Source organism: Undibacterium sp. RuRC25W, from assembly GCF_049339825.1.
Classification (GTDB): Bacteria; Pseudomonadota; Gammaproteobacteria; order Burkholderiales; family Burkholderiaceae_D; genus Undibacterium.
Window position 1 is genome coordinate 1 of the sequence record NZ_JBMPPD010000025.1, and the last position, 57671, is coordinate 57671.

Here is a 57671-nt window from a genome sequence, read left to right on the forward strand (position 1 = left end):
TGGGTGAGATGTGTGTAGTTCATTATGCAATTTCGACTGGCCGGTCAAAAAGGCACAAATGCTATCGCATCTTGCCCTCATTAACCGGTACCGTTCATAAATTGCACTTCATCCTAGAATTCGCCAAATTATTTCGAATGATATTCAGCAATATTCGGCGGTAATCGCAAGTACCTACCTTAAGCGAGCAGAAAACATAGGTCGATTTGATATCGTGGACCTCGCCGGTAAGATCGCTACTGAAAAAATTGTGTCGCTTCCAAAAGGTATGCAATATCCAGCGAAATCGTCGCTTGAGGTATTCAATGAAATCGAAGTTCGAAATCGAGATCTAATATATAAAGAATTTGACACAACGCATCACCTGTTCAGCCGAATTTACGCTGGTACTTGGTGGAGTGCCGAGCAGTGCATTTGGATCGACGCAATACGCGAAGTTCTTGATTACTTGTTAAACACAGGGAAGATCGTTGACGCAGATTTCAACTTTGGCCTTACGTGCCTTATGCATGCTATGGCATACACAAGCCAAGGCACAGGACACTATGCACAATATCGAGACGCAAAAGATGCCGCGTCAATGCAGGATATTAATAAATATAGGCAAACGTCGGTCCCTGCGATATTCAAGAAAAAGTTCACTCCGCTGCTCGACTGGCAGTTATCAAATGTCGTTGACCTAGGGCATGAACTAATTTCGATGGACTACCTAGATTGCCTCGCATCATTACCTCGCTCCGTCATTTATGCTGACCCTCCGTACGCGTTCGTTCACTACAGTCGCTTCTATCATGCGATGGAAACGATTGTTAAGTATGACTACCCTGTGCTTCAAGCCAAAGGCGAGAATTTAGTTAAAGGACGTTATCGAAATGATCGACATCAGTCGCCGTTCTGTATAAAAACGCAGGTTCATGGTGCCTTCTCTAGTATGTTTGATGGCGTAAAGAATTCTGAAAGTGACTTACTTTTAAGCTACTCGAATACTGGAATGATCGACATAGACGATCTGATTAATCTTGCGGCATTGACGTTTGGTAATGGCTATAAGGTTTGGTTCGAGAATATTGATCACAACCACAAAACGATGGGACGACGTGGCGATCATTCGAGACAGGTTCAAGAGTCCCTCATAATAGCCAAGAAACTATAAATAAGGATATAACGATGTCTGGTTTGAATGAGCTGAAAGTATCTTTAACAAAAAACGGTTTCCAAAAAATTGCCGATGTAATTATCCGTCATCCACGGCACGAAATCTTGAAAAACCTCAATGGCGTATATCCAGATATTAATCTTGATAGAGGCCAAATAATTAATATGCTTTCTGGAAATCCCGACACAGAGGAATTTCCAGATGTTTGGGATGACATTCGCACGTTCGGTGATGATCAAGTTCGAGCACTCACGTTTGTAGCTATTCTCTACAGCCATAATCTCTTAATAACTACGTTTGCCAAATCCAAGACTGGTGAGATGAGGGGGACGCTCCATCGAAATGCTCTTGGCAATGAAAAAGCATACACAAATATTGCCTATACGATGCAATCGTTTGGAATCTGCGCATACAGGCCTGGAGCACAGTACATTGACTATTCAATGGCGACCATATTTTCAAATATGCGCATTGGTCCACTAGCAAAAAAAATTATCAACAAAAAATTGGAGCAAACCGGTTGGCGTGAACCACCTCCAAACGACGAATTCCGTCGTTCATTTTACGAACAGTGTTTTTACTATCGTTTTCATGATGCTTTGGCGTTAACACCGGGGCAGTTTGAGTCATGGCTTGAGGGACGTGTAGTGGAGGTCTCGGTTCCGCCACCAATGACGCTTCCTGATGCGTATGCCACCGTAAGTGCGAAGCTCGTAGCAGCACTTTCTTCAAAACCTTTTGTAATTCTGTGCGGCGCGTCTGGCACAGGTAAAACTACAGGTATACGGCAATTGGTATCCGCACTTTCCCCGGCCAATGTGGATCGGCGCGCTAATCACGCATTTATACCTGTTGAGGCTGGATGGACGGATGGACGCCATCTCTTAGGTTATAAAAATCCGTTTGGAACAGATGGTGAATACTATGCATGGACCCCAGTTATAGAAGTTTTACTAAAAGCAAATTACGATGATTACAGTTCCATTCCTTTCTTCATAATTCTTGATGAAATGAACCTGTCTTATGTTGAAATGTATTTTTCTCGATTCCTTTCAATTATGGAGACTGCGTCATCGGACACTCCAGAGCCAGTAATTGATCGTGAAACTCTTCAATTGATGTTGCGAAGCGGCATGCTCGATGCAGAACAAGCGAATATGGCAGAGGCTGCGGTTCGAAAGGGTGGCCTTTATCTTTCACGTAATGTGTTCATAGTAGGAACAGTAAATATCGATGAAACTACGCACAGTTTCTCGCCAAAAGTTCTTGATCGAGCTTTTGTTATTGAAGTGACTTGCGGAGCGCCTTCACTCCATAACGCTGACTACGTCATTCCTGACGAAGACAAACTCGTTATGCCAGCTCGGGATGTCGCTGCCATCCTTATTGGAAATGGTGTAGGAGTTGCACCCGAAGATGCCGATTTTAATATATTCCTCGATGCCGTCTTTGAACGTTTGGGCGCATTTCGGTTTGGCCCTCGCGTCACTAAGGAAATTAAGCGACACATAGCTGTAACCATGAAAATTGCCGCAGCGGCGGGCTCGCCTGTCGGCTTTGCTTCGCCGTCGGAAATGAGAGACAGGTTGTTGATGCAAAAAATTCTTCCGAAGTTCAGTGGAAACCGTACCCAGTTAGGCAAAGTTCTTGAGCAACTTTTATTGATGGATGGTATGCGTGAGCTGATTTTGACGACTCGCAAATTAGAGACGATGAAAAATGGCTTAGGCCCACTTGGCACCGTGAGTTTTTTTAGCTAGTTAGGATTTTAACGTGAAGCGTCTCGCAAAGATTTCTATTAGAGCAGCAGGCGTGGAACTTGTCGTGTCACCCAACGCACTACGTTTTCTGGATGATAGTGCGGAAATTGAACTTGAAAGCGGAGTGTTCGGCATTCCACCAGAAACCGATGAATTTGCCCAGGCCAAAATAATTTACGCCGATGAAGATGATGTCAGTCTCGAACTACTTCATTCAGTGCGACTGGTGGAAAATACGGACTACGACTTTTCGCTCATCCTAAACAAAAGATTGACTGAATTCAAGCAAGAACTGAAATTGTATCAAGGCGCATATCCATTTCGGAACAATAGGCTAACTGATTACGTTTCCGTCAACGCTCCCTCAGCATGGTCCAGCCTTCCAAACGGCACCATTCGAGTCACGGGGAGAATTAATTTCAAGAACTATGCTGGCGCAGCAGATTTTTCGCTCCATGACGAGGCGGGACGGTTCAAACTATTCGTGTCGGTTCTTACGGAAAAGCTTACGGACGACGCGAACCTTTTCGGTATATTGTCGGAATTGTCGGTGTTGTGCGCGCGAGTAATATTTCAGCTTGATGCTCCAACCGAAATTGGCCTTTCACCGGATGGCGCTGCCGATGACGCAGCAATCATGTTTGTTTTTCATCTTCGTAGACTTTTGAGGGATGGCCGCTTTAGTTACGCTGTGGACCAAATTATCAAAAGGCCCGCATACAGAAATAGGCAATCCAAACGTGTCGAAAATATGGCATTTGCGAACGAAATCGACTTGGTTGAGTTGGCTTCTAATCCGCTTTCGTTAGAGTGGTCGCGTGGCGGGCCGTTGGCAAATCGGTTTCTTGGTTATACGCCCGTTCGAGTACCTATTATCGAGCCGAAAATAAACTACGACATTCCAGAGAATCAATACGTCAAAGCATTTTTAATTGGCCTCGCCGGTAGGATTGATGAGATCTCAAATAAATTGGGTGAAGGATCGAGCGCACTGCAGAAGGACCTTGGCGCGGCACGAGACTATATTTTCAGCGCACTGTCTGTGAGTTTATGGAAGAGTGTTACTGATAGTAAAGTTATTCCTTATTCGATGATCATGCAGCAGAGGGCTGGCTATCGGGATTTTTCGGAAGCAACGTCCAAATTTGGTTTAGAGGCTACGCTGGCGCGAAGCTTGATGACTTCCGAAGAATTGGGTGGAGAGTTAAAACCAGTTTGGCATCTCTATCAGATATGGTGTTGCATCCAGCTGATAAAGAGTATCAATGTTGCTTGCCGCAGAACCGAGGATGAATCTATCGAACAGATTTTTTCTGTTAGTGATTGGCGCTCCGATATAAGATCTGGAAAAAAGCCATTAGTGTCTTGGACTTCGAATACCCCCTCCGGGGACACTCTTGTCGAGCTTTTTTATAACAAGGAGTTCAATAGATCGAGAGCCCAAGAAACAAATTGGGATGAATCGTATTCATTGATATATATTCCCGACATTAGTGTGGCAATAACATCGCCTCATGCAAAGAGTTGGCTTCATTTTGATGCAAAGTACAGAGTAGATCGGAAAATATTTGCTGACTCGATCAAAGTGGATAAAGCAAAAAACCGTGATATTGAAAAAATGCATGCCTATCGTGACGCCCTACTTGGTACAAGAGGGAGTTACGTCCTATATCCATCGACAGATGCCGAAATCAAAATCTTCGTTCGCCATGCCGATCCGAAGTATCTGGAAACGAATAACTTACCAAGCATCGGTGCTTTTCCTCTGCATCCTGGCAGCGGAGAATCAACTGCCAAGCAACGGCTCAACATATCAGAATTTATTGCTGACGCGATAGGCGCGCTAAGTGAGTTTCATTATCAAGAAGAAACGGGGCTAAAAGAAAGTTAAGAAATACTTGTCGTCTATTCAAGGAGATATGAATGGCAAAACGTAGGTATGGTTTCGACGAAGACAAAATTGTCCGCTTTTTAAAAGAAGGGCGAGGGCAAGGTAGCGGAGCGAGTTACCATCCTTGGTTGACGTTGCAGGAAGTATCGTCACTAGGGCGTTCTTCGCGAATTCATAGCCGCAAGACTGGGCGCGAACATCATTTGCTTTCGGACATTGAAACGGCAGTATTTTTGTTACTCGATTGGTCAGACTCCGTGACTGACATCCGCGAGCAATTCCCACTTGATCGAAACGAAACCAGACGCATCGCTGCTGAAATGGGCGTTCGACATCCAATCGATACGCACAGCCAAACGGACATCGTTATGACAACCGATTTCTTGATAGATATGCGCACACTTAGCGGGATCATTCTTATTCCCCGGTCGGTAAAGCCCGCCAGCGAACTGGACAATGATCGTACGCTGGAAAAGCAAGAAATTGAGCGTCGATATTGGCAAGCGAAAGGTAGTGAGGGTTGTGTCGCAATAAGCGTATCTGGTAAAGTTTGATATGGGCGATTTTCGTAAAAGCATCATCAAAAGTACCCTCCGCTAGGTTCTTAAACGACTGCATTATCCGTTGGAAGTCATGATGCTTTGTGTCCGCTGGTACGTGGCATACCCATTGAGTTTTCGTCATATCGAAGAAATGATGGGAGAACGCGGCGTTGTCGTTGATCACGCCACAGTACATCGCTGGGCCGTGAAGATATTGCCTGTGCTGGCTAAGATATTTCGTTCACGTAAGCGTTCCGTAGGTCGGAGTTGGTGCAAGGATGAGACGTATATCAAGGTGAAGGGGCAATGGAAATAGTTGTATCGCGCCGTTAACCGTGAGGGACAAACCATCGATTTTCTGCTCACGGCCAAACGCGATCTGGCTGCAGCACGACGCTTCTTTGAGCGGGCCATTGGGCTACACGATTGACAAAAGTGGTGCCAATATCGCGGCCGTCCTCAGTATCATCGCTAACACCGGCGCTGACATTCAGATGCGCCAGAGCAAATATCTGAATAACATTGTCGAGCAAGACCACCGAGCCATCAAGCGAATAACCCATCCCATGATGGGATTGAAGAATTTCCATTGTGCACAGGCTATCATTGCGGGTATTGAAACCATGCATATGATTCACAAAGGACAAATGATGCCTGCCTCAAAAGGGCAGACTTTGTCCAAAGCTGAACAATTTTACAGCCTGGCATTTTAATTTTCCAAGGTATTGTCACTTTCCGCGCTTGTTCTAACTTATTGCGACACAACCCAAAAAGCTGTTTATCTTCGATGACCTAATTTTTTAAAAACTTTCCCTGTTTTTTTATTGAAAAACCAAACTTCTTCTACAGATAAATACAAAATCGATGCCTTTGTTATGAACGTATTCGGACGATCAATTGTTGGCTCCTCATAGTCCGTACCCGCCAAAGAAAACGGTAATGTCAGGTGACCAATCACTAGAGTTTCCGTGTTATTGAACGCCTCTCTAGCTTCACTACCAGTCATCGTGATTGTGTCGGCCGGATCAAAGATGCCGAAAATATCTGTTGATGATTCGGTCCCTAAACGTCTATGGAACGCATCGACATTGAGTCCAATTAATACTTGGTTCACTTCGATTTCTTGGCCTCGGACTTTGGCATTGAATGCATTACTGGCCACGTAATTTCCAGTGACCTTATTTTTTGAACTCCATACGAAACCTTTGATCGCTGAGTCATCCAGCAGCATCCTGTTTTCCATATCAGCGGCGGTTACCTTTGTAGTATTTCTTGCTGAGGTCACGTAAAATATTTGTTTTTCCGCATCAAAACTATCCTCAGCCCCGTCAGTGCGATCAATTACAAAGGCAAGCCGAGAGTCCAATGAAAGCTTGCTGGTAATTTTTAATGTTTGTGCCGACTTAATTCTCTGTGAATAGTCATCATTTGATTCAAATTTTGATTTTTTGAATTCACTCTTTGCGGACAAAACTTTGTAGATTTCAGCTGCATTATGCCCCTTGAATCCAGCCGACAGACTATCAGCATCAAGTTCATTAAATTCATCGTCGAAGTACCGCATTGGAGCAGCGTGACTTAAAATTGGAATGGTAAATATTAACGAAAGTATAATTTTTTTTGTTTTGATTGAATGCAACATTTAATATTTCCGATACTTTTATAAACGGGGGTTTGACCGTATCATTGATCACATTTAGTGGCACCAAAAACCACTTCTTCTATTTCTACTGCTTCCATCAACTAGTCCAATTTTATTAATAGCAGCGATTAAATTAATTTTTTCTAAAAACAGTCTGGAAGAATTTAATTATAAATAACACCGTTGCGTATCCCGCAAATCCTACCGCTACAAAAAAAGCAATTACCCATATGCTGTGTTTGTTCGCTGGCAAATCTGAAGCATATAAAAGGAAAAATACAATACTAATACCATAAAAAATAGCCACTTTGTCTAGGGGAATTTGTGTTTCCGGTACGTTCCTCGATATCGTGTCGGCGGAGTTTTTTGCAACATCAACCACTTCTTCCATTACTTTTTCTACACCAGCAGAGACCGCTTGCTTTTTTTGATATCGTTTTTGCGCTTCTTGTAGTTCAAGTTTTTCTTTCTCAAGCTTTACTTTTGCCAATTCGATTTCCAATTGTCTTAATTCATCACTCATTTTTTGCCTTTCTAGTTGGTGATAGTTACTCATTTAAACCAGGTTGTTTACTTCCTTTTTTCAACAAAATGAGCCAAGGTGTTGTCGCCGACGTTAGATTGCCCTATCCACCGAAATTCCGTTGATCCATCCAACACCATCGAAAACTATTGCCCTTAACTGGATTCATCGAGTTGAAACGGGGCAGTCAAATATTGGCATCTGGGTCAATTTAACACCGGCGAGAACAATAGCCCGCATCGTGGCTACCGACTCTAGTATTTGAAGGGATGTTTTCAAAGTCAAGAACTTAGCTTTGACGAGTTTGAGAAACTTGATTTGTCTCAATATCGCAGTAGTATTTCTGAGGTGACGCTAGCCTAAAATAGAGGGCGATGTCTTCCACCTTATGTCAGGTGTAAAGCATACCGAAAGATATGTGGTGCAGGGGGCGGGGTGTTGAGTAGCCAGAAAAAATCGCCGATAGATCTCCATGCTGTTGCAGGGTCTATCAGCGATTTTCAGCGATAACGAAATGTCGTCTTACTTATTTACCTGTTGAAACGCCGACTTTGTTGGACTGAATGTCTGCTTTGCGTTGTGCATTAACGGCATTTTCCTGACGGTTTAACTGACGTTGTTGAGCCTTCGTAATGTGTCCGTTATCCGCGGCTGCATCAGCGCGTTCTTCTTTTCTGATCGCTGTATCTTCTTTGTTTAATTGCTTTCCTTGCGCCTTAGTCAGGGCGCCATTTTTTACTTCTTTCGCTGTCGTGGCTTTTTCATGTTTTTCACGTGCGACGACTTCTGCACGACGCGGGTGTTCTTTGGCGAACGTAGCGTCTTGGGCAAACGCTGACTGAATTGACAGAACTGCTAAGCCAGCGAGGATTGTTGCGGAAGCGATGTGGCGTGTTGTTTTGAACATGATGATCTCCTGATAAATTAAACATAGTGGTTAAATTAGGAGACATTCATTTGATGCATCCTATGTGCCTAATAACGCGCTGTTGGTTGAACGCGATGACGTCGATGTGTAACGATATTTAGGTGTTCAGATAACACAATGTATCATCGACTAAGATGATTTTCGTCGCGCTAGTTTATCGTTGCGCAGACAAAAATGGCGTGAATCTACCTGCAAGAGTGAGGAGTGCTTCTTGCATTAAACTGAGTTTATTTTCCCCTTTTGACACGGCGTATAGTGGTCGCCAGCATCCGCAGTCGTATTCCGCTAGAATCGTCTGCTTAATGTGGCCTATCGCGGGAGAATCTCTTGAAACGACAATTATTCGTCTTGATCGCTGGTGTGGCGGTTACACTGCCCTGTGTGTGTTTTGCTGCAAATGAAGAAATTCAGGTCTATTTGGATGATCTGAGTCAACCCGGTCAGTTTGGGGTGGATGTGCATAATAACTTTGTGATTTCTGGTGACTCAACATTACCTTACCCAGGTGGTTTGGCGCCTCTTCATCAGTATCGGCTCACGCCTGAGTTTTATTATGGTCTGACGAAGACTGTCGAATTAGGTGCCTACTTACTCACGACCAAAACCAGCGATGGCCAGACTCATTTCGAAGGTGAAAAAGTACGGATCAAGTACATCGCTCCGCATGATTCTGACAATGGCTTGTTCTGGGGGGCCAATCTTGAGGTGGGGAGAACCAATTTGTATGCCTCGCCCCAAGCATGGAATGCTGAACTGAAAGGAATTGCAGGATACCGTTCTGGTCGCTGGACCTTTGCAATTAACCCAAACGTTGACTGGAGTTTGTCTAAAGGCGGCGGCCCGGTGACCTTGGATGTGGATGGAAAAGTGGCCTACAAAGTCACTGAAAAGACGCAAATTGGACTGGAGACTTACAACGAGCTCGGTCCCTTGCGGCATCTGCAAGGGCTGAACCAAAATAGCAAAACCCTGTATCTGGCGCTGGATCATGATTTTGGTCAATATGATCTCAATGCGGGTATCGGCCGGGGCTTGACCAGCGATGCAGATAACTGGGTTCTCAAATTTATTATTGGTACGCATTTTTAGTCATCGCTGACGGCGGCGGTAGGCGACTGCAATGTCATTGACATGTAATGCCAGCATCCTACGCGTTATGAAAGACTCTGATAGCATGCAACTCTTACGGAAGACGTGTAAGTTTTTTTGTTTCCAGACGACTACGTAACGCATAGCCATGATCGGTGAAGTCCATGTTGGTGCTGTGCATTACTGGTAGTTTCTTCAATCGGAGTTTTTATGACACGCTACAGCAAATCGGCAGAGGCGATCAGCGCCCTGACCCCTGAACAGTTCAATGTGACGCAACGCAATGGTACTGAAAGACCAGGTACGGGTGAGTATCTCAACAATAAACAGCTGGGTATCTATGTTGATATCGTTTCTGGCGAACCTTTGTTTGCGTCGTCGGATAAATACGAGTCTGGTTGTGGCTGGCCAAGTTTTACCAAGCCTATCACGCATGGCTTTGTTAAAGAGTTGCATGACGACAGCCATGGTATGCGCCGGACAGAGGTACGCTCTACCAATGGCGATAGTCACCTCGGGCACGTATTTCCGGACGGTCCCCGAGATCGCGGTGGCCTGCGCTATTGCATTAATTCCGCTTCGCTGCGTTTTGTACCACTGGCAAACATGGTGGACGAGGGATACGGCGATTATATAGATCAGATCGAAGGAGCTTGAGATGACAACAGCGCGCGCAGTATTGGCTGGTGGATGCTTTTGGGGCATGCAGGACCTGATTCGTCAGCTACCAGGCGTCCAAAGCACCCGTGTTGGCTACACTGGTGGTGATGTAAAAAACGCCACCTATCGTAATCATGGTACCCATGCTGAGGGCATTGAAATTAGCTTTGATCCGACCGTGATCAGCTACCGGCGTTTGCTGGAATTCTTTTTCCAGATTCACGATCCGACGACGCCCCTGCGTCAGGGCAATGATCGCGGCATGTCATACCGTTCAGCGATCTATTTTACGGATGAAGCACAACGTCTCGAGGCTGTGAATACGATCGCCGATGTGAATGCGTCCGGTTTGTGGCCCGGAAAAGTCGTCACCGAAGTAGAGCCAGTGGGTGAATTTTGGGATGCTGAACCTGAGCATCAAGACTATCTGGAAAAACATCCCCATGGCTATACGTGTCATTTTCTGAGAACGAACTGGGTCTTGCCAAAAAGAGCAGCAAGCTAAACAGGAAACTAAACATGAAGGTGACCGGGCATGGCATGACACCATGATCCCGGTGTTTTATTTTAGTGATGGACTGATTGAGTGCGTCCTCAACTAACACTCAGAACAATTGTCGCTGACGGCTGATCAGTGTATCAAAATCATCGTTCAATAGCGGCAGAATGGCGTCAGCAATTGGTTTGAGCTGATGAGAAATGTAGTGCTCGTAATCAATCGCTGCTTGTCTGATCTCGAGCGGTTCAGAGCCGTTGCGGGTGATGACGTAACTAATCCAGCCACCGTGTTGATATTGCAGCGGACGCCCGCGTTGCAGATTGAAGTCATCGGCAATCCGCGCCGCGCGGACATGCGGCGGCACGTTACGCTGGTAGTCAGCTAGTGTGCGACGCAGGCGCTTGCGGTAGACCAGTGCCTGATCGAATTCGCCGCTCAAGGTACGCTTTACATAGTCACGGACAAACTCTTTATACGGTTGTCGCCGGAAAATTTGTCCATACAGCGTTTGCTGAAATTCCTGCGCCAGCGGCGTCCAATCAGAACGCACCGTTTCTAAACCTTTGTAGACAATATCATCGCTGCCATCGGTGCGAATGGATAAACCTGCGTACCGTTTTTTACTGCCTTCTTCTGTGCCGCGGATGGTAGGCATGAAGAAGCGGCTATAGTGTCTTTCAAATTGAATTTCTAAGGCACTGTCGAGTTGATACTGCGATTGCAGGTGTTCCTTCCACCAACTGTTAATGTGCGTGACTAAGGTCTTGCCAATGTGGGTTGCATCGTCTTCACTGCGTGCTTCCTTGAGCCAGACAAAGGTGGAGTCGGTATCGCCGTAAATCACCACGTAGCCTTGCTGCTCAATCAGTTTGCGTGTCTGGTGCATGATCTGATGTCCGCGCATGGTGATCGAGGAGGCGAGTCGCGGATCAAAGAAGCGACAACCTGTCGAGCCTAGGACGCCATAAAACGAATTCATGATGATCTTGAGTGCCTGTGATAAAGGCGCGTTGTGTTCACGTTTGGCGACATCGCGAGCGTCCCAGATCTGACTGACGATCGCAGGCAGGCAATGCTTGCTTCTGGAAAAGTGGGCGCCGATAAAACCAGGCACCGCGGCATCGTCATCAGGATTGCTGACACCTTCAATCAATCCCACCGGATCAATCAGAAAACTGCGGATGATCGACGGATAAAGACTCTTGTAATCGAGTACCAGCACTGAATCGTACAAGCCCGGCTGCGAGTTCATCACAAACCCCCCCGGGCTAGGCTCGCCATGGATATCGCCGAGGTTAGGCGCTACGTAACCTTGCCGGTGCATTAACGGCAGGTAGCGGTGCGTAAATGCCGCGACAGAACCGCCACTGCGATCCGCGGCTAAGCCAGTCACCGTCGCACGTTCCAGTAAAAACGACATCAGTTCTGTTTTGGCGAAGATCCGCGTGACCAGCTCACAGTCTTTGAGGTTGTACTTCGCTAATGCGGGTTTGTCTTCGTCAAAGCGGCGTTGGATTTCATCCATGCGTTGATACGGATTGTCGCTGGCTTTCCCTTCGCCCAATAAGGTTTGCGACACAAATTCCAGACTGAACGATGCAAAATTCCAGGTTGCTGATTTTAAGGCCTCAATCCCATCGATGATCAGGCGACCAGCAACGCCGGCAAAAAAATGTTCCTGACGTTGATGTTTGCGCCATTCCATGACGCTGCCATCCCGTCCAAGCGTGAGAGGGATGCGGTATTGCTCGGCATGCTGCTGCAAGATCCGTAAATCGAATTGCACCAGATTCCAGCCGATGATGGCATCCGGATCATGGGTCGTAATCCAGGTGATGAGTTTTTGCAGTAAGGCGGGGCGGCTGTCGCAGTATTCCATTGCAAAATCGAGCTTACTGGCATCACCGTTCGCAGGAGCCAACATATATACCTGACGCTGTCCGCAGCCCTCTAGCGCAATGGAATACAGCTCGCCATTGATGCTCGTTTCAATGTCCAACGATACTAATCGTAACTGCGGCCGGTAGTCAGTCGCAGGTTTGAGGTCGTTGCTGGAGAGTAAGGTTTGATCATCAGAGGCAGGACGACACAAGACCGGTGCCGTGATAAAACGCTCCATCAGATAACGATCGGGCGGCAGGATGTCGGCTTCATAGACATCGACACCTGCCTGTCGCAAGCGGCGCTCCAGCTGACTCAGATGACGATAGTGTGTGCAATACAATCCCAGTACGGGACGTTGCTGAAAGTCTTTTAAGGTCAGCTCACGCAACTCTGCTTGGTGCTGCTTGCTTTGGGGTTGGTGACGCAGGACAACTTCTGCCTGCTCACGTTGTTCAGTAGGAATAAACGCCACACAAGGCTGCTGTTGTAAACGCAGCTGGCGCGGTCCTTGGTCCGTCGCTAGCCAGAACGTAATTTCTGTACCTTCCGGCGTATCGCGCCAGTGGCGGGTGAGAATAAAACCTGCTTGTAACTCAGTCATGCTGATGGCAGTAAGTGGGTGTTAGCGACAGCAATCACACTGCGGGTCAGACCATCGAGTAGGGAAGAGGCAGAGCGCGCCTGTTGCCAGAATAAGGGCACATCCAGCGGCGTCTGTGGCACCAGTTCGACCAGCGTGCCATGATCGAGATGCGCTTGGATCAGTATCTGTGGGTGCAGTCCCCAGCCCATTCCAGCTGCTGCCGCCGCGACAAATGCATGCGCTGACGGCAATGCATGTCGCGGTAATTCAATGTGCCGATGACACAGTCGCCGTACCCAGCGGGCTTGTAATTCATCCTTGCTGTTAAACACCAGACTCGGTGCCTGCGCGAGGCTGGCACTACCGACGCCATGCGAAAAAAAACGTTCAACAAATGCTGGGCTGGCTGCTGCCAGGTAGCGCATGGATCCCAGCGCACGGCTATTGCAGCCCGAAGGTGCCTGTGCCGTGCTGGTGACCGCAGCGAGCACGGTGCCGGACCGTAGCCAGTCTGCCGTATGGTCCTGATCATCGACGGCAATTTCCATCAACACCGGTGCGGCCGCAGCAAAGCTGGTCATGGCCGGTGTGAACCACGTTGCCAGACTATCTGCGTTGACAGCGATAGGTAGCGGCACGCGGGTTGGCGTATCTTGTCCTAAGGAGGGCACGGTCGATTGCAATTCGTGCTCGAGTAGACGCACCTGATCGACATGCTGGCACAATCGACGGCCTGTCTCGGTCGCAACACAGGGCTGGCCACGGACAATCAATGCTCCACCCACGCTTTCTTCTAACAAGCGGATACGTTGTGAAACGGCCGACGGTGTGACATGCAACGTACGTGCGGCGCGCTCGAAACTACCTTCACGGACGACGGCAGCTAAGACAGAGAGGGATGCGTAGTCCAGCATGAGATTAGTTTTACTTCACTGACGTAAGAAATTGTAGTTTGACTTCATTTGTCGTTAGTTGCAAGCTGGCGCTATGACAAAGTTGACTCTCTCACTCGTTGGCATCGCGCCAGCCTTTACTCAGGGACTCGCATTGAGCCTTGGACTCATTGTGGCTATCGGTGCGCAAAACGCGTTTGTGTTGCGGCAGGGACTGCGGCGCGAATACGTTGGTCGTATCGTCTTGTTCTGTGCGATCTGCGATGCTGTGCTGATTGCCACAGGCGTGTTTGGGATGTCGGAAGCCTTGGGTGAGCGACCACTCTTCACTAAAGCATTGTCACTGGCGGGTGCGGCGTTTTTGGCGATTTATGGGTTTCAGGCCCTGTGTCGCGCGCGTCAATCGAATCAATTGCGTCCGGCAGAGACGGTTGGTGGGATGCGATTGATCAGTGTGCTCTTACAGGCAGCCGCATTTACCTTGCTTAATCCGCATGTGTATCTCGATACGGTATTGCTACTGGGCAGCATTGGTGCTCAACAGCCACCTGCACTGCGCTTATGGTTTGTGGTAGGGGCGTGCTGCGCAAGTATTCTGTGGTTTAGCGTGTTGGGCTTTGGTGCGCGCTGGCTGGCGCCATTTTTTGCACGGCCTCGTGCATGGCAGATGGTTGATGTGCTGATCGGCGTGACGATGTGGGTGTTGGCATTGTCATTGGTTGAGCGTGTGATGAGTCACTAGCCGTTGCTTTTCGTTTAGGGATAATGGGTGGAGTTGATCTGAGGCTACCAGGCTGGGGATAGCCCGGTGGCTACTTACTTGTCTTTGGCTCTGTCTCTAAATCACGCCTGATTGCTTTAGATGTGCAATATCCTCCGCAGGCATTCCTAGCAACGATTGCAACACATCATCTGTTGCCTCACCCAGCACTGGCGGTGCATGACGGACAGGAAGGCGTTGGCCATCGAATAAGTACGGTGGTGCCAGTACCTTGACGCTGCCTGCAACTGGATGGGGTTGTGTCGTAACTAACCCTGCATCGCTGACCCGTTGTGAGGTGAGACTTTCGTATAAGCCTGCAACCATGCCGCAAGGGATGCCCGCCTTGGCCATGTTGTCGAGCAGTGTCTGGCGTGGACGGCTGGCAAGTTCTTGTCGTATCAAAAGGAGTAACTCTTCGCGATTGGCGGCGCGTTGTAAGTTCGTCTGAAAACGTGGGTCGGCTGGGATATCTGGCCGTTCAATCACTTCATGACAAAAGCGGGTAAATTGCGCGTTATTACCGACAGCAATCACCACCGGGCCATCGGCTGCCTCAAACACGCCATACGGCACAATCGACGGATGGGCGTTGCCAAAGCGCGGCGGATCTTTTTCTTGTAATAAGGCTTCAAGTCCATAGTAGGCGGTGATCATTAAGCCGCAATCGAACAACGCCATGCCGATGTCACGCCCTTTGCCTGTTGTTTTACGTTCGTACAAGGCTGCCAGAATCGCCTGCGCTGCATACATGCCCGTCATCATATCCACGACAGCAGTGCCGAACTTGAGAGGTGGTTGGTTCGCTTCACCGTTTAATGCCATCAGTCCGCTCTCGCCCTGAATCACTAGATCATAACCAGGGCGACTGGCTTCGGGCCCTGTCCTGTCATAGCCGGTGATCGAGCAGTAAATCAGCCCGGGATGTTCCGCACTTAGTTGCGCGTAACCGAGACCCATTTTTTCGATACCACCAAACTTAAAATTCTGAATCACGACGTCAGATTTTAATGCCAGCTCGCGGGCAATTTGTTGGCCCTCGGTGGTTTGTAAATCCAAACACACCGATCGCTTGTTACGATTCACACTATTGAAGTAAGGCGTTTCTGTATCACCGATCCGTAAGCCCCAGTCGCGCGTATCGTCGCCCCGTTTCGGGTGTTCGACTTTAATGACTTCGGCGCCCAAGTCGCCTAGTACCATGCCACACCATGGACCTGCTAATACACGCGACAGATCAAGAATGCGGATCCCTGCGAGTGGCAAGGCAAGATTTTTTTCAGACATAACAACTCCATTGATTCAGCGTAGCTGATTGTATGCACGATGAGGCACACAATGACGCCTATTATTTACCACGTAAGGCAGAAAAATTGGCCTGACGTTTTTCTAGAAAGGCAGCAATTCCTTCCGCGGATTCGTTATCACCTTGTGATTCAACCATGTAGACCGCTTCTTGCATCATTTGCGTTTCGAAATCATTTTCATACGCTTTCTGGCATAATTTTTTGATGCGTGCAGTTGCCCGTTGTGGTCCTTGCGCCAGACGTTCTGCTAAGGCGATCGCTTCATTGAGTGCGCCGCCCCTTTCTGTCATGCGATTGAGTGCACCCAGTGCATGCAAACGTTCACTACCGATCCGGTCGCCTGTGAGACTGAATTCTATCAAGACATGGCGCGATAAAATTTCGGATAAAAATTGTGTGATACCGCCATCCGGTGTTAAGCCGACCTTGATGTAGGCGACAGAAAATATCGCATCGCGTGCGGCCACTACCATATCGCAAGCAAATGCCAATGACATCCCCGCACCGGCCGCGCCACCTTCAATTGCGGCAATGACGGGTTTGTTGCAATGACGTATCGCGCGGATCAGGGTATGCAGACCCTCCAATGATTCACCGCGCTGTTCTGTTGGCAATTCCCGCCGGATTTTGAGTTGATTGAGATCGCCACCAGAACAAAAGAAATCGCCAGCACCTGTCAGCACAATCGCTGCTATTGACGGATCTTCCTGCGCGGCTGCTAGCGTAGAGGGCAGTGCTTGATAAAAGCCAAGACTGAGGGCATTACGTGCGCTTGGGTTGTTATTGGTTAGAATCAAGACGGAACCACGTTGCTCGCTGAGTAGCGCAGGGTTCTGTTGAGGTGCGGTGTTATTCGACATGGGATGCTTCCTTCCTGTGTTTCTTGAGCGAGATATCACGCTACAAGTGAAAATGTTCATCGCTCAGTGGGTGATCTATCGTCATCAGAGGTTTTGCATAGTGCGGGTGCAAGGCGTTCAAATGCCATCGATTGTCATCGCAAACTCTGCTGATGACAATCTCTTCACTTCTTGACATTGCGTCAAATTAAATTTGACAATAGTGTCGTCAAAATCGGAACATCAAACGCAACGAACCGGAGCAAAAATGATGGAGTTCAGATGCATCGCTTTGTTGAATGCAATTAAACAGAATGATGGAGAGCCATTACAGTCGATGGTGCGACTAATCAGTTTGTATCATCGGTTTGTTTGAGCGGTTTCTTCGCAGACAGAACGTCGCCGATCATGTCGTTGAGGTGAAAAAGAGTCGTTGTGCGGCGAGCGACTTGGACAACACAGCGTCAAATTAACGTGCCAATTACAAATACGCTCTTGGGGCTTGGTTGGTAAGGAGGGTGAATTACACCCCTGTTTTTACAGATTCGACAAAATAACTACTCCAGCATATCAGGCTGCTTTCACCACTCTATTTCTACCCTCTTTCTTGGCTTGATACATAGCGACATCAATACGTTTCAATAGATTATCAATCGTTTCATTGGCCTTATATTGAGCGACGCCACCGGAAAACGTCACCTTAATATTTTCTTTTGTAAAAAATAGTTCGTTCATCGCAGACTGAATGCGAGTCAAGCATAGCTCTGCTTGTTGTATATCTGTATCAGGTAAAACGAGCAAAAATTCTTCTCCGCCGTAACGAGCCAAAAGAGTTTCTTCTACATTGACGGAAATCACATCTTCAGCACGTAATAATTGACTGATGTTATTGCCGAATTGATAAAGTACCTCGTCGCCAATGTCATGTCCTAGCGTATCGTTGACATTTTTAAAGTGATCAATGTCTAACATTGCAACGCTAAATACGTGATTTGATGAGTCTGCCATTAATTTTAGGTGATTGATGATATTCAATGCATATCGACGGTTTCGTAGCGACGTTAATTCGTCAGTCGTTGCTTGAATTTTTATTAATTCTTGGCCCGCTTGCAGTTCAACATATTGCTTTCGCAATGTTCTTCTGAGGTTCGAAATGAACCCGCCATAACATGCTAGCCATATAAGAATGAGCAAAAAAATTGTTGCTTGGAACAGTTCGACTTTCATTGAAAAAGTGCTCCGGCCCGATGCCGCATCAATACAGATCACCAACCCATAGATGCCCATAATGATGCAAACGGCATATAAATATTGTTTTAAACTTAGCTTTAACATGCCAAAACTGAATGCTGGTAAGTAAAACATTTGACACAGAATTCGTTCATCATAAAAAAGTACATAGGGATTGCACCCCATAATGCCGAAACGATAATTTGTGCGAGGGTCAAACTGGGATCAGAAAAGCGCTGATTCATTCCACTTTTGAATAGAAAGAAAAAGACGACATTGATCAAAATGCCACAACTAATTAAGGTGTTGAAAGCCCACGATGGCATCTTTCCAAGACTGAGCTGCATGATGATGAGCGTTTCAATAGCCACGACGCCATAAGTCGCTAAAGCCATGAAAAAACTATTCATTCTAATTTTTTGTTTGTCTTTATTGTCGACGACACTAACGTGATCCATTTTCTTTCGCTTTCATTTATTAAAAGCAACCAGTTTTCAGTGTTAATCCGTATATTTTTAGTATATACAAGAAGCCGTCAAACTTTATCTTTTTAAGATAAATGAACTTGATGGATGACAAAAATCAACAACGGCATCGCTCTTGAGACGTAAGCCAGCAAGCTGGCAGAAATCGCCGGTGCCGGCCCGACTTCTGCCACAGCCTTAGTCGTACGATTGGAGACGCTGCTCAGCGTGTCGAGAATGGGTGCCAGCTAGCTGCATGACTGTGGCTTGTTCCACGACAGCATTCCAGTAGAGGAAAACGTACCTAAGCCGTTATCGCCGCTGTAGAAACGATGCCGATGATTCACTGGAACAAATGACGTCTGATCGAAGGCCAGACTTTATCTATCGTTGAACAGTGTTATGTCAGATGACGATATCGGAAAACAGCTTTTACGAAGGGCCTGTCTTCCGTATTAAGTGAAACGCAGGCTTGCTTGATGGTTCTTGTTTGTTAGTTGTTGCGGCTATTCGTGGACGTGGAATGCGTCGCGTAGTTCGCGCTTAAGCACCTTGCCAATCGGACTTCGTGGGAGTGCATCCACGATCTCTACCGCTGCCAGGCGCTGTGTTTTGCCTAGCAATGCATTCCCCCACTCCAGCAATGTCACTGCCTTTAACTGGCTGCCCGGCTTCAAGACTACGAACGCCACAGGCGTTTCTCCCCAACGCTGTGATAGTACGCCAACGACAGCTACCTCGGCGATGTCGGGATGCTGCAGCAAGATCGTTTCCAGATCGCTTGGATAGATGTTGAATCCGCCTGAAATAATCAGGTCTTTTTTACGGTCGAGCAGTATCAAAAATCCGTCTTCGTCGAAGCGTCCGATATCTCCAGTACGAATGAAGCGCCGACCACTTGTGTCGCGCCATTCTGCATTCTCGGTCGCAGTTGGCAAGTGATGGTATGAGTTCATCATCGCCATTGAATGCCCGACGATTTCGCCGGTGCCGCCGGGTGAGACTTCACGACCCCAGTCGTCAATCAGGCGGATATCGTGGCCTGGTGCTGGACAACCGACGGTATGCAGTTTATTGGGATGTTCGTGCGCCATGAGAATGCAGGTACCACCACCTTCAGTCATACCATAATATTCAATTAACGCACCGGGCCAGCGCTGAAGAATGTCGGTTTTTAGCGATGCGCTAAACGGCGCACTAGTACAAAATTTTCTTTCAAACGAAGATAAATCATATCGATCAAAATCAGCATGTGCCATCAGGCGTTGATACTGGACCGGAACTAACATCGTATGCGTGACACGATGTTTTTGTGCTAAGTCCAGATAGGTACCAGCGTCGAATTTTTGCATGAGCACTACGCTACTTCCGAGCGCCAGTGCGGGCATGCAGCTGACCAATGTCGTGTTTGAGTACAAGGGTGTGGCAAGTAGCACCACCGCCTGATAGCCATACCCGCTCGCAGCACCTCTTTGTACATGCATCCAGCGCATGCGGTGAGATTGCACAATACCTTTTGGGGTGCCAGTGGTGCCAGACGAGTAGATGATGTTAAAGGTGCTGTCAGGATCGATATCCATGTGAACTGGTTGCGTCCCGGCAGGTGCGAGCCAGTCGTTAAAGTGCATACCGAGGCCAGCGTCGTCGAGCGTAATCAAGCGTGCACCTATTGATTCGACGCGTGGCGCAAGCTCTTGCGCCATCGCCGAGTCGACGAAAATCAAGGTAGCACCTGCATCAGTCACCATCGCCACCAGACTGTCTGCGGTTGAAGACGGCGCTAGTGGCGCCACCGCAATGCCAGCACGTATCCCGCCGAGGAATACTGCCGCATATTCAATTGAGCTTGCCGCGCAAATCGCCAAGGTATCGCCCGATTGCAGACCATCACGTTGCAAGGATGCGGCGATGCGGTCGACGAGCAGATCGAGTGCCTTATAATCCAGACTGCGTTCATGTAAGGTGATCGCCGGTTGTTGCGGCCGTTGCTGAGCATGCAATCGGATCAGATCAGAGACTGTGCCAAAAGGCTGACATAACAGGTCGTCGAGATGTATCATGAGGTCCGTTAAAAGTTGAGATTAGCGTGTTGCATCCGTAGGGATCACTCTTGATGATCGTTACCCTGTCTTAACATGGCATTGTCTTCTTCACTATAACCGTTCTACAGCTTATGCACCGTCGGCCTCATTGTCTTGAAGCTTGCGCCATAGTAATTTCCCGGTAGCTGACTTGGGTAGTGCGTCGCAAAATTCAACGCTACGCGGACATTTGTACGTCGCCATATTCAGATGCGCCCAGTCGATGATATCTTGCTCGCTGACGTTATTGCGAAAGGCGGCCTTGAGCACGATGACGGCCTTAACAGTTTCGCCGCGACGCGTATCACGCTTGGCGATGACGCATACTTCCTGAATCGCAGGGTGCTGATACACCAGTGCCTCCACTTCGGCTGGCCAGATCTTGAAGCCGGCGGCATTGATCATACGCTTGAGCCTATCTTTCATGAAAAAATAGCCGTCCTCATCGACTAAGGCTAAGTCTCCAGTGCGCAGGAAACGCTTGCCATCGATATCGACAAAAACTTCCGCAGTTGCTGCTGGATTATTCCAGTAGCCGCGCATTAACTGTGGTCCGTGTACGATGATTTCACCCACTTCGCCTGGTGGTAATTCGCGCATTGTTTCCGGATCCACTACCCTGGCGTCGACGTCATAGATTGGAATACCAAGACATTGTTTTTTTGGCCGTTCGGGTGGATTAATGTGGGTCGCCGAGATGGTTTCAGACATACCGTAGCCCTCCAGATAGGGGACACCAAGCAAATCGTTGAATTTTTGTGCGATGGCTTCAGGCATTGCCGCTCCGCCACCGCTGATACGCGTCAGGCTCGATAATTCGTACTGATCGATATTGGGACTCGACAGTAGATCCACCACCATCGTTGAAATCAATTGCACGCCATTGACTTTGTAGCGCTTGATGAACTCAGCCGCAGCATCGCGATCCCAGCGTGGTAGTAGGACAACGGTGCTGCCTACATACAAGGGACCATGCATGCCGCCGAGCATCCCTGTCACATGAAAAAATGGTAAAACTGAGAGGGCGACCGAGTCCTGCTGTGATGATAACCATTGAATGCCCGAGAGTACGTTGTACATCACACTCTTGTGCGTATGCATGCAACCTTTAGGATGGCCTGTCGTCCCTGACGTGTAGGGCATCACGGCCAAATCGTCGGATCCGACGGTCAATTTTCCTGGTCGCAAATGGCGCTCCATCATGTCGTTCCAAAGAACCACGCCATCAGCAATAATCTCCTGCCGCGGTGCCGCAATGAATGCTGGCAGCGTCAAATCGGTTGCGCTATGCACATAATCGGCGTAGGCAGCGACGACGACATGCTTGATCCCCTGTCCCACCAAGGGCTCAATATGACAATACAGATCTTGGGGAACGAAAGCGGTATGCGCACCGGAATCGTCGACATAATGACGCAACTCGTTAGTCAGATTCATGGGGTTGATCGGAACAACAACCGCATTGGCGCGTAAAATTCCATAATAGGCAAGGATGAACTGCGGGCTGTTTTGCATATAGAGCAGGACGCGATCACCCTTTACGATGCCACATTCTTGCTCAAGAAAACCGGCAATGCGTTCGACGCCGTCCTTGAACTCTGAAAAAGTCAGTGGCGTATCATAGAAAATCAAGAACGGCTTGTCTGGAAAGCGTGTGGCCGATACTTCCATGTTGTACAAGAGACTGGTTTGCGGAACAGTCAGATGGTGCGGTTGGGATTTAGGCCAAAAGGCGAGGTGGAGATCCGACATATTTTATTTTCCGTAATGTGTCTACAGCTATGTTATCGATGCCAAATGTCGTTGATACGTAGAATGCCAACGGATGCATGCCGAATAATCGCTATCGACAATCGCATCCAGTTGGCCTTTTGCAGGTCGACGCAATCAACTTAACGCGACAACACCTTTATTCGACATGAGACGCTTCTTTCACTTCTTTGCTGAGCGAGATATAACGCTGCAAGTGAAAATCTTCATCCCCCAACTGGTGATCGATCATGATCAGCCGTTTCGCGTAATGTGACAGCGGTAGCTCCCAAGTCATACCGATGCCACCATGCAGTTGTATGCTTTCTTCAGCGACCAGTGTACCGATGCGGCCAATACTAAACTTGGCGGCTGAGACTGCCCGTTCGCGGGTCAGACGATCAGCGTCAATTGCCGCCGCCGCATTGATCACCGATGATCGGGCCTGTTCAATCTCCAGTAAAACATCGGCCATCCGGTGTTGCAACGCCTGAAACTGACCGATCGCCAATCCGAATTGTTGACGGGTCTGTAGATAATCGAGTGTCGCCGCTTTACAGACTTCCATCGCACCAAGCGCTTCTGCACATAAGGCGAGAATGCCACGCGCTGTGACTTTTTCAATGACAGGATAGGCGTGGTTCAGTATGCCCAGCAGCGCATCTTTACTGACCCAGACATTGTCGAGACGGAGTTCAGCAGCGCGTCCGCCATCGATTAATGGATACGTGTCAATAGACAAACCCGGTGTTCCGGCAGGAACGAGAAAGAGAGAGATCCCAGATTCTTCAGCAATATCGCCGCTCGTTCTCGCAGATACCACAAAGACGTCCGCGATCCCCCCATACGAAACGAGCGCTTTTGCACCGTGCAATCGCCAGCCATCCTGATCTGTGCTGGCGCTACTTTCTACCCATGGAAGGTCATTATTTGATGCCGCTTCTTCATGCGCTAGTGCAGCAATATTGCTGCCATCGATGATTCTTTCCAGCCATTGTTGTTGAGACGTATTGCCAACCTCCGCGATGACGCTGCCTGCCAGCACAGCACTACTTAAGACAGGCTCAAGCACCAGACCACGCCCTAATGCTTCAAAAATGACTGCCAGATCAAACCCTGTGCCACCCAGACCGCCATCTTCTTCACTGAATAAGGCCGCCATCGTGCCGAGGTCAGCGAGTTGACGCCAGATTTTGCGACTGATTCCTTGTTCGCTGGCATTGATGGTATTGCGCTCATCAAACGTATATTGCTCGCTGATAAAACGATTCAGACTATCCGCCAGCATGCGGCGTTCTTCACTATGCTCAAAGTTCATGATGCGTTCTCACAGTCCCAAAATCATCTTGCTGATGATATTTTTTTGAATTTCATTGGAGCCGCCAAAGATGGATAACTTACGGCTGTTGAAGTAGTGCGCTGCAACCCCTTTAGCGCTGGATAGTTCTGCTGGCCATGGCGTTTCTTTAGTCGAGGTATTTTTCTCTGGCATGGCGCGGGCATACGATCCCATCGCGCGACGAGTGAGAGAAAAAATTTCCTGACGTATCTCGGTACCGCGGATCTTAAGCATTGAGCTTTCTGCACCAGGTACACCACCACCGGCAACACTGGCGATGACGCGCATATTGGTGGTTTTCATGTTCTCCAGATCAATTTCCACACGGGCGATGCGCGCCGCAAACGCTGGATCATCGGCGAGCGACCGCCCATGGCGCTGACGTATCGCGGCAATGTGTTTCAGACGTTTGAGGGCAGCCACAGAAAAGCCGATACCAGCGATATTTGTCCGCTCGTAGGTCAATAAATATTTGGCGCAGGTCCAGCCTTTATCTTGTTCTCCGACCAGATTTTCAGCGGGTACTCGGACATTCGTAAAAAAGACTTCATTGACTTCATGGGCCCCATCGAGCGTGATGATCGGACGAACGTCGACGCCTGGCGTGTTCATATCGATCAGCAGAAAACTGATCCCTTCTTGTTTGCGGGCCTCGGGATTTGTCCGTACCAGACAAAAAATCATATTGGCGTGTTGACCCAATGTCGTCCAGGTTTTTTGTCCGTTTACGATAAAATAATCGCCCTCGCTATCGGTTGCACGTACTGCACTGGTTTTGACTGCTGCCAGATCAGAACCTGCACCAGGCTCGGAATAGCCCTGGCACCACCAATCCGCGCCGTTCAGAATGCGTGGCAACCAGTACTCTTTTTGCGTCTCATTGCCGTATTTGATGAGTACAGGACCTAGCATGTTGACACCAAAAGGGACGACACGTGGTGCATGCGCAAGACAGCACTCATGTTCAAAAATGAATTTTTCAAACACCGTCCAGTCCGGTCCACCATATTCTTTCGGCCAGTGATTGGCGAGCCAGCCACGCGCATGCAAGATCGCATGCCATTGTTCCGTGTCGGCTTTGGACAAGTGCTCACCGTGCTGCACTTTTTCAGACAGACTGACTGGCAAGTGTGCCCGCAAAAATTCTTTTACTTCCTGTCGGAAGCTTTCTTCTGCTGCTGTGAAATTCAGATCCATGTCGTTTGCTTTCAATAAATTTCAAACAGGCCTGCCGCACCCATGCCACCTGCGATGCACATGGTCACAACGGCGTATTTCACACCACGACGGCGTCCTTCGATCAATACATGACCTGCAAGGCGTGCACCTGTCATACCAAACGGGTGGCCGATAGAAATCGCGCCGCCATTCACATTCAGACGCTCATCCGGAATGCCTAAGCGTTGCTGGCAATAAATCGCTTGTGAGGCAAAGGCTTCATTGAGTTCCCACAAACCGATATCATCCATGCTCAACCCGTGACGGGCGAGTAGCTTGGGTACGGCGAAGACTGGGCCTATCCCCATTTCATCTGGTTCGCAGCCTGCGACGACCATACCGCGAAACGCGCCTAGTGGTGTGAGATTGGCGCGACTGGCTTCTTTGGCTTCCATCAGTACACAAGCCGAGGCACCATCGGACAACTGAGACGAATTTCCTGCAGTAATAAAATGTTCTGCACCCCGTACTGGACTGAGTTTTGCTAACCCTGTGAGGTTCGTGTCGATACGGTTGCAGGTATCGACATCGATGCTGACTTCGCGCTGTGACACCACCCCAGTCGCTTTGTCGGTCACCGCCATCACGGTTTGACATGCCACGATCTCATCACGATAGCGGCCTGCTGCCTGCGCGGCAGCCGTTTTACGCTGGCTTTGTTCAGAAAAAATATCCTGTGCTTCACGACTAATGCCATACCGTGCCGCCACAATATCGGCGGTTTCTATCATTGCTAAATACAAGTCAGGTTTATGTTCGAGTATCCATGGATCGAGGCTGCTGGCGCCGTCTTCACGGGTACGGATTTGCGAAATGCTTTCAACGCCACCAGCGATCATTGCCGGTGCACCATCAACAACAATCCGTCCCGCCGCCATCGCAATTGCTTGCAAGCCAGATGCGCAAAAGCGGTTGACGGTGGTGCCAGCAATACTGATTGGCAAACCGGCGCGGATGATCGTTTGGCGAGCGATATTGCGGCCAGTCGTGCCTTCTGGGTAGCCACATCCCAGAATCGCATCTTCTATCAATGCTGGGTCGATGCCGGCACGTTGTACTGCTGCACCCACAGCAAAGGCTGCGAGGGCAGGGCCAGAAGTGATATTGAATTCGCCACGGTGAGCTTTGGTCAGTGGGGTACGTGCCGTTGAAACAATGACTGCTTCGCGCATGATGAGGTCTCCTGAATTGTTATTGATAACGATGATATTGTTAGAGGTTTGGGTGTTTGGGTCAGTTCGTATCCTGTAGATGATTCAGGCTATCGAAATTCGCATCCCGTTCAACTAAATCGATCAGCAAAGGTGATGCTTGCCAGAACAGCGGATCTTCTTTGGCGAACTCCCGGATATCAGCCAGAATGCTGGACAAACCAACGGTGTCGGCATACTTCATCGGCCCTCCACGGTGGCGCGGAAATCCATACCCATTCATGAAGGTGACGTCGACATCCAAAGGCCGCAACGCAATACCCTGATGCACGACATTGGCGCCCTCATTGATCATAGCTGCCATGTAGCGACGCAGAATTTCATCATCAGTAAATGTGCGTGGAGTGATGCCTACCCGTGCCTGCTCTGCTTCGATAATGGCGAGGATCTCCATATCGGATTTGCCAGTCCGTGTCCCATCGGGGTACAGATAATAACCACGCCCAGTTTTTTGTCCGAACCAGCCTCGTTCGCAGATGCGGTCGGCGATCTGCACATAACGTGCTCTCGGGTCTCGTGTCGCAGCACGGCGTTTGCGGGTTGCCCAGCCAATGTCACCACCTGCTAGGTCGGATACTTGAAACGGTCCCATTGCAAAACCAAAGTCCACCAATGCTTTGTCGATCTGATACGGCGATGCACCATCTTCCATCATATGATCGGCTGCCTGACGGTAGACTGCTAGGATACGGTTACCGATAAACCCATCACATACGCCTGCTCTGACAGGGACTTTTTTTAATATTTTTGCGAGGGCAAATGCAGTTGCGACGATATCTGGCGCGGTTTTTTCAGCAACGACAATTTCCAGTAACTTCATCACATTGGCAGGTGAAAAGAAATGCAGACCAATGACATCTGCTGGCCTGGAAATACTCGCGGCAATGTCGTTGACGTCAAGGTAAGAAGTATTGGTCGCTAAGATTGCGCCAGTTTTGCAGACACGATCCAGTTCACTGAAGACCGCCTTTTTGACAGAGATATCTTCAAAGACTGCTTCAATCACCAGATCCGTGTCAGCCAGTGATTCATAAGATAAGCTGCCCTGATAGCGTTGCATGATCTGCGTTTTTTGATCAGCGCTCAGGCGTCCTTTAGTGATCAGGCCATCAAACACTTTGTCGATGTACTGACGTGCTCTGGCGAGGCCAGCGTCATCACGCTCAATCAGGGTAACGGGCAAACCGTTCTCTAATAAGGCAATCGCAATCCCTGCACCCATCGTGCCGCCACCAATCACGCCTGTGGTGGCGATGGAGCGTGCCTTGGCTGATTGGGTTTCAGGTGCCAGGAAGACAGCTTGTTCGGCTCGTAGGGCATGGGCCAGTGCTGCATCCTTGATTTCTTGCGCAACGTCTTTTTGCATAATGAGAGGCTTTCAATGAGATGGCGCCCCCCAAAAAAATGCAACAGCGGCCAATGCCGGGGGCTCAATATCATTGATTGTCATCGCAAAGTGCGTTGTTGACAATCTCCTCACTTCTTGACAGTAAGTCAAATTACATTTGACAATAAACGTGCTAGTGCCGCATCAGAACGGCGATTAAATCAGGTCCAGCTTTCACTGAGCGCGATGATTTTCTCACTCAGAAAATGGATCACAGCGCGGGTGGACGGGGACGGATAGCGATTGGGGAGAGTCAGTACATAAAGGTTACCGCCAAGATCTGCCACACGGTAATCCGGCAGCAAAGGGACAATCCCCGCGTAAGCTGGCATGTGCTGTACATAGGCGGGCAATAAACCGACGCCCAGTCCCTGCGACACCGCATCTGCCAATAACGGAAAATCGTCTGATTGCAGTCCGGTAGTCAGTTCTACTGTGTGGGTATCGTTGTCGTATTCCTTGTGCGCTAACTTCATGCTGACACGCAGGCCTGGATACGGCGAAGCAACCAGCGGGTGATGGGCAAGGTCGCTTGGCTGGAGGATAGGGCCATGCCGTTTCAGATACTCGGGCGAAGCAAATAGCTGCCAGTTGATCGCACAGAGGTATTTTGCGACGCAATCCATAGGTGGTGTTGTGGTAATTTTGAGTGCCACATCGACTTCTGCCGCAATCAAATTCTGAATCCGGTTATTGAAAGTCACATTGAGCGTGATACCCGGATGTTGTTTTGCAAAATCGAGCAGCATCGCACCAGCATACATACGCCCAAAGCCAGTTGGTACACTGATTCTGACGTGGCCCCGTAATGATTGCCCCAGATGATCAATCGACGCACGCGTCGTGCTCAGGTCTGCCATCATCCGCTGGCCGTATTCATACAAAATCTGTCCTGCCTGAGTCAATTCTAGGCTCCGCGTTGAGCGACGCAGAAGTTGTGCCCCAGCTTCCCGCTCCAGCAATTTGAGCTGGTGACTGATGTTAGAGCGCGTCATATTTAGACGCCGCGCCGCCGCACTCAGACTACGGGCATCAACCATCTCGAGAAACATGCTGATTAGATTCAGATTCATTGCTTTGTTGAATACAATTAAACAGAGGTAGTGATAGTAATCACTTTTAATGGCGCCGACAATTAGTCTTTGTGATCATTGCTGTCTTGGTATAAGTCGTTGTAACGAGGACGCATATTGCACATGATATTGCCACTACGACATTTTTTACGGTCATAATGGCGGACACAGAAAAGAAAAGAGAAAGGTAAATGATGTCAATTGAGCATCTTATTCGTCAGCTTGAAACACAGTCAACAATATCGATTCCCGCAGGATGGGGCCAAGGGCGAGCCACATTCGGTGGCTTATTGGGTAGTCTGATGCTGAGTCGTTTGCATGCTGTATTGGGTGATCTGACCAATGACCGTGTATTGCGATCTGCAACAATTTCTTTTATTGGCGCCGTTGCTCCAGGCGACGTTGAAATAAAGACAGAGATTTTTCGGAGCGGTAAATCCGTGACCCAAGCCTCGGCAACGTTATTGCAAGACGGGGCTGTGATGGCACTGCTACTGGCAAATTTTGGTAGTAGCCGCGTCTCTGCGATAGACATCCCTGCGACGATCAGTTCACCACAAGGCAAGTCACCAGAGGAGGCAATGAAATTTGCATATATCCCAGGTGTGATGCCGGAGTTTATTCAACAAGTTGATCTGCGCTGGGCACAAGGCGCTCTTCCGTTTAGCGGTGCAAAGCAAGCTGATTTTAGTGGATGGATGCGCTGGAAGGATACATTTCCAGTTATGTCCGTTACGCATTTGTTGGGACTCATCGATTCTTGGCCCCCATCTGTGTTGCCCGTGCTCAAGGGGCCGGGTAACGCCAGTACGCTGAGTTGGAATATTGAGTTCTTGTCGCATGATTTTAACAAGAGCAGTGAACATTGGTGGCAGTATCAGGTCACGACGGACTTTGCCCATTCCGGTTATGCGCATGCTGTTGCGCATATCTGGGATGATGAAAAAAATCTGGTAGCAATTAGTCGCCAAGTGACGACCGTATTTGCTTGATGTTCCTTAAAAAACAGTCATCGTTAAAATTCCTCAAATTCCTCTTCAGAATTACGGTGATTGTTTTTTTGTTTTGCTTGTTTAGTATTGACGGTAATGAGTTGAGATTTCTTTTTTTGTTGTGCTGGCTTAACTGCGTTGAACCGTTGCGGTGGGATATTGATTTGCGCCGCATAGTTATTGCTGACCTTAAAGGTGCTAACTAGCTGATTTAGCGCCATCACCTGGTCATCTAACGCGTGCGCTGCTGCGGCAGCTTCTTCAACAAGAGCGGTATTTTGTTGAGTGGTATCATCCAATTGAGTGATTGCCAGATTAATATGGTCGATGCCTGTCGTTTGTTCGTGACTTGCTGCAGTGATCTCACCGATGACGTGCGAGACTTTTTTCACACTCTCAACCACTTCCTCAATCGTCTTTCCTGTGTCATTGACAAGTTTAGTCCCGTTGACGACTTTATCGACCGTATCAAAAATCAGATGTTTAACCTCTTTAGCTGCTTCTGCGCTGCGCTGCGCGAGGCTGCGAACCTCACTGGCCACAACGGCGAAACCACGCCCCTGTTCGCCAGCTCTGGCTGCTTCCACCGCAGCATTTAACGCGAGAATATTGGTCTGAAATGCGATGCCATCAATCACACTGATGATATCGACAATTTTTTTTGATGAGGTATCAATCGCGGTCATTGTTGAGATCACCTGCCCAACCATTTGCCCACCTTTACTGGCAATGTCGGAGGCTGATGCGGCAAGTTGATTCGCTTGGCCCGCGTTGTCCGCATTTTTTCTCACTGTGGACGTTAATTCTTCTATGGAAGCAGCGGTTTCTTCGAGCGTACTTGCCTGTGATGCGGAACGTGAGGATAAGTCCATGTTTCCAGCAGAAATCTCCTGTGATGCAGTGGCAATGGTCCCTGTACTTTGTGTCACTTTGGACACAATGTCTGAAAAACTATCACGCATATTCTTAATCGCTGTCAGCAGACTTTCACGATCAGCCTTGCTGACATCAATATCAATCGTCAGATCGCCGGTGGCAATCTGATTGGCAATTTGTTTTACGTGTAAGGGTTCTGCACCTAATTGTTTATACAGTAAACGCGTAATGAACTCAGCGATCAATAATGACGCAAGGACAGCAATCACGGAAAATGTGATGAGCAAGAAGTTCTGATGCGCATAATCATTTGCTGCTGCGATCTCCTCAGCTTTGTTTTTTTGTAACTGCAAATCAATAAATGACTGGATATTATTGTGCCACTTTGTCGTCATCGGATCCGCTTGCTTGAATAAATAGTCAGCGCCTTGCACTTTATCTTTTTTTGCTGTTTCAAGAAACTTGTTATCGGTCAGTTGAACTTCAAGCGTAATTTTTTTAATCTCGGCAACAAAGGCTTTGCCTTTTGTATTTAACGGCATTTTTTTGAGTTGCTCGAAAGCGCGATTGTAATTTTCTCTGGCTTCACCGAATTTAAGAAGCTCTTTTTCATAGGCAGTTTCATCGGTGATCAATACGAGTGATCTCATGACTTTGGACATAATATGAATCGCGTTAGACATATCAGCGAGATGGGCAATTTTGACCGAGTTGATCTCGCTGACGTGTTTTAATCGTTCGTTTGTTTCTGTCATGCTAAAACTGCTGAGCACCGAAATAACGATAAGAAAACTCAGGATTGCTGCAAAACCTACCCTGATTTGCGCCTTAATAGTGAACGTAGATAATGTCATTTTGAGCACCTAAAAAATGCTGTTTTGTTGTATTTGCAGTAGACAAAAATTGCTTACAAAAATAGTCTTTCAGTGTTTTCCTATTGAAGCTTTAAACAGAAAAGTTGCTAAGTATTTTTTAATGGTTAATGCAAACTTAATGCAAATCAAAAGAAACGACAGTTGATAATGAAGACAAATAATTGACACACATTGTTCTGGTGAATATGGCGCGACATTGACGTTGACGAATTACCACAGCATGTATTGACGCCATGGTTGAATTTTGTTTCTGCCGTATAAATAACGGTTTACAGTAGAACTTAAATCACTTTTTTTAAAAATAAAAGATAGCGAGAGTTTTGTCCACGAATTTGGTTCAGTCGCAGTAAACATCTGTTGTTGAGTGACCACCTTAGATCTTGATCGACGTAGTTGAAACGCGGCTACATCACTATCTACGTGGCATCTGAACTAGGTTGAGCCGGATCTAGCGTTGTAGATCAGCAAAAAAAGGTCTGGTGGTGTCGTTCTTCAGATCGCGTCGTGCGTGTTGTTGTGGGACTGATGTAAAACCGTCACCGTAGCGTGATGACTCATCGCCTTACTATTTTTTCTGTCACCATCACGATGTAGTCATGGCACAGTTTTGTATCAATCGTCATTTTAAAAAATTGACAAAAATAGGAATAAAAAAATAAGCGACGTATTCATTAGATGGTAAAAAAATAGCGCCATTCTTTTACCAATTGCAAATGAAGGCGTCAATTTTCTGCATTAACAATCAGAAAATTTTTGTGAGTTTGATTTGGTATAACAATTCTTTGAGGAAATATCTTTTGTAGCTCCTGTCGTTGTTGGACTCTTTGGTATCAACCAACCCAATATCTTTAATGAATGGTGGCGAAAATGAATATGTCAAACTTAACGGTTAAATTTAAAATGGTAATGGGCTACGCCATTGTTTTGGTTTGTCTAGTGTCTGTTGCGATATCGGGCTTATACGGAATGTCTGAGGCTAACGATACACTCAAGCATGTGACAGAGGTCAATACCGTTAAGATGACGTTGCTAGAAGACATGTCTAACTCCGTCCACATTGTATCGCGCGTAATTCGCTCGCTTGCATTGATTACTGATCAGACCGTTTATGATCGTGAATTCCAAAAAATTATTGCGGCCCGTAATGAATACGATAAAGCGTTCACCTCTTTGCAGGGAATGCCTTTGGATCCCAGGGACAAGAATTTTGTCGATGAAATAAAAAAAGACATGGAGGTCGCACGCGCTAAGAATAACCAGTTTCTTGAGATGGCTAAGCAGAACAAAGATCAGAGTATTGTTTTTTTACTCGCAGATGCCAACCCTGCCAATGCTATCTGGCAAGACAATATTCATAGTTACATTAATTTGCAACGTGAAAAAAATAAACAGGACAAATTGATTGAGGCGCGGGAATATAGCGAGCTGCGGCTCGTGATCGTGTTATTTTCTGTTGGTGCCATCGTCTTCTCAATCGCAGTTGGCACCTTGATTACCCGCTCATTGCTGCACCAGTTAGGCGCTGACCCGCTTTATGTCCGTTATATTGCCAGACAACTTGCGACGGGTGACCTGACAGTCAATATTGACGTGGGTAAAGCCCATCCTAATAGCCTGATTTCCGCCATCAATATGATGCGTAACAATATCGCAGAGGTTGTCACAAATGTTGCTCAGGGCGCTGAGACAATTTCAAATGCCTCTAAAGAAATTTCAATTGGTAATGCAGATCTTTCTATGCGTTCACAAACACAGGCCGGTGCGATAGAAGAAACAGCATCTTCGGTGGAGGAGTTGACTTCAACCGTTAAAAATAACGCCGATAATTCACGCCAGGCCAATCAGCTTGCTGCATCTGCATCTGATATTGCGGCGGATGGCGGGGGAATGGTGAACGAAGTCATCGCCACCATGAACTCAATTAGCGACTCTTCAAAGAAAATCGTTGATATTATCAGCGTGATTGACGGTATCGCATTTCAAACAAATATCCTTGCATTAAATGCCGCGGTGGAAGCAGCCAGAGCTGGCGAACAAGGTCGTGGTTTTGCGGTCGTTGCCAGTGAGGTACGTAGCCTTGCACAGCGTAGTGCAATCGCTGCAAAAGAAATAAAAATATTGATTTCTGATACGGTCGAAAAAGTTGGTACTGGCGCAAAGAAAGTTGATGAAGCTGGCCAAACTATCGATAACGTGATTGTTAGTGTTAGAAAAGTTTCTGACGTGATCAGTGAAATTAGTACTGCAAACGGTGAGCAAACGACAGGACTGCAACAGATTCATCAGGCGATTAATCAGCTCGATCAAGTCACGCAGCAGAACGCTTCTTTAGTTGAAGAGGTCGCTGCAGCATCGGAATTATTAAGTGAGCAGGCAATGGGACTTCGCAAACTTGTTGAGTTCTTTAAGTTAGATCATCGTGTACAAAACAATTCGACGACAACCAAAGTAAAAGCGGCCATGCAGTTGCTTCAAAAATAATTGCTTACATCTAGAAAATTAGTTGAATCACATGGGGTATGAATTATCTGATATCGTTGGTCAACTTCATCTTGTGTTTGTTGACACTGATCAAAACAACATGCTACACGTCAAACATCTTCTCAGTCTTACCAAGAACTAAAAGTAATGGGTTAGCAAGTCGTAAAAGAAGTTCAATTGCACTACATCTAATCCGTCAGTGCAGCTTCAGATGGCACCAATAGTTGGCTCTCGGACCATATCCTCAGGAAAGCGACGTATTACTGATTGCCTTACCTTGAAACGTCCCTGATTCACCCCTACACTGACGACGTTTAGCATCTTTTATTTGAACGTTTTATGTTCTTTTGTCGTTTCTGTTAGCGTAGGGTATCGCTATCGCAGACCTCATCGTTGTTGGTGTTAAGTTGATCGTATCGATGTTGATCTTCTTAATCATCCCCAATTATAGCGAGTGACAGCATTTGTCATTGTATTGAATATATCCAAAGCTGACGTAGAAACACCGATTTATTTGTTGATAGTAAAAATTTATTGAATGGATATTTTTAATTAAATAGATTAATTGGTAGTCGCGCTCTAGAATCGTCCCTGCATCATCTTTCAACACGCCACAGGAGATACCATGTCAAACGAAGCAAAATGCCCTTTTCCGCACAACACGAGCAAAAATACTGTTGCCAGTCATCAAAGCAACGCTGACTGGTGGCCGAATCAATTAAATTTAAAAATATTGCATCAGCATTCGGCGCGGGCAAATCCGATGCATGGCGATTTTAATTACACTGAGGCATTTAAGGCGCTGGATCTCCATGCGGTGGTCGCAGATTTGAACGCATTAATGACCGATTCTCAGGATTGGTGGCCCGCTGATTATGGTCACTATGGTCCACTCTTTATTCGTATGGCATGGCATAGTGCAGGCACCTATCGCGTCACCGATGGTCGTGGCGGTGCTGGGGCTGGTGCACAACGTTTCGCGCCACTCAATAGCTGGCCTGACAATGGTAACCTAGATAAAGCACGTCGCTTGTTATGGCCGATTAAGCAAAAGTATGGCAATCACCTCTCTTGGGCTGATTTGATGATTTTAGCGGGTAATGTTGCGTTGGAATCGATGGGCTTTAAAACGTTTGGCTTTGCGGGTGGACGACCTGATATCTGGGAGCCTGAGGAGGACATTTACTGGGGTTCTGAAGGCAAATGGCTAGACGATCAACGCTATAGTGGCGACCGTGAGTTAGAAAAACCATTGGCAGCAGTGCAGATGGGGTTAATCTACGTCAATCCTGAAGGCCCTAACGGCAAACCTGATCCGCTGGCATCGGCACGTGATATTCGTGAAACCTTTGCCCGCATGGCGATGAATGATGAAGAAACTGTCGCTTTGGTTGCGGGTGGCCATACTTTTGGAAAAGCCCATGGCGCAGGCGATCCGGCATTGGTTGGTAAAGAACCAGAAGGTGCGGATATCGAAGAGCAGGGTCTGGGCTGGAAAAATAGCTTCGGCACGGGTAAGGGTGTTTATACGACAACGAGCGGTATCGAAGGTGCGTGGACACCGACTCCAACCCAGTGGGATAACAGTTATTTTGAGACCTTGTTCGGTTACGAATGGGAATTGACCAAGAGTCCAGCTGGCGCTCATCAGTGGACACCAACCGATCCAGCAGCTAAAACAACGGTACCAGATGCGCATGATCCAACGCGCCGTCATGCCCCAATGATGACGACAGCTGATTTGGCATTGCGTGCTGATCCAGCGTATGAAAAAATCTCTCGTCGTTTCCTAGAAAATCCACAGGAATTAGCCGACGCATTTTCCCGTGCTTGGTTCAAGCTGACTCATCGTGACATGGGACCAGTCGGTCGCTATTTGGGTCCGTTGGTGCCGCAAGAAGTATTGATCTGGCAAGATCCTATCCCTGCTGTTGATCATACATTGGTGGATGAGAGCGATATTGCTGGTCTGAAAGCAAGTTTGCTCAAGTCTGGTTTAACCGTATCGCAACTTGTGAACACGGCGTGGGCTTCTGCGTCGACATTCCGTGGCAGCGACAAACGTGGTGGTGCCAATGGTGCACGTCTGCAACTCGCTCCACAGAAAGACTGGGAAGTGAATCAGCCTGCGCAGCTGCAACAAGTATTGGCGACGCTGACGCAAGTACAGCAGGCATTTAACAGCGCTCAAGCAGGAGGTAAAAAGATTTCTCTCGCTGATCTGATCGTCTTAGGTGGTGCCGCAGGTGTCGAACAAGCCGCTAAAAATGCGGGTCATGATGTGAAGGTTCCTTTCATGCCAGGTCGCATGGATACCTCGCAAGAGCAGACGGATGTGGAGTCATTTGCTGTGCTTGAACCTGCTGCCGATGGTTTCCGCAATTATGCGCGTCCAGGCCTGTCATCCTCGGTTGCAGAATTGCTGATCGATAAGGCGCAGCTATTGAATCTGAGTGCGCCTGAATTGACCGTGCTCGTCGGTGGCCTGCGTGTATTGAACACCAACGCAGGCGGAACTCAGCATGGCGTCTTTACAAAACGTCCTGAGCATCTGACGAATGACTTCTTTGTGAATTTGCTGGATATGAATACACAATGGAAAAAATCAGGCACTGACGGCGTACTGGAAGGCCGAGATCGTCAATCGGGTCAACTGAAGTGGACTGGTACGACGGTTGATCTCGTATTTGGTTCTAATTCTCAGTTACGTTCATTAGCTGAGGTGTACGCAAGCAACGATGCACAGAGCCGATTTGTGAGTGACTTTATTGCGGCATGGAACAAAGTGATGAATGCAGATCGTTTTGATCTCGCCTAATGTTGCGTTGTGGCAGGTTGTTGCTGATTAGCCTCTGCCTATAGAAGCAATCGCCCTGATTTCAGTCTTGGGATACCTCAGACTGAAATCAGGGCGATTTTTTATTCTGAGCAATGATGGTATGTCCTTACATTAACTGAATACCGAAGCGACGCACAATCACCGCAAACCCCAAAAAACAAACTATGCTCAACAATGCCGCGCATAACAATGCTGGCCAAAAACCGAACCTTTCGAGCAACCATGGAAATGCCAGAAACATGGGTAGCGTCGGTATGACATACCAAAATGTGTACCACGCATGGTTCGCAATTTTTTCTTCCGTCTGATTTTCTAACCGTAACCAGATCAACGTCAGTAGTGTTACTAACGGCAGTGCCGCAATGAGCCCGCCAATCCGGTCACTTCGTTTTGCTACTTCGGAAATCAAGACAATCATTCCTGAGGTCACCAACAATTTGACTATTGTCCACAGCATGATCTTCCTTGTTTGAGACAGCGTAGTTATATCTCGCTAGGTTGGTAGAGTTGGATACCTTTTGCGATTAATTTTTTTTCGCGGGTTGACCGTTCATGCAATATCTGATGGCGACGGTGATCTTTCATTTTGCTCCATTCTCTGCATTCAGCGAGAGTACGTAGGCAGGCTACGCACCAGCCGCTTTTGCCATCAAATTTACATACTTCAATACAAGGTGATTTAACACTCATCGTTTTATTGAGATTGATGATGAACTTCAACGGTAATATGTGAGAGGCCCGTAATCTGCTTTAGAACACGCTGGTAAAAAGCAGGAATGACTTGACCCTTGTTCGTTGTCAACGAGACGATCGCGCCAAAGTGTCCAGGCCCTAGGCGCCATACGTGTAAGTCGAGGACCTGATCGCCATTTTTTTCAACAACCGCACGGACTTTGTTTAACAGACGTTGATCGAGATTCATATCCAGCAAAATCGCACCAGTATCTTTTGCTAGTCCGTAGGACCAGTTCGCAATCACGAGTGCACCGACGATGCCAGCGAGTGCATCCATCCACAGCCAGCCAAATATGCTAGCGAGTATCAATCCAATAATCGCTAATACTGATACTGCCGTATCGGCGATCACATGCACATAGGCAGCGCGCATATTGTGATCCGTTGCATCAACATGGTGATGATGATGGCCGTCATGGTTGTGATGTTCTTCAAAATGCAAAATGTGCTGTGTGTCTTTTAACTCTAGTTCGACATCAAAGGCGTGGGGTTCAGGGATAGCCGCTGTCGACTCAAGGAATCCATCGTGTTGTGCAAATATAAAGGTTTGTCGTAATCCATCTGGACGAATCGTGACTACAGTCAGGTCTTCTGCAAGAAGCAAATCGTTGTCTGACAGTTGTTTGACACGGAATACTGGTGGAACACCATCTTCAAAAATGGATAATGCCAGAGTGCCTGCATCACTTTGAATATACTGTGTTTCATCAGCATGGTCATCGCTATGATGGTGTTCTTCGTCATGATGAGCGTGTCCATGGTCGTGACCATGGCTATGCCCATGGTGGTGGTCAGCACTTAATAACCATGCGCTGGCAATATTGACCAGCAGACCGACGACAGCAATAGGAATTGCCTCTCCAAAATGAATATCTACCGGTGAAATCAAACGTGCAACCGCTTCATAGCCAATCAATAAGGCAATCATCGCCAGAATAATGGCACTGGTAAATCCTGCGAGATCACCTAACTTTCCGGTACCAAAAATAAATTTTGGATCATGAGCATGCTTGCGAGCATAGGTATATGCCAATGCAGCGATCAGCATCGCACCTGCATGCGTCGACATATGCAAACCATCGGCAACTAATGCCAGAGAACCAAAATAACTACCACCTATAATTTCAATCACCATCATCACACTGCACAGTGCGATGACACTCCAGGTTTTACGTTCACTGGTTTCATGTCCGTCACCCAGAAACACATGTTGGTGTTCACTGGTGAAAGGACTATCGTAGAAATTGTTCATCGAGAATCTCAAGAAAATAGTGCGGATTATTTAAAGTAGCTATGAACAACGTCAATTAACTGTTCACGTGCATCTCCATGCTTTCCGGCATGTTCGGCTTCGGTATCGACTAAATGAGTACGGATATGATCTTCCAGTACTTTTGCAAGCAGGCCATTCATGGCGCCACGACAACTTGTAATGAGTTGCAGGACATCGTCACATCCAGACTCTTCAGTCAATGCGCGTTCAATGGCTTCAATTTGTCCACGAATCCGTCGGACGCGGTTTAACAGCTTCTGTTTTTCACGGATGGTATGGCTCATACTGATCTCTTTTTAATATAGGGGGGGATACTATATTTTTATCTGTTATTTGTCTAATTGAATTTATAAAATTTTTTGGATATAGTGAAAAGGATACCGAGCATCATATAAATGATCTGCATGATGTCACTCATCTCTATACGGTTTTTTTGATAAAGTACCAATTACCAAAGTTGCATAGTTTTTATGTGTCGGATCCACGTATCGACGAGGGTATGCGACATAAAAAATTTTGTAGTATTGTGAGCGATAAGATGATTGAAGATGGTGATATATAAGTTGCTCATGTTTGTTTAAGGACAGTGATCAGACAATTTTTATTAATAAGAAGTAATATGCATAGGTCAAGATGACCGATCTGTCTTTAGCTGGGACTGGAATTAAACATGTTTTCGATAGAAATTGGTTCTTCTTTTTCGTATTACAAGCGCGCGATCTTAATGCTGTGTCTGAGTTTTTGGTGTGCGGTAACCTACGCCGCAGAGACGACGCTGACGATGATTATTGGTAGTGAAAGTCCACCAAAAATGTTTCTTAATACGGAAGGAAAACCAGATGGTTATTTTGCGGTGATAGCAGCGGAAGCGGCACGTCGTGCAGGTTACAAGATTAACGTTGTTGCTGGTCCATGGACGCGAGCAGTACAAATGGCCGAACGGGGAGAAGGCGTGGTTTGTGGGTTGTCGTATCTTCCTGAAAGGGAAAAAGTTTTTAAATACTCACTCCCTGTCGTCGTTGACAAAGTATTGATTGTCACGATGAAAAAGAGAAACCTCATAGCGAGTAGTCTCGCAGATCTCAAAGGCTTGGTCGTCGGCGTTAATCGCGGTTCAAGGTATGGTGAAAAATTTGTCAATGAGCTTCCGCTGGTCGTGATCGATGAAGACAGCAATGCAAAATCGCGCCTGAAAAAACTTGCTTTCGGTAGAATCGATGCAGCAGTGATGCCTGGCGGGCGACCGGCAGTCAGATTAAACGCACAATTAGCTGATATCGACATGAATGATTTAAGCATTCAAAAAACACCAGTCGCTTTAGATCCTAATCACTTTGCTATTGCCCATTCTTACCCAGACGCGAATCGAATTATCGAGCGCCTTAATAACGCGCTCAATTCTATGACCGCGGATGGGAGCCTCAATAAAATCTTAGACACTTGGGGCGGATAATGGCATCCCGTATCCCGTATCTGGGATTCGACGCCAGCTCATCAATGAATAGATAAGGTCGCTTGCGATCATTTGTTTTATTTTCAGAGCACAGTAGTGATCATTTTGTTTTTCTGGCAATTGGCACGAAATCAAACTGAAAATGTACTGTCGGATTATCAGCAACCACATTCACACGCTGCTTGAGTGGTGGCTTAATACTGCCCATGTTTGGGTGCCATGCTTCTAGTTTGTATTCACCTTCAGGTAGGTGCTCAATTCTGGTGACGCCATTGTTGTCCGATTTTGCAAAATACGGCGTATCAAGTACAAGGACATACGCACGCATCCAATTGTGTAGTAAGCAGTACACAACAACGATCCCTGCCTTGTCAAACAACACAGGAGGTGGGGTTACTCCTCTGTCGTAGGTTTTGATCTCAAATTCTTTTGCAGATGAAAACGATTTGACGTGATGTTCCATCTTGTCGTAATTCGGGAACTCAACCTGTGTCCCAGTACGTACTGCTGTCACATAGGGTGAGAATTGCATCCCACTCTGACTGATCACGACATTGGCAGCCTTCGTAGTAACTGGTAGCGGGCCGTGCAATGGGGTGGCGTAGATAATGACATCAGACATGGGACTACCATTTTTATCTATTGCCGTTACCACTAAATCAGCTGCTGACGCTTGACGCGCAATCCACAGACTCATCAGCAGAATCAATGCCAGACGTTGAACGATGTTTAGCGCACGATGATGACGTGCAAGTGGGGTGTCACCACATTCGTGGTGTAAGAAATTGTTCTGCATGATATTTTTTTTATTTTGTCACGACCGTACGTTGCATTGGGGCCAGCTTGGCGATTAATTTATTTTGTACGGAGAAGGCAATATGGTGCTTCTCCATCGCCATTTGTAGATCTTCCGCCAAGGCATTGAATTGCGCATTGGTGATGTTCATTCCTTGGTGAGCATTGCTCATCGTTTTCCCACTGTATTTGCAAGGGCCGCCACTGAGCTCACAAAACTGTTCCGTGAGCATAAAACCCAACCGATCTTTATCGGTGTCAGAGAATGCTGTACTGATACGATGATCGGTGGTGATGATCTCGACGAAGTCTTGTACGAAGCTGGCAATACCTGCTTTTTGTCCCAACCCTTGGTAGACCGCATCGCTCGCAGACTCAGCCTGCGCATGCGTCTGTATCGCTAAGCTCAATACTGCTACGCTAGATAACGTCGCAAGCAAGGTGTTAAAGGTGGATGGGCTCATGAACGGGATAAAGTTTTTCATTTAGATGTTTTAAAAGAGAGTATTTCTGATCAAAATAAGGAGTGTGTGGTGGTAGCGTCGTCAGTCAGAAGCCAGTCTGTAACGATAAATACCAGCCATGCTGGTCCTTTGAATTGAAAATAGTGATGTCCCCAAGTCGGGCATAGGCAGCGGTGACTGAGATATTTTTAGTTGGGAACCAAGCGACAAAGACGTCGTAGTACGCTTTTTCATTATCGACACTCAGGTTGTGAGGTTTCATGCGGTATTCGACTCCGGCAGCCAGCTTCCGATTGATCAGATAGGCGGCAGACCCTTCAAACATGGCTTGGGCACTCTCTTTTTTATCGCCACCAAATCCAAGTATTCCCATTTGATTCGCTTTGGTAAAGCGAACGGTGCCGTTGAGCAATAAGCTCTGATCTAAGAGAATTTTAGTTGCAGACAGGTAGTAATCAATCCCATGATCGTCTTTTGCACCGAGCTGTTTGACATTGGTAACGCCAAGCGCATCAAGTCCGCTGATGCCATTGTTCCGCTTATACATTGCACCGACGGCGATCTGTGGCATCGAGCTATCTTGGTCATAGACCGCATCACCAGCGATTTTGACTTTGATACCAACGATGTCTTGCCGGATATTGAGTGCATTGAGCGGTGCGAGACTTCCTGTGAACTCTTGATTGGCCAGAGATACCTCAACCCTATCCGCAATGCCGACTGCGACACCATAGGAGGTCAGACCATAGTCTTGTGTAGAAATGCGGGTGACGTGGGCGTTCGCCCCATAGCTGTCTCGGCTGCCATAACCGGTGATTAAGGCCCATGGCGTGATGCCACCACCTCCTACACCTTCTACACTATTGACACCACCAGTGGCGGTTAATTTTCCCATATCAGGTCGGGTGATTTCTTGAGCAAGGGACGCTTGGGTGATGATCGTCAGACCAGTGAGAATACTGGCATAACGGAAATAATGAATCAGTTGCATTTTTTTTCCTTTTGTTGTGCGCGACCAAATGAGATAAAAGTAGAACCGCTCAAAGCTGAAGAGGATCTCAAGAGTGATACGCAGGAAAAATTGAAGCGGATTCAATTTTTTTTAAAAAAACTAAAATAAGTTTGTTTTTGTGGTTTCAGATGCAACAGAGACATTGTTAGACGAAAATTTCGTTACAATTTAGAGAGCGATGTCATTCAACTGACGACGTTCGATTTCACCCGATAATCCATCTCATGGAGATACCATTGATACAGGCCCCCGCCACTGCTGATGCTAGCCAGTTACATCATTGGCTTTCTGCTATTGCAAAACAAGATGGGCGCGCGTTTCAGGCGCTTTATGATGCAACATCAACGAAACTGTTTGGCTTTGCGCTGCGTATATTACATAAGCGAGAGCTGGCAGAGGAAGTATTGCAAGATAGCTATGTCAATATATGGAATAACGCTGGTAGTTACCAATCCAGCCTCGCAGCCCCAATGACGTGGATGATCACCATTGTTCGTCATCGTGCAATTGATCAGTTACGTCGTTTGGATCATGACGTGGAAATCGACGGAGAGGATTTTGATATGGATTTGCTACAAGCGCTGGAAAGTACTGAGCCAACGCCCGCGCGCCGGCTGGAGTTGAGCCAGGATGCACGGGCTTTGTCGTCGTGTATGTCGCGTCTGGAAAGTGCTCACCGACAGGCAATGGCACTGGCTTTTTTTCATGATTTATCGCATTCTGAAGTTGCACAACAATTAAGCTTACCAATCGGTACCGTGAAAACATGGATACGACGCGGTCTGGACAAATTGCGCTTATGCCTCAATCGTAAGGAGGCAGCATGAACATACAAAGTTTAATGGCAAACACCCGCCTGCATCATCAATTGGCAGCGCAATACGTCCTTGGGACCTTACGTGGTGGCGCACGGCGTCGTTTTGAGGGCTGGTTGCAAACCGAAGCCAATCTCCGGCATGTTGTCCGTCAATGGGAATCCCATTTATTGCCGATGGCTGAAATGACGCCTACAGCAGTTCCTTCATCGCAGGTCTGGGAGCGCATCCGGCAACGTGTTGGCTTGCCAGAGACGAAACCGGATCGCTGGCGCTTCTGGCGTGAGTTACGTGAAGATCTGGCTTTTTGGCGTGGGCTGGGTCTGGCCTCGACGGCTGCGGTCATGATTTTGTTATCCGTCTTATTTAGTACACTGGAGCGTCAGCAAACTGAACAGTCAGGTGAGCAGTTTGTGGCCACATTGACCGATGAAAAAGCACAAGCCGTCGCGCTTATTACAGGTGATAAACAGCGTGCTGAGATCGTGGTCCGGATGGTCAGTACTCAGACCATCCGCGCAGATCAGAGCTTGGAGTTATGGTCGATTTCCAAAGAGGGTAAAGTGCATTCGTTAGGATTGATTGCTAGCGCAGGTCAGGCAACTTTACGTATGCCAGACCATATGCGGACCCAGGAGCAAGCCGTATTGGCAATTTCTCTGGAACCCAAAGGTGGTTCCGGTAATCCGGAAAAACCGTCTGGGCCTATTTTATTTAAAGGGCAGTGGTTGACGATCTCGTCGTAAGGACAGAATACAATGTACTTTCAGATACATAGATTGATTTATTGTTTAAGCGACAGGATGCGGATGACGATGTGGTTGACTGCATTGCTTGTCCTATGTGGATTGTCTGCAAACAGCCATGCGCAAACCAGCGATGTAGCTGATCGGTTGCACTCGCCGGATTATTTGCTGATGATGCGCCACACCCGCGCGCCAGGTGTCGGTGATCCGTCTGAGTTCAAGTTAGGTGATTGTAAAACGCAAAGAAATCTCAGCGATGAGGGCATTGCGCAAGCGGTACGGATTGGTCAATGGCTTAAACAGCAAGGTGTGAAAGAAGCGGAGGTCTATGCCAGTCCATGGTGCAGGACAATCGACACAGCGAGATTGCTGAGTGTGGGTTCAGTGACTTCAGAAAATACATTGGCCTCTACGTTTGATGAGAAAAATACCGCAGTTTCGGTCATCGATGATGTAGCGGCGTTTGTTGCGCAGAAAATGAAGAACAAAGGATCGAAGACATTGATTTTGGTCACTCATCAGGTCAACATCTTGGCGTATTCAGGTGTCGATACGGCGGCAGGTGAAATGGTTCTTATCAGAGTCGACCAAAACGGGAAAATGCTGTCTCGCACTGTTTATCCACGTCCGGACTAGAGTTGTTTCTTCGGTAGACTTATCACGTCACAGTGAGGACAGCGAGATACACTCGCCAAACAAGTCAGTGCCAGTTAAATCATCAGCATTGATTGAACAAAAAAAAGGGTGTTGTTTTTTAACTTTCACTCGTTCCAGCTTGATTTTTATCAATGGATCAAAAAACCTCAAACCTATCCTGAAGACAAGCGCTTGAAATAATGTTGATCTAAGTAAATAAATTACGTCATGCGCCACGTGTTTCTGATGAACAGGCATTGATCATCGGATTGGTTCTCTGCTAGCCCAGATGCATGTCGAGGTAATTGATGAAAAATATTCAACAAAATCATAGCGGTAGACCTCTGGTCTTATCACTGTTTGGTCTATTGACGGTTGTGATGATGCTCGTTTCAGGTGCTGCACAGGCGCTGCCGACCTTTGCGCGGCAAACAGGGCAGTCGTGTGTTGCCTGCCATGCTGGTGGCCAATATCCTGAGCTAACGCCTTATGGCCGGCTTTTTAAACTCACGGGCTATACCTTGGGTGAACGGCCGACAGTGCCCCTTTCTGTGATGGGTGTTGCGAGTTATACCAAAACGATCAATGCGGATCCTTCTTCAGATTTTCCTAAAAATGCGGTTGCGTTGTTTCAGACGGGTAGCGTTTTTTTAGCCGGAAAAATTACTGACAATATCGGGATGTTTGCTCAGGCGACGTATGACAATTACGCGAATCAGGATCCGACAACGAATCAATGGAGCGGACATTCTCATTCCGATAACATTGATCTGCGCTACGCGGATCGCTTTATCAGCAGTAATAACGACCTGATTGTCGGGCTCAGTCTCAATAACAATCCTTCAGTGACAGATGTGTGGAACACCGCGCCGGCGTGGATCCAATACGTGCCTACCAATTTTGGCGTGACGGGTGCCAATGCGGCGCCGATGGTATCGCAACTTGGACAGCAAGTTGCAGGATTAGGTGCTTATGTATTTTGGAATAAAACCTTATACACAGAGGTAGCACTGTATCAGACAGCGAAAGGCGCACTGACGATTCTGAAATCCGGGAATGATATCGGCAATAGATTGAGTGGTTCTAACCCTTATTGGCGTTTGGCGCTAAGTCATGAATGGGGACCACATAATGTGATGGCAGGGGTGTTTGGTATGAATGCGGATGTATTTCCTGATCCGACGGTTCCGAGTGGGCCAACGACACATTACCGCGATCGCGGTGTCGATATGCAATATCAGTACTTGTTAGATGAGCATGCCTTTACGACACAATTGAGTTATATCCATGAGTCGATTCGCGGTGGGGATGTAACGGGTGTTGCTAGCAATGCGACAAACACGCTCAACCAATTACAGTTAAAAGCCAGTTATGTCTATCGCGCCACCTACGGCGGCAGTTTGAGTTACCACCAGACGACGGGTTCGTCAGATGCAACACTGTATGCTGGCTTACAGGACGATGGAACCGGGACGGGCAATATGATTCCTATCCCAGGCAGCGGAAGTATGAATAATAACCCCGACACGCGGATTGTGATTCCAGAGTTATTCTGGATGCCTATGCAGTATGCTCGGGTTGGTTTGCAGTATTACAAATACAACCGCTTCAATGGTGCCAGTAGCAATTTTGATGGTGCCGGACGTAACGCGAAAGACAACAACACCTTGTTTGTCTACGTGTGGGCCGCTTATTAAGCATCACGTCATTGTGACGATCAACTTTGCTGGAGAACACCGTGAAATATAAGTCGATATCTGCGTTGATGCTGATAGCCGTATTGATGAATGCTTGTAGTACGCCGGAAAGATCACGCTCTATCGTGACACAGCATGTACCGATTAAAACGATTGTGACGCAGCAATGTTCGAACTGTCATGGTGTGACAGGAAATTCGAATTCGCCTAATTTCCCGAATCTGGCAGCGCAACAAGAGGCTTATTTGATATCGCAGCTACAAGGATTCCGTGCACATACTCGCTCTGATAAAGATGGGTATGACTACATGTGGGGCGTGACCGCGAGCTTAAGTGATGAACAGATACAAGGGTTAGCAACGTATTTTTCTGAACAACAAGCAGTGTCACAAAATAAAATTTCTGCGCCTGAAAAAGTAGTCCGTGGTCAGGATATTTATGAACATGGTATCTCAGACAAAGAGGTGCCAGCATGTATTGCGTGCCATGGTGGCAAAGCTGAGGGAAATCAAATTTTCCCTAGACTTGCCGGTCAGCATGCGACGTATTTGCTCAAACAGTTAAATGTATTTCAGAACACAGAACAACGTCCTGGCGGTGCAATGATGAAGGGTGTTTCTCACGCCATGACAAAAGAAAATATGGAAGATGTGGCATATTATCTTGAATCGATTCATGGGTAGTCTGGGTAGGTAAGACACATCGTATTTAGGAAAGAAAAAAGCCTGAAAATAATACCGTCAGTAAGACGACTAACCACGCCGGAAGCTTGGCGATAATGAGTAACATCAGCGCTGCCATCGCCACTAGTAAATCAGTCGGTCGATGGATGGCGCTGGTCCATACCGGATGATAAAACGCCGCTAAGAGCAGGCCAACGACGCCAGCATTAATACCTAGCAATGCGTTTCTTAAGACTTGCTGGTGCCGCCATCGTTCCCAAAAAGGCAGTGCGCCAATCACCAGTAAAAAAGCAGGTAAAAATATCGCTAACAGGGCGATACTTGCACCGATCCAGCCCGAGGGAGTTTGCGTTGAGATCGCCCCTAAAAATGCAGCAAAAGTGAACAACGGCCCCGGCATTGCCTGTGTTGCCCCATAGCCTGCCAGAAATGCTTCTTGAGACACCCAGCCACTTTGCACTGCTTGAGACTCCAGCAATGGAAGTACCACGTGACCACCGCCAAAAACTAAGGCACCGGTCCTATAAAAACTGTCGAATAAGGTCACGGGATATAGTTGAAGCGTGTTTGCAAGTAGGGGCAATCCGGCCAATAAAACAAAAAATAATATCAATGCAGTGATTGCAGTACGTTTTGACACGTTCGTGTCTTCTGCATGGATAGGCGAACTGTTTTCTGTGCGCAAACACGCTATGCCAACCAATCCTGCGACGATAATCACCAAAATCTGGCCGATCGTGGGTGGTAGCATCATCACCGCGATGGCAGAGATGAGCGTGATGATAGTACGTATTGTACCTCTGGAAAAATTTTTACCCATGCTCCACAGCGCCTGCGCAACCACAGCGACTGAGACCAGTTTGAATCCCTGCAAAAATTCGGCTCCCAATGCGTTCCCAAGATCGTCATACATCAGCGCAAATACGCACATTGCCATGGCCGAAGGAAGGGTAAATCCCAGAAAGGCAGCAATCGCTCCCGAGATACCCGCACGGGATAGCCCCAGCGCAATCCCCACCTGACTGCTAGCAGGACCGGGTAAGAACTGGCACAGCGCGACCAAGTCTGCATACCTCGTGGAATCTAACCATTTTCGTTTTTCAACAAACTCTTTCTGAAAATACCCAAGATGCGCAACCGGGCCGCCGAATGAGGTTAACCCAAGTCGAAGAAAGGCAATGAAGACCGACCACCAATGTGGTTTTGTGGAGGGCATTTCAATGGCGACAGGATGGGTCATTTTATTATTTGAGAATAGACAGATAAATGAAGGTGCTGATCGCAGTGCTTAGTCTTATTCACGGTAACAGTAACTATTGCCATCCTGTTTGCACCCAGTCCGCTTGAGACAAAGTAAGTGGTCGCTGGCCCACTCCCGGCCTAGTTCTACGAAGGGCGATCAAATTAATTGACACAACAAAAACAAAGACACTCGATTCCAACATTCGCTGGAACAACATTTCAGAAGTTGCCGCGTCGCCGCTTACACATCGTGATCCCCATCCGGCCGTTTCCAAGGATCAATATGCGTCATCAGATTCAACACACGATGATGCTGCATCACACGTTTGCGTGCCTCAACAGCGATGTCATGCCCTTCTTCGACAGTGATATCGCCATCCACCTCAATATGCGCATCAACCACAATCATGTCGCCCATTTTGCGCGTGTTGACATCATGCACACCGATCACGCCCGGCGTTTCCTGGAGGGTAAGGCGAATCGCTTGGACTTCTTCATCGTCCGCGGCACGGTCCATCAGATCATTGAGTGCTTCCCAGCCAAATTCCCAGCCCATCTTAGCAACCATAAAACCAACAATCGAGGCCGCTATTGGGTCGAGAATCGGATAACCAGCCAAGTTACCGATAATACCCAGCGCAACGACGAAGGATGATGCCGCATCAGAACGTGCATGCCATGCATTGGCGACTAGCATACTGGATTTAACGCGCTGGGCGACGGCCAGCATGTAGCGGAACAGTAGTTCTTTGGATACCAGTGCAAGCGCTGCGATCCACAACGCGATCTGGTGTACATGGGGAACGGTTTCGGGCGACTGTAATTTCAGGAAGGCAGACCACAACATGCCGACCCCCACCGCCAGCAGAATCAGGCCCAGTGCCAGTGATGCACCGTTTTCAAAGCGGTGATGACCATAAGGATGATCTTCATCGGCATCTTTTTTACTATGATGACTTGCGAACAGCACCACAAAATCAGCAACCAGATCTGACAGTGAGTGAATACCGTCAGCAATCAGACCTTGTGATTTGCTGATAATACCGATCGTAATCTGAAAGACGCTCAGACATATATTGACTGCAACACTGGTCCAGGTGCTACGCGAGGTTGCTTTTGCCCGCTCAGCTGCGCTGTATTGCGGGCTATCATGTTCATCGGGGAAATCAGTGTTGTTCATGGTGTATCTAATTGAATTGAATAAGAGAGGTGCATTGAAAATGCGCGATGTGCCTCTGTGCTCATCTGAATTGCGATCATTTCCTGCTGTGAGGTGCCATTGTATGGTGCCTTAACTCGCGGTGCAGCACATTTTTTGAGGAAATCAACAGATAGTTGTGATGAAAGAAAATGATCAAAAAAGTGATTCGCATTTAAAAAACGTATGAATTCTTATTAACCTTCTGCGGCAATGATGAAATGCTTGATTATCTACTTTTTTCATCGATAAAGAGAGGCAGCTTGGTTTTAAAAAGCGAGTGATAATGTGAGGTATGTCTTTTCAATCTATGGTGTGTATCCGATTATGAAAAAATTATCAGTCAGACTCTTTCAATGGATGGCGCTGTTGAGCTCTTTTTTGCTTACTTCTTGTACGTTCATGAAATCAGACATACCCACCTCATTTTCGGAGGGCCCTGTTCTTCAGCTGCAAATAGATGGGCAGGTCAATACACTGACGCGTACCTCGTTATTGCAATCGCCTGCATTGCAAACGATCGTTATTGCGGATGATGTTTCTTATCATCGCCAGCAGAAGTATCAAGCAATACCGTTACAGTCTCTTCTCCCACGCTTACCCAACGAAGGTACTCTACAATTTACAGCGTTGGACGGTTTTGTCGCGACGATACCTGACCAGTTAATCCAAGCGCAGGGGGATGCTGCTCAAGCTTGGCTAGCAATCGAAGACCCAGCGCAACCATGGCCGGCATTAAAGCTAGGTCAGCCCAGTGCTGGCCCGTTTTATTTGGTCTGGGTAGCGCCTGAAAAATCACATGTATCCGGCGAACAGTGGCCGTATCAAATCGCAAAAATCAGTACCTCGATGCCACTAGAGGTCCGTTATCCACAATTGTTACCACACAGCGATGGTATTAATTACGCATCGGCGGTTCGTGGTTTGCAGATATTTACCAAAAACTGTGCGACGTGCCATCGTCTGAATCAGGGCGGCGATGCAAGCATCGGTCCCGATTTGAATATACCCATGAACCCGACAGCGTATTTTCAGGAGGTAGCCTTGCGAAAATTGATTCGCGATCCGGGATCAGTCCGGACTTGGCAACAATCGTCGATGCCAGGATTTAAGGAAGAGATTATTTCTGAGATTGAACTGGATGATTTATTGGTTTATTTGAAACAAATGGCGACCCAGCATCCCCAAAAAACGGTGATCGCCCCCTCGGTTAGGGCAGATTAGGCCTTGACGCTCACAAATTGCCCAACAGTCTGGCCGGTGGTGTTGACTGATGGCGTTAAGAGTGCAGCAGGTGAGGCCTGTTGAACTGGCGCTGCTGATGTTGCTGATGTTGCCGATTTTGTTGATGCATTCGTTGTCGCTGCATCTTTTACGTCGTGATTCTGCTGAGCAGCTTTTTTTACATGCGCAGGATCAGGCTTGTTACTTATCGTTTGGCTGCTAAAGCCTGCGGTGTTGACTGAACTGACACTCATTTTTTTCTCCCTGACATCGATAGATGCCGAATAAACTTCCATCCAAAGTAATAATAAGCAAAATAGCAATAGCACTTGTTGAAGAGCATGTTATTCTTTATTAGCTTTTTATTTGTTGGCCAACTTCTGGACGCTATTAATAACTTTGGTATACAACGTAGTGTAGGACAAGTCAGCTTACTTTGCATTAACGTAAAGCAATTTTTAAAAAATGCTGAATAGTTGCCTTGAGAATCATTCAATGCAGGGCAGATCAAAGGCCTCAGTGATCGATGAATAGACCATCAGCAAACAGCGCCAGTCATCTCCGTTGCACATATACGATAACGTTAATGATGGTATACATGCAAAGTTGACTGACGCACCATTGCATCTGTAGCGTTGCGGTAACTTGTTAATTAGTTGTTGCTTTTGATTTTCTGAGATTCATCACCAACACAAAGCCAGCCGATACCAACATCAATAACAAACTGATCGCGTTGACGACAGGGGTGGCACCATCTTTCATCCGCCCATAAATCATCACTGTCAGCGGCGCAGCACTGCCCGTAAGCATGTAGGTCGTATTAAAATTTTCAAATGAAAGTAAAAATGCAATCATTGCTGCACCCGCTAAGGCAGGTTTTAGATAGGGCAGAATGATCGTACAGAAAATGGCCCAATTGCTGGCGCCTAGATTGAGCGCTGCTTCTTCGAGACTGACATCAAAGCGCTTTAAGCGGGCGCTGATCGTTAAGGTCGTGATCGACGCGATATACGAAATTTGTCCAATCGCGACTAATACCAAACCCGGACGTAAAAAATCCAGATCCCAGCCCGCCATATCCTCTGCAAATTGGGCGATATGACTCATCAGCGCCAGAATCGAAATACCTAAAATCACGCCCGGAATGACTAGCGGTAACAACATCATCACGGATAACACTTGCTGACCCCGAAAACGAAAGCGTTCCAGCAAAAAGGCATTACAAGTACCTAGTAAGACGCTGATGATGCTAACCGCCACAGCAACTTTGAAGCTATACCAGAGACTAGTCTGAATATCTTGATCAAAAAATAAACCAGTGCGATCTTGATTGCCATCGGCTAAAAACCAGTCCAGCGTAAAGCCATGCCACGGCGGCATCGGATATGCGGCGTCGTTAAAAGCAAATGCCACCACTACGATCAGCGGGATAAATAAAAACAAAAAGAAAGCAGCGACATACGTGAGTCGCAATGTCCGTATGGTGGCAGACTGAGGAATCGTTGGAATCATGTACGTCTCATCACAGCAGTAAAAGATTGACGGCTTAATTTTAGGCCACACCAGACCAGGAAGGTCGATAAACCTAGCAACAGGAAAGCGAAAGCAGCGCCTTGTTCCCAGTTAAAGCGGGTAATAAATTGGGTATAAATCTGTTCCGTGAACCACATTGAATTCTTCCCACCCAACAGTACCGGCGTCAGGTAATTACCCAGCGTCAGCATAAAGACCATGATGGTACCGGCAGCAATGCCGGGTGCAGCATGGGGGATCACAATTTGGCGCACGATATTAAATGGTTTGGCACCCAGATCATAAGCCGCTTCAATTAGGCTGACATCCAAAGTCTCTAACGCATTGATCAACGGAATCAACATGAATAACAAGGATGAATACACCAGACCGAGCAAAATGGCGGCGTCGTTGTAAAGCAGTTCTATCGGTTCAGACGTCAGACCCAAATGAAAGAGCAACTGTGGCAACACACCATTGCCGCGCAACAAAATCATCCAGCCTAACGTACGCACCATTTCGCTGACCCAAAACGGCAGCAGCACCATCGCCAGTAATAAGGGCTTGGAGGTAGTGCCGGCAATTTTGGCGATATACCAAGCCACCGGAAATGCCAGCACCAGTGAAATGGCGGTCGCTGATAGGGACAACGTGGCGGTTCTTAAGAATGTATGCCAATACAGGGGCTCATCAAAAAAAGTCGCATATTGACGTAGACTGAATGCGTATTCTTGCGGTGCGATACGGGTCCGCAGCGAGAGCGTCAGCATTTCAAGATGCGGCAGGATGATCAGCAGACTGAGCCAGATGAGTGCTGGCGCCAGTAATAGCCATAAGAGCAGAGTTTTTTGCTTATTAATCATTTGGACACTCAGGCTGCAAAGGCTTGCACGTTATCAGCGCTGATCGCCAGATGAACTTCATCGCCATTCTGTAAATCTTTGAGCTGACCATTTTGTGGCAAGGACACCTGTAACGAGAGATCGCTATTGATCAGTCGTACCAGTACTGACGAATTGGCGCCATCAAACAAAATACTGCTAACCGTGCCGCGCAGATGGTTTGGATAGCTGTCAGCCGAGAAAGCCTGACGGCTGATGGCAATCCCCTCAGGGCGAATAAATAAATGCACATCTTGTGCCTGATGAAACGATTCTTTGGCGCTGCAGAATAAGGCCAGATTGTCCGAAATTTCAGCAGAAATCAGAGTCGTTGTGCCGGTGATTGCGCGCCCGGACATTTTATTGGCGTTACCAACAAATCCTGCCACAAAGCTGCTTTGTGGACGATAGTACAAATCTTGTGGTGTACCGATTTGTTCGCATTTGCCGTGGTTCATCACCGCGACCATGTCGGACATCACCAGCGCTTCAGACTGATCGTGAGTGATATACAAGAAGGTGGTACCGATTTGCGCCTGCAATTGCTTGAGTTCGACTTTCATGTGCTCACGCAGTTTCAGATCCAGCGCACCGAGTGGCTCATCTAGTAATAACAGTGTTGGCTCAAGCACTAATGAACGAGCGATTGCTACACGTTGTTTTTGTCCGCCAGAGAGTTGCTCGATGCGTTTGTCTTCAATGCCCGGTAGGCCAACACGACTCAGCATGTCTTTGACCTTATGCTTCATTTCGTCTTTCTTGACATGGCGTCTTGCCAGACCATAGCCCACATTCTCGCCGACGGACATCATCGGAAATAACGCCAGATGTTGAAAGACCATATTCACCGGACGCTGATTCGGGGCGACCCCGCGCATGCTTTTTCCGCCGACGACGATGTCGCCGTCATCAGGTTCAATAAAACCAGCAACCATGCGAAGCAAGGTGGTCTTGCCGCAGCCTGATGGCCCTAAAATCGAACAAAACTGGCCTTTAGGGATTTGTAATGACAGATTGTCGACGGCGGTAAATATCTGGCCATTGAGTTGATAGCGCTTTGAAACGCCCTGAATATCAAGGTCGATCAGATCAGAAGAAGACGGCTGCATAATGAAAAAAGTAAGTGAGTTGCATCTGGAACGATAGCGGAAACAAGCACTGTCTCCGCTATGTGTTGAATCGTTAAATCGAATTTATGAGGCTTTGATTTTGTCCAGAATTTTACCGTCCAACTCTTCCAGACCTGCTGGAATGGCCGGATACCATTTAATGTTTTTCAATGCATCGGCAGAGAAAGACTCATTAAATTGCGCTTTCATTTTGGCATCCATAAATTTATCGGCGTCCTTGACGGCAGTGAACGTACGCGCTGCTTTTGCCATCCGTCCTGCAATTTCTGGACGGGTCACAAAATTAATCCAGGCGTAGGCTGCTGCATCATTTTTACCGCGTGCCGGAATAGCAAAACCATCAACCCATCCCAGCGCGCCAGATTTTGGTGCAATGAATTTCAGATCAGGATTGTCTGAATTGAGTTTCCAGCCACCGCTGTCCCACATCTGGGCTGCCAGCAGTTCGCCGGTACGCAGATCATTGAGTAACTGGTCTTTGCTTTCCCAGAAATATTTCAGATTTTTCTTGCAGGCGATGAGCTTGTCGCCAGCCTGCTGCATAATTTGTTCGTATTGTTTAGGATTACTGTAGGCTTTAAATGGGTCAAGCCCCATCGAAAATGCCATGCCGATCAGTGTCGGACGCTTCAGGCGTACAGCCACTTTGCCACGCAATTCAGGCTTGCACAAATCGCTGTAGTCAGCCACCTTGACTTTGCTGCTCGCCATCACCAGACCATCGGTTCCCCAAAAAAATGGCAGACCATAAGTTTTACCATTGACGGTTGTGACTTTCTTGGTGGCTTCCAGCATATCCGGCATCAACTGCGCGGTTTTTACTTTAGAAAAATCAATCGGTTTATAAATGCCAAACTCTGTCGCTGGGCCCGCGATTCTGTCCTGGCTTGGTTGTACCAGATCGAAGCCCGCACCACCGGTTGCCCGTAACTTTGAAATCATCTCTTCGTTGTTGGAGAGGGTGAGTTCAACAGCGATGCCAGTTTCTTTGGTGAACTGTTCTGCAACATCTTTGGGAACGTAATCCGCCCAAGTCAGGATCCGTAATTTATCGGCAGCAAAACTGGCGTGAGTAAGCAGTCCAAAAGACGCGCAGAACATGGCGGCTGAGAGTGTGGTGCGACGAAGGATATTCATTTATATTCTTTACGTAATTTCGAACGAGGCGAGAATGGTTTCACACTGTCGTGACGATTTGATGACAGTGTATGAATTTGTGTTCTGAAGTTGTATGCATAGTGCAACGTAGTCACGTTGGTACCATAGAGAGAAAAAAGCCGACGCATAGGGCATCGGCTTTTTTTGTTACAACCTCAAACAAGTATTACATTTTGCCGCTGAAAGAGATGAAGAACTGACGTGGTGAGCCAGTCAACAACGTCTGTGCTGTACCAGTCGGATCCGAAGCTTGGAAGCCATTGGAACCGATTGTGCTGTAGTACTGTTTGTTCATCAGGTTTTGTACGTTCAACTGGATTGACACGTCTTTCAGACCTGCCAATGATTTTTGCTTGTAGCCAGTAGACAGATCAACGATCCAGTACGAAGGCACACTTGCGTCATTGGTGTAAGTATAGAAACGCTTGTCCGTGTATTTGGCGCCAGTACGTGCGAACCAAACTGGTGTGTCGTAAGACAATTCAGTTTTGAACATCACTTTTGGTGCGTCAACCACTTGCTTACCAGCGATATTGACCGTCGTTGTACCGTCAACATAGTTAGACTTGTACTTAGAATCGTTGTAAGTGAACGAGTTAAACCATGTGACGTCTTTTGCTACAGTGTAGGACAGGGCTGTTTCGATACCTTTGTTTTCGACGGAACCGACGTTGACTAATGTACTTGGGCAACCAACGATACCTGCACATGTCGCAACGGATAACAAACGATCATTGAACTTCGTGTAATAAACAGCGACGGAGCCGACGAAGTCATTACGTTTAAAGCGATAACCCGTATCCAGTGTTGTGGATGTTTCTGGTTTCAGGTTTGCCTGACCCAGATTAAACGCTGTTTGCGTTTGTGAGAATGGACCATCCACACCTGGTTGGAATGCACGCATGTTTTGTGTCACGCTGGCAAACAACTCATCATTTTTTGTCAACGCGTAGTTCAGACCAACTTGTGGCAAGAAGGTTTTAGACGCTTTGAGGTCACCCGCTGCACGAGAGCCAACAACACTGACAGAGTTAATTTTGACTGTTGGAGATTTGAAACCATAATTCAGCTTCAGTTTGTTGTCCATCAGACTCATTGTGTCTTGTGCGTAGAACTGTGTTGTGTCTGTCGTGAAGTTCTGTTTGAAGACAACGCTCGTTGGGTTGCTCAGGAAGTAGTTCGTATCCTGCCCACCTGTCGCATCGTAGTAGTTACGTGACAGCGTGTGCAGACTGCGCTCTGCCCAAAAACCAGCGTTGATCGTATGTTGACCCAGTTCCCATGTCAGATCAGACAATAAACCGTTACGGCTGATGGAATATTCAGAGGTACGAATAGAAATTGGCAAACCATTAGTGGATGGCGCGTATGGTGTATACCAGTGACCCTGACCTTGGTCGCTATGATGATACGCGGTTGTTTTTAATGCGATGACATCAGACAAATTGCTGTCTAAGGTTGCGCCAATCAGACTGTCTTTACGTAAGCCACTACCTTGGTAGTAAGCGTCGTCCAGACTATTCACACCGCCAGTGTAGATCTTCTTGGCGGCATTGACTGCACGTTGCCAATCGGGTGCGTAGTTGTCCCAGTTGTAGCCGAGACGGTTAACCATCTCGAGAGACACGTCTTGGTAATCGACTTCTTTACGATCAGAATAATTGAAGAAAGCCGACAGTTTATTGTTGTCGCCTAATTTTTGTACCAATTTTGAGTTGAATTGGTCTTGATCTTGGGAGCCACTGCCTTTGGATTTTTCAGCACGCTGACGTGTCACACTCAGATAAGCTTTTGTGCCAGTGGACAACAAACCTGTGTCAACGCGGGCAAAGGTGCGGGAAGTGCTATCGCTACCAAAAGTTTGTGCGCCAGTCAGCGAAAATTCATCTGTTGGTGCAGAGGAGTAGAACTGCACTGTACCGCCCAGATTGCTGGTAGACGCTGTGCCTACGTCGCCTGCGCCTTGTGACAACACAACGTGGCCGATATTTTCAGACGAAATAGCGCGGCTGATGTGCAAACCATTGTTGTTACCGTAGCTCATGTCGCCCAGCGGTACGTTGTCTAATGTGAAGCCCAAGTGATTTTGATTGAAACCGCGTGCGCTAAAACGTGTCGACCATTCGTAAGCGCCAAATGGATCCGCAGATTCAAATGCGACGCCAGGTAATTTATCCAATGTTTTCAGTGGGCTTGTACCAGGAACAACTTTCATCAAATCTTCTTTGGTGATGTCTTGAACTTGA

The 57671-nt window shown here is 47.4% G+C and carries 48 protein-coding genes and 2 pseudogenes (1 of these 50 running past the window's edge); 19 read left to right on the forward strand and 31 right to left on the reverse strand.

All coding sequences use genetic code 11. The features are described 5' to 3' along the window. Window positions 1-130 precede the first annotated feature (130 nt). The 5 genes and pseudogenes from ACO0KV_RS12275 (at window position 131) to ACO0KV_RS12295 (ending at window position 6062) form a co-directional block, all read left to right on the forward strand. Window positions 131-1153, forward strand: coding sequence for a DNA adenine methylase (locus ACO0KV_RS12275; RefSeq protein WP_423042875.1), 1023 nt, complete (start codon window positions 131-133; stop codon window positions 1151-1153). Window positions 1154-1167: 14 nt separating this feature from the next. Continuing rightward, window positions 1168-2916 carry an McrB family protein gene (locus tag ACO0KV_RS12280; protein WP_423042819.1) on the forward strand — a complete coding sequence of 583 codons (1749 nt, stop codon included), beginning with the start codon at window positions 1168-1170 and terminating at the stop codon, window positions 2914-2916. Between the two features lie 13 nt (window positions 2917-2929). After that, window positions 2930-4807, forward strand: coding sequence for a DUF2357 domain-containing protein (locus tag ACO0KV_RS12285; RefSeq protein ID WP_423042820.1), 1878 nt, complete (start codon window positions 2930-2932; stop codon window positions 4805-4807). A gap of 32 nt (window positions 4808-4839) precedes the next feature. After that, window positions 4840-5361, forward strand: a complete 522-nt coding sequence (locus ACO0KV_RS12290) for a TnsA endonuclease N-terminal domain-containing protein (RefSeq protein ID WP_423042821.1) — start codon at window positions 4840-4842, stop codon at window positions 5359-5361. Window positions 5362-5440: 79 nt separating this feature from the next. Beyond that, window positions 5441-6062, forward strand: a pseudogene (locus ACO0KV_RS12295) (IS6 family transposase). A gap of 65 nt (window positions 6063-6127) precedes the next feature. Here ACO0KV_RS12295 and ACO0KV_RS12300 read toward each other — a convergent pair. The 3 genes from ACO0KV_RS12300 to ACO0KV_RS12310 all read right to left on the reverse strand — a co-directional run bounded on the left by ACO0KV_RS12300 (window position 6128) and on the right by ACO0KV_RS12310 (window position 8421). After that, window positions 6128-6991 (reverse strand): hypothetical protein, encoded by an 864-nt coding sequence (locus tag ACO0KV_RS12300; protein ID WP_423042822.1) that lies wholly within the window; start codon window positions 6989-6991, stop codon window positions 6128-6130. Window positions 6992-7124: 133 nt separating this feature from the next. Next, window positions 7125-7514, reverse strand: coding sequence for a hypothetical protein (locus ACO0KV_RS12305; RefSeq protein ID WP_423042823.1), 390 nt, complete (start codon window positions 7512-7514; stop codon window positions 7125-7127). 526 nt (window positions 7515-8040) lie between these two features. After that, window positions 8041-8421 (reverse strand): hypothetical protein, encoded by a 381-nt coding sequence (locus tag ACO0KV_RS12310; RefSeq protein WP_423042824.1) that lies wholly within the window; start codon window positions 8419-8421, stop codon window positions 8041-8043. 348 nt (window positions 8422-8769) lie between these two features. Between ACO0KV_RS12310 and ACO0KV_RS12315 the strand changes: the two genes are divergently transcribed. The 3 genes from ACO0KV_RS12315 to msrA all read left to right on the forward strand — a co-directional run bounded on the left by ACO0KV_RS12315 (window position 8770) and on the right by msrA (window position 10696). Beyond that, entirely contained in the window at window positions 8770-9531 is a 762-nt protein-coding gene (locus tag ACO0KV_RS12315) for a hypothetical protein (RefSeq protein WP_423042825.1), read from the forward strand. A gap of 210 nt (window positions 9532-9741) precedes the next feature. After that, window positions 9742-10188 (forward strand): peptide-methionine (R)-S-oxide reductase MsrB, encoded by a 447-nt coding sequence (gene msrB, locus ACO0KV_RS12320; RefSeq protein ID WP_423042826.1) that lies wholly within the window; start codon window positions 9742-9744, stop codon window positions 10186-10188. A gap of 1 nt (window position 10189) precedes the next feature. After that, window positions 10190-10696, forward strand: coding sequence for a peptide-methionine (S)-S-oxide reductase MsrA (gene msrA, locus ACO0KV_RS12325; RefSeq protein WP_423042827.1), 507 nt, complete (start codon window positions 10190-10192; stop codon window positions 10694-10696). Window positions 10697-10796: 100 nt separating this feature from the next. Here msrA and ACO0KV_RS12330 read toward each other — a convergent pair whose 3' ends face one another. Both ACO0KV_RS12330 and ACO0KV_RS12335 read right to left on the reverse strand, forming a co-directional pair. Beyond that, window positions 10797-13175, reverse strand: coding sequence for a DNA polymerase II (locus tag ACO0KV_RS12330; RefSeq protein ID WP_423042828.1), 2379 nt, complete (start codon window positions 13173-13175; stop codon window positions 10797-10799). Next, window positions 13172-14071, reverse strand: a complete 900-nt coding sequence (locus ACO0KV_RS12335; protein ID WP_423042829.1) for a LysR family transcriptional regulator ArgP — start codon at window positions 14069-14071, stop codon at window positions 13172-13174. Before ACO0KV_RS12335 ends, ACO0KV_RS12330 begins: the two co-directional genes overlap by 4 nt. 73 nt (window positions 14072-14144) lie before the next feature. Here ACO0KV_RS12335 and ACO0KV_RS12340 point away from each other — a divergent pair, with 73 nt between their 5' ends. Then, window positions 14145-14792, forward strand: a complete 648-nt coding sequence (locus tag ACO0KV_RS12340) for a LysE/ArgO family amino acid transporter (protein ID WP_423042830.1) — start codon at window positions 14145-14147, stop codon at window positions 14790-14792. A 96-nt stretch (window positions 14793-14888) separates the two neighbouring features. Here the strand turns inward: ACO0KV_RS12340 and ACO0KV_RS12345 are convergent, their stop codons facing one another. From ACO0KV_RS12345 to ACO0KV_RS12390, 10 genes and pseudogenes are all read right to left on the reverse strand, one after another. Continuing rightward, window positions 14889-16097, reverse strand: coding sequence for a CaiB/BaiF CoA transferase family protein (locus ACO0KV_RS12345; RefSeq protein WP_423042831.1), 1209 nt, complete (start codon window positions 16095-16097; stop codon window positions 14889-14891). A 61-nt stretch (window positions 16098-16158) separates the two neighbouring features. Continuing rightward, on the reverse strand, window positions 16159-16977 hold the full coding sequence (locus ACO0KV_RS12350; RefSeq protein ID WP_423042832.1) for an oxepin-CoA hydrolase, alternative type: 819 nt from the start codon (window positions 16975-16977) through the stop codon (window positions 16159-16161). 549 nt (window positions 16978-17526) lie between these two features. Further along, a complete protein-coding gene (locus ACO0KV_RS12355) occupies window positions 17527-18321 on the reverse strand; it encodes a GGDEF domain-containing protein (RefSeq protein ID WP_423042833.1) in 795 nt (264 codons plus the stop codon). Between the two features lie 835 nt (window positions 18322-19156). Further along, window positions 19157-20710 carry an AMP-binding protein gene (locus ACO0KV_RS12360; protein ID WP_423042834.1) on the reverse strand — a complete coding sequence of 518 codons (1554 nt, stop codon included), beginning with the start codon at window positions 20708-20710 and terminating at the stop codon, window positions 19157-19159. Between the two features lie 111 nt (window positions 20711-20821). Then, window positions 20822-22483 (reverse strand): long-chain fatty acid--CoA ligase, encoded by a 1662-nt coding sequence (locus ACO0KV_RS12365; protein ID WP_423042835.1) that lies wholly within the window; start codon window positions 22481-22483, stop codon window positions 20822-20824. A gap of 157 nt (window positions 22484-22640) precedes the next feature. Continuing rightward, window positions 22641-23798: an acyl-CoA dehydrogenase family protein gene (locus tag ACO0KV_RS12370; protein WP_423042836.1), complete on the reverse strand. Its 1158-nt coding sequence runs from the start codon at window positions 23796-23798 to the stop codon at window positions 22641-22643. A 9-nt stretch (window positions 23799-23807) separates the two neighbouring features. Beyond that, the gene (locus ACO0KV_RS12375) at window positions 23808-25016 is read right to left on the reverse strand and encodes an acyl-CoA dehydrogenase family protein (protein WP_423042837.1); all 1209 of its coding nucleotides are present in this window, start codon (window positions 25014-25016) and stop codon (window positions 23808-23810) included. A gap of 11 nt (window positions 25017-25027) precedes the next feature. Continuing rightward, window positions 25028-26209, reverse strand: a complete 1182-nt coding sequence (locus ACO0KV_RS12380; protein WP_423042838.1) for an acetyl-CoA C-acyltransferase — start codon at window positions 26207-26209, stop codon at window positions 25028-25030. Window positions 26210-26270: 61 nt separating this feature from the next. After that, window positions 26271-27581: pseudogene (locus tag ACO0KV_RS12385) on the reverse strand (3-hydroxyacyl-CoA dehydrogenase NAD-binding domain-containing protein); the annotation flags it as partial. Between the two features lie 215 nt (window positions 27582-27796). Further along, window positions 27797-28708: a LysR family transcriptional regulator gene (locus tag ACO0KV_RS12390; RefSeq protein ID WP_423042839.1), complete on the reverse strand. Its 912-nt coding sequence runs from the start codon at window positions 28706-28708 to the stop codon at window positions 27797-27799. A 191-nt stretch (window positions 28709-28899) separates the two neighbouring features. Here ACO0KV_RS12390 and ACO0KV_RS12395 point away from each other — a divergent pair, with 191 nt between their 5' ends. Next, a complete protein-coding gene (locus ACO0KV_RS12395) occupies window positions 28900-29700 on the forward strand; it encodes a thioesterase family protein (protein ID WP_423042840.1) in 801 nt (266 codons plus the stop codon). A gap of 23 nt (window positions 29701-29723) precedes the next feature. Here ACO0KV_RS12395 and ACO0KV_RS12400 read toward each other — a convergent pair whose 3' ends face one another. After that, window positions 29724-31430, reverse strand: a complete 1707-nt coding sequence (locus tag ACO0KV_RS12400; RefSeq protein WP_423042841.1) for a methyl-accepting chemotaxis protein — start codon at window positions 31428-31430, stop codon at window positions 29724-29726. A gap of 888 nt (window positions 31431-32318) precedes the next feature. Between ACO0KV_RS12400 and ACO0KV_RS12405 the strand changes: the two genes are divergently transcribed. Next, window positions 32319-33932, forward strand: coding sequence for a methyl-accepting chemotaxis protein (locus tag ACO0KV_RS12405; protein ID WP_423042842.1), 1614 nt, complete (start codon window positions 32319-32321; stop codon window positions 33930-33932). Window positions 33933-34557: 625 nt separating this feature from the next. Continuing rightward, entirely contained in the window at window positions 34558-36750 is a 2193-nt protein-coding gene (gene katG, locus ACO0KV_RS12410; protein ID WP_423042843.1) for a catalase/peroxidase HPI, read from the forward strand. A 127-nt stretch (window positions 36751-36877) separates the two neighbouring features. On the opposite strand, the gene ACO0KV_RS12415 is transcribed toward katG, so the two are convergent. Genes ACO0KV_RS12415 through ACO0KV_RS12430 form a run of 4 tightly spaced genes read right to left on the reverse strand, consistent with a single transcriptional unit; the run spans window position 36878 to window position 39063 of the window. Next, window positions 36878-37228: a DUF3147 family protein gene (locus tag ACO0KV_RS12415; protein WP_423042844.1), complete on the reverse strand. Its 351-nt coding sequence runs from the start codon at window positions 37226-37228 to the stop codon at window positions 36878-36880. A gap of 26 nt (window positions 37229-37254) precedes the next feature. After that, window positions 37255-37461 carry a DUF1289 domain-containing protein gene (locus ACO0KV_RS12420; protein ID WP_423042845.1) on the reverse strand — a complete coding sequence of 69 codons (207 nt, stop codon included), beginning with the start codon at window positions 37459-37461 and terminating at the stop codon, window positions 37255-37257. Between the two features lie 4 nt (window positions 37462-37465). Further along, complete coding sequence (dmeF, locus tag ACO0KV_RS12425; RefSeq protein ID WP_423042846.1) at window positions 37466-38758, reverse strand: CDF family Co(II)/Ni(II) efflux transporter DmeF; 1293 nt, start codon at window positions 38756-38758, stop codon at window positions 37466-37468. A gap of 26 nt (window positions 38759-38784) precedes the next feature. Continuing rightward, entirely contained in the window at window positions 38785-39063 is a 279-nt protein-coding gene (locus ACO0KV_RS12430) for a metal/formaldehyde-sensitive transcriptional repressor (RefSeq protein ID WP_423042847.1), read from the reverse strand. Window positions 39064-39449: 386 nt separating this feature from the next. Between ACO0KV_RS12430 and ACO0KV_RS12435 the strand changes: the two genes are divergently transcribed. Then, window positions 39450-40232 (forward strand): substrate-binding periplasmic protein, encoded by a 783-nt coding sequence (locus ACO0KV_RS12435; protein WP_423042848.1) that lies wholly within the window; start codon window positions 39450-39452, stop codon window positions 40230-40232. A 100-nt stretch (window positions 40233-40332) separates the two neighbouring features. Here the strand turns inward: ACO0KV_RS12435 and ACO0KV_RS12440 are convergent, their stop codons facing one another. From ACO0KV_RS12440 to ACO0KV_RS12450, 3 genes are all read right to left on the reverse strand, one after another. Continuing rightward, window positions 40333-41028, reverse strand: coding sequence for a methylamine utilization protein (locus ACO0KV_RS12440; protein ID WP_423042849.1), 696 nt, complete (start codon window positions 41026-41028; stop codon window positions 40333-40335). Between the two features lie 10 nt (window positions 41029-41038). After that, window positions 41039-41512, reverse strand: a complete 474-nt coding sequence (locus ACO0KV_RS12445) for a group I truncated hemoglobin (RefSeq protein WP_423042850.1) — start codon at window positions 41510-41512, stop codon at window positions 41039-41041. Window positions 41513-41576: 64 nt separating this feature from the next. Next, window positions 41577-42386 (reverse strand): DUF3034 family protein, encoded by an 810-nt coding sequence (locus tag ACO0KV_RS12450; RefSeq protein ID WP_423042876.1) that lies wholly within the window; start codon window positions 42384-42386, stop codon window positions 41577-41579. Window positions 42387-42727: 341 nt separating this feature from the next. On the opposite strand from ACO0KV_RS12450, the gene ACO0KV_RS12455 reads away from it, so the two are divergent. The 5 genes from ACO0KV_RS12455 (at window position 42728) to ACO0KV_RS12475 (ending at window position 47080) form a co-directional block, all read left to right on the forward strand. Continuing rightward, complete coding sequence (locus tag ACO0KV_RS12455; protein WP_423042851.1) at window positions 42728-43330, forward strand: sigma-70 family RNA polymerase sigma factor; 603 nt, start codon at window positions 42728-42730, stop codon at window positions 43328-43330. Beyond that, entirely contained in the window at window positions 43327-44064 is a 738-nt protein-coding gene (locus ACO0KV_RS12460) for an anti-sigma factor (RefSeq protein ID WP_423042852.1), read from the forward strand. The genes ACO0KV_RS12455 and ACO0KV_RS12460 overlap by 4 nt, the downstream gene beginning before the upstream one ends. Window positions 44065-44127: 63 nt before the next feature. Beyond that, window positions 44128-44700, forward strand: a complete 573-nt coding sequence (locus ACO0KV_RS12465; protein ID WP_423042853.1) for a histidine phosphatase family protein — start codon at window positions 44128-44130, stop codon at window positions 44698-44700. A gap of 308 nt (window positions 44701-45008) precedes the next feature. Further along, window positions 45009-46397: a cytochrome C gene (locus ACO0KV_RS12470; protein WP_423042854.1), complete on the forward strand. Its 1389-nt coding sequence runs from the start codon at window positions 45009-45011 to the stop codon at window positions 46395-46397. Between the two features lie 41 nt (window positions 46398-46438). After that, the gene (locus ACO0KV_RS12475; protein WP_423042855.1) at window positions 46439-47080 is read left to right on the forward strand and encodes a c-type cytochrome; all 642 of its coding nucleotides are present in this window, start codon (window positions 46439-46441) and stop codon (window positions 47078-47080) included. A 25-nt stretch (window positions 47081-47105) separates the two neighbouring features. Here the strand turns inward: ACO0KV_RS12475 and chrA are convergent, their stop codons facing one another. Continuing rightward, on the reverse strand, window positions 47106-48320 hold the full coding sequence (gene chrA, locus ACO0KV_RS12480; protein WP_423042856.1) for a chromate efflux transporter: 1215 nt from the start codon (window positions 48318-48320) through the stop codon (window positions 47106-47108). Between the two features lie 243 nt (window positions 48321-48563). After that, complete coding sequence (locus ACO0KV_RS12485; RefSeq protein ID WP_423042857.1) at window positions 48564-49502, reverse strand: cation diffusion facilitator family transporter; 939 nt, start codon at window positions 49500-49502, stop codon at window positions 48564-48566. Between the two features lie 420 nt (window positions 49503-49922). On the opposite strand from ACO0KV_RS12485, the gene ACO0KV_RS12490 reads away from it, so the two are divergent. After that, window positions 49923-50744, forward strand: coding sequence for a c-type cytochrome (locus tag ACO0KV_RS12490; protein WP_423042858.1), 822 nt, complete (start codon window positions 49923-49925; stop codon window positions 50742-50744). Here ACO0KV_RS12490 and ACO0KV_RS12495 read toward each other — a convergent pair. From ACO0KV_RS12495 to ACO0KV_RS12520, 6 genes are all read right to left on the reverse strand, one after another. Next, window positions 50741-50998 carry a hypothetical protein gene (locus tag ACO0KV_RS12495; RefSeq protein ID WP_423042859.1) on the reverse strand — a complete coding sequence of 86 codons (258 nt, stop codon included), beginning with the start codon at window positions 50996-50998 and terminating at the stop codon, window positions 50741-50743. The two genes, ACO0KV_RS12490 and ACO0KV_RS12495, sit on opposite strands and share 4 nt — an antisense overlap. 394 nt (window positions 50999-51392) lie before the next feature. Beyond that, window positions 51393-52256, reverse strand: coding sequence for an ABC transporter permease (locus ACO0KV_RS12500; protein WP_423042860.1), 864 nt, complete (start codon window positions 52254-52256; stop codon window positions 51393-51395). Then, complete coding sequence (locus ACO0KV_RS12505; protein ID WP_423042861.1) at window positions 52253-53119, reverse strand: ABC transporter permease; 867 nt, start codon at window positions 53117-53119, stop codon at window positions 52253-52255. The genes ACO0KV_RS12500 and ACO0KV_RS12505 overlap by 4 nt, the downstream gene beginning before the upstream one ends. Window positions 53120-53127: 8 nt before the next feature. Beyond that, a complete protein-coding gene (locus ACO0KV_RS12510; RefSeq protein WP_423042862.1) occupies window positions 53128-54246 on the reverse strand; it encodes an ABC transporter ATP-binding protein in 1119 nt (372 codons plus the stop codon). A gap of 84 nt (window positions 54247-54330) precedes the next feature. After that, a complete protein-coding gene (locus ACO0KV_RS12515; protein WP_423042863.1) occupies window positions 54331-55404 on the reverse strand; it encodes an extracellular solute-binding protein in 1074 nt (357 codons plus the stop codon). A gap of 187 nt (window positions 55405-55591) precedes the next feature. Beyond that, a protein-coding gene (locus ACO0KV_RS12520; RefSeq protein WP_423042864.1) for a TonB-dependent receptor crosses the window boundary here: on the reverse strand, window positions 55592-57671 show its 3' portion. The gene runs 161 nt beyond the window's last position; only the last 2080 of its 2241 coding nucleotides appear in the window; its start codon lies beyond the right edge, outside the window; it ends in the stop codon at window positions 55592-55594.

Coding starts and splice junctions, on each gene's coding strand:
- ACO0KV_RS12305 (WP_423042823.1), bottom strand. CDS start 7,514: ATGAGTGATGAATTAAGACAATTGGAAATCGAATTGGCAAAAGTAAAG.
- msrB (WP_423042826.1), top strand. CDS start 9,742: ATGACACGCTACAGCAAATCGGCAGAGGCGATCAGCGCCCTGACCCCT.
- ACO0KV_RS12335 (WP_423042829.1), bottom strand. CDS start 14,071: ATGCTGGACTACGCATCCCTCTCTGTCTTAGCTGCCGTCGTCCGTGAA.
- ACO0KV_RS12370 (WP_423042836.1), bottom strand. CDS start 23,798: ATGAACTTTGAGCATAGTGAAGAACGCCGCATGCTGGCGGATAGTCTG.
- ACO0KV_RS12330 (WP_423042828.1), bottom strand. CDS start 13,175: ATGACTGAGTTACAAGCAGGTTTTATTCTCACCCGCCACTGGCGCGAT.
- ACO0KV_RS12495 (WP_423042859.1), bottom strand. CDS start 50,998: ATGAGTGTCAGTTCAGTCAACACCGCAGGCTTTAGCAGCCAAACGATA.
- ACO0KV_RS12470 (WP_423042854.1), top strand. CDS start 45,009: ATGAAAAATATTCAACAAAATCATAGCGGTAGACCTCTGGTCTTATCA.
- ACO0KV_RS12355 (WP_423042833.1), bottom strand. CDS start 18,321: ATGTTTTACTTACCAGCATTCAGTTTTGGCATGTTAAAGCTAAGTTTA.
- ACO0KV_RS12290 (WP_423042821.1), top strand. CDS start 4,840: ATGGCAAAACGTAGGTATGGTTTCGACGAAGACAAAATTGTCCGCTTT.
- dmeF (WP_423042846.1), bottom strand. CDS start 38,758: ATGAACAATTTCTACGATAGTCCTTTCACCAGTGAACACCAACATGTG.
- ACO0KV_RS12420 (WP_423042845.1), bottom strand. CDS start 37,461: ATGAGTGTTAAATCACCTTGTATTGAAGTATGTAAATTTGATGGCAAA.
- ACO0KV_RS12435 (WP_423042848.1), top strand. CDS start 39,450: ATGTTTTCGATAGAAATTGGTTCTTCTTTTTCGTATTACAAGCGCGCG.
- ACO0KV_RS12505 (WP_423042861.1), bottom strand. CDS start 53,119: ATGATTAATAAGCAAAAAACTCTGCTCTTATGGCTATTACTGGCGCCA.
- ACO0KV_RS12510 (WP_423042862.1), bottom strand. CDS start 54,246: ATGCAGCCGTCTTCTTCTGATCTGATCGACCTTGATATTCAGGGCGTT.
- ACO0KV_RS12375 (WP_423042837.1), bottom strand. CDS start 25,016: ATGGATCTGAATTTCACAGCAGCAGAAGAAAGCTTCCGACAGGAAGTA.
- ACO0KV_RS12390 (WP_423042839.1), bottom strand. CDS start 28,708: ATGAATCTGAATCTAATCAGCATGTTTCTCGAGATGGTTGATGCCCGT.
- ACO0KV_RS12380 (WP_423042838.1), bottom strand. CDS start 26,209: ATGCGCGAAGCAGTCATTGTTTCAACGGCACGTACCCCACTGACCAAA.
- ACO0KV_RS12460 (WP_423042852.1), top strand. CDS start 43,327: ATGAACATACAAAGTTTAATGGCAAACACCCGCCTGCATCATCAATTG.
- ACO0KV_RS12450 (WP_423042876.1), bottom strand. CDS start 42,386: ATGGGAAAATTAACCGCCACTGGTGGTGTCAATAGTGTAGAAGGTGTA.
- chrA (WP_423042856.1), bottom strand. CDS start 48,320: ATGACCCATCCTGTCGCCATTGAAATGCCCTCCACAAAACCACATTGG.
- ACO0KV_RS12350 (WP_423042832.1), bottom strand. CDS start 16,977: ATGTCGAATAACACCGCACCTCAACAGAACCCTGCGCTACTCAGCGAG.
- ACO0KV_RS12310 (WP_423042824.1), bottom strand. CDS start 8,421: ATGTTCAAAACAACACGCCACATCGCTTCCGCAACAATCCTCGCTGGC.
- ACO0KV_RS12440 (WP_423042849.1), bottom strand. CDS start 41,028: ATGCAGAACAATTTCTTACACCACGAATGTGGTGACACCCCACTTGCA.
- ACO0KV_RS12490 (WP_423042858.1), top strand. CDS start 49,923: ATGAAATCAGACATACCCACCTCATTTTCGGAGGGCCCTGTTCTTCAG.
- msrA (WP_423042827.1), top strand. CDS start 10,190: ATGACAACAGCGCGCGCAGTATTGGCTGGTGGATGCTTTTGGGGCATG.
- ACO0KV_RS12430 (WP_423042847.1), bottom strand. CDS start 39,063: ATGAGCCATACCATCCGTGAAAAACAGAAGCTGTTAAACCGCGTCCGA.
- ACO0KV_RS12400 (WP_423042841.1), bottom strand. CDS start 31,430: ATGACATTATCTACGTTCACTATTAAGGCGCAAATCAGGGTAGGTTTT.
- ACO0KV_RS12465 (WP_423042853.1), top strand. CDS start 44,128: ATGACGATGTGGTTGACTGCATTGCTTGTCCTATGTGGATTGTCTGCA.
- ACO0KV_RS12340 (WP_423042830.1), top strand. CDS start 14,145: ATGACAAAGTTGACTCTCTCACTCGTTGGCATCGCGCCAGCCTTTACT.
- ACO0KV_RS12365 (WP_423042835.1), bottom strand. CDS start 22,483: ATGTCGGATCTCCACCTCGCCTTTTGGCCTAAATCCCAACCGCACCAT.
- ACO0KV_RS12455 (WP_423042851.1), top strand. CDS start 42,728: ATGGAGATACCATTGATACAGGCCCCCGCCACTGCTGATGCTAGCCAG.
- ACO0KV_RS12395 (WP_423042840.1), top strand. CDS start 28,900: ATGATGTCAATTGAGCATCTTATTCGTCAGCTTGAAACACAGTCAACA.
- ACO0KV_RS12360 (WP_423042834.1), bottom strand. CDS start 20,710: ATGATACATCTCGACGACCTGTTATGTCAGCCTTTTGGCACAGTCTCT.
- ACO0KV_RS12300 (WP_423042822.1), bottom strand. CDS start 6,991: ATGTTGCATTCAATCAAAACAAAAAAAATTATACTTTCGTTAATATTT.
- ACO0KV_RS12405 (WP_423042842.1), top strand. CDS start 32,319: ATGAATATGTCAAACTTAACGGTTAAATTTAAAATGGTAATGGGCTAC.
- ACO0KV_RS12515 (WP_423042863.1), bottom strand. CDS start 55,404: ATGAATATCCTTCGTCGCACCACACTCTCAGCCGCCATGTTCTGCGCG.
- katG (WP_423042843.1), top strand. CDS start 34,558: ATGTCAAACGAAGCAAAATGCCCTTTTCCGCACAACACGAGCAAAAAT.
- ACO0KV_RS12345 (WP_423042831.1), bottom strand. CDS start 16,097: ATGTCTGAAAAAAATCTTGCCTTGCCACTCGCAGGGATCCGCATTCTT.
- ACO0KV_RS12280 (WP_423042819.1), top strand. CDS start 1,168: ATGTCTGGTTTGAATGAGCTGAAAGTATCTTTAACAAAAAACGGTTTC.
- ACO0KV_RS12500 (WP_423042860.1), bottom strand. CDS start 52,256: ATGATTCCAACGATTCCTCAGTCTGCCACCATACGGACATTGCGACTC.
- ACO0KV_RS12445 (WP_423042850.1), bottom strand. CDS start 41,512: ATGAAAAACTTTATCCCGTTCATGAGCCCATCCACCTTTAACACCTTG.
- ACO0KV_RS12485 (WP_423042857.1), bottom strand. CDS start 49,502: ATGAACAACACTGATTTCCCCGATGAACATGATAGCCCGCAATACAGC.
- ACO0KV_RS12415 (WP_423042844.1), bottom strand. CDS start 37,228: ATGCTGTGGACAATAGTCAAATTGTTGGTGACCTCAGGAATGATTGTC.